Source organism: Microcoleus sp. T3_A4 (genome assembly GCF_036700465.1).
Classification (GTDB): domain Bacteria; phylum Cyanobacteriota; class Cyanobacteriia; order Cyanobacteriales; family Microcoleaceae; genus Microcoleus.
This window is the reverse complement of the sequence record NZ_JAUBOY010000043.1, coordinates 1-57,671: the sequence shown is the minus strand read 5'-3', so window position 1 is coordinate 57,671 and position 57,671 is coordinate 1. Positions and strand designations below refer to the sequence as shown.

The 57,671-nt window shown below is 46.0% G+C and carries 47 protein-coding genes; 22 read left to right on the top strand and 25 right to left on the bottom strand.

The features are described from left to right. Nucleotides 1-65: 65 nt before the first annotated feature. The 3 genes from QUA07_RS22450 to QUA07_RS22440 form a co-directional block, all read right to left on the bottom strand. Nucleotides 66-1,412: a serine/threonine-protein kinase gene (locus tag QUA07_RS22450; RefSeq protein ID WP_333329415.1), complete on the bottom strand. Its 1,347-nt coding sequence runs from the start codon at nucleotides 1,410-1,412 to the stop codon at nucleotides 66-68. A gap of 91 nt (nucleotides 1,413-1,503) precedes the next feature. Further along, nucleotides 1,504-2,499, bottom strand: coding sequence for a pentapeptide repeat-containing protein (locus tag QUA07_RS22445; RefSeq protein ID WP_333083760.1), 996 nt, complete (start codon nucleotides 2,497-2,499; stop codon nucleotides 1,504-1,506). Nucleotides 2,500-2,681: 182 nt separating this feature from the next. Next, complete coding sequence (locus QUA07_RS22440; protein WP_333329412.1) at nucleotides 2,682-4,376, bottom strand: hypothetical protein; 1,695 nt, start codon at nucleotides 4,374-4,376, stop codon at nucleotides 2,682-2,684. A 70-nt stretch (nucleotides 4,377-4,446) separates the two neighbouring features. Here QUA07_RS22440 and QUA07_RS22435 point away from each other — a divergent pair, with 70 nt between their 5' ends. Continuing rightward, nucleotides 4,447-5,946: an NAD(P)/FAD-dependent oxidoreductase gene (locus QUA07_RS22435; RefSeq protein ID WP_333329409.1), complete on the top strand. Its 1,500-nt coding sequence runs from the start codon at nucleotides 4,447-4,449 to the stop codon at nucleotides 5,944-5,946. Between the two features lie 472 nt (nucleotides 5,947-6,418). On the opposite strand, the gene QUA07_RS22430 is transcribed toward QUA07_RS22435, so the two are convergent. Further along, nucleotides 6,419-7,429, bottom strand: coding sequence for a leucine-rich repeat domain-containing protein (locus tag QUA07_RS22430; protein WP_333329406.1), 1,011 nt, complete (start codon nucleotides 7,427-7,429; stop codon nucleotides 6,419-6,421). Between the two features lie 178 nt (nucleotides 7,430-7,607). Here QUA07_RS22430 and QUA07_RS22425 point away from each other — a divergent pair, with 178 nt between their 5' ends. After that, on the top strand, nucleotides 7,608-8,081 hold the full coding sequence (locus tag QUA07_RS22425; RefSeq protein WP_333249384.1) for an ABA4-like family protein: 474 nt from the start codon (nucleotides 7,608-7,610) through the stop codon (nucleotides 8,079-8,081). Between the two features lie 233 nt (nucleotides 8,082-8,314). Here the strand turns inward: QUA07_RS22425 and QUA07_RS22420 are convergent, their stop codons facing one another. Further along, nucleotides 8,315-11,236: a GAF domain-containing protein gene (locus QUA07_RS22420; protein ID WP_333329403.1), complete on the bottom strand. Its 2,922-nt coding sequence runs from the start codon at nucleotides 11,234-11,236 to the stop codon at nucleotides 8,315-8,317. A 230-nt stretch (nucleotides 11,237-11,466) separates the two neighbouring features. On the opposite strand from QUA07_RS22420, the gene QUA07_RS22415 reads away from it, so the two are divergent. Then, the gene (locus QUA07_RS22415; RefSeq protein WP_333329400.1) at nucleotides 11,467-12,630 is read left to right on the top strand and encodes a quinone-dependent dihydroorotate dehydrogenase; all 1,164 of its coding nucleotides are present in this window, start codon (nucleotides 11,467-11,469) and stop codon (nucleotides 12,628-12,630) included. A gap of 379 nt (nucleotides 12,631-13,009) precedes the next feature. Here the strand turns inward: QUA07_RS22415 and QUA07_RS22410 are convergent, their stop codons facing one another. After that, on the bottom strand, nucleotides 13,010-13,234 hold the full coding sequence (locus QUA07_RS22410) for a hypothetical protein (RefSeq protein WP_333085241.1): 225 nt from the start codon (nucleotides 13,232-13,234) through the stop codon (nucleotides 13,010-13,012). A gap of 279 nt (nucleotides 13,235-13,513) precedes the next feature. On the opposite strand from QUA07_RS22410, the gene QUA07_RS22405 reads away from it, so the two are divergent. Continuing rightward, on the top strand, nucleotides 13,514-14,152 hold the full coding sequence (locus QUA07_RS22405) for a transaldolase family protein (RefSeq protein WP_333329397.1): 639 nt from the start codon (nucleotides 13,514-13,516) through the stop codon (nucleotides 14,150-14,152). Between the two features lie 283 nt (nucleotides 14,153-14,435). On the opposite strand, the gene QUA07_RS22400 is transcribed toward QUA07_RS22405, so the two are convergent. Together QUA07_RS22400 and cax are read right to left on the bottom strand one after the other, a co-directional pair. After that, the gene (locus QUA07_RS22400; protein ID WP_333329394.1) at nucleotides 14,436-16,508 is read right to left on the bottom strand and encodes a serine/threonine-protein kinase; all 2,073 of its coding nucleotides are present in this window, start codon (nucleotides 16,506-16,508) and stop codon (nucleotides 14,436-14,438) included. Between the two features lie 1,120 nt (nucleotides 16,509-17,628). Beyond that, nucleotides 17,629-18,750, bottom strand: a complete 1,122-nt coding sequence (gene cax, locus QUA07_RS22395; RefSeq protein ID WP_333329390.1) for a calcium/proton exchanger — start codon at nucleotides 18,748-18,750, stop codon at nucleotides 17,629-17,631. Nucleotides 18,751-19,029: 279 nt separating this feature from the next. On the opposite strand from cax, the gene QUA07_RS22390 reads away from it, so the two are divergent. Together QUA07_RS22390 and QUA07_RS22385 are read left to right on the top strand one after the other, a co-directional pair. Next, complete coding sequence (locus QUA07_RS22390; RefSeq protein ID WP_333329387.1) at nucleotides 19,030-19,410, top strand: GNAT family N-acetyltransferase; 381 nt, start codon at nucleotides 19,030-19,032, stop codon at nucleotides 19,408-19,410. A gap of 177 nt (nucleotides 19,411-19,587) precedes the next feature. After that, the gene (locus tag QUA07_RS22385) at nucleotides 19,588-20,124 is read left to right on the top strand and encodes a GrpB family protein (protein ID WP_333329384.1); all 537 of its coding nucleotides are present in this window, start codon (nucleotides 19,588-19,590) and stop codon (nucleotides 20,122-20,124) included. A 325-nt stretch (nucleotides 20,125-20,449) separates the two neighbouring features. On the opposite strand, the gene QUA07_RS22380 is transcribed toward QUA07_RS22385, so the two are convergent. Continuing rightward, on the bottom strand, nucleotides 20,450-21,775 hold the full coding sequence (locus tag QUA07_RS22380) for a HAMP domain-containing sensor histidine kinase (protein WP_333329381.1): 1,326 nt from the start codon (nucleotides 21,773-21,775) through the stop codon (nucleotides 20,450-20,452). A gap of 239 nt (nucleotides 21,776-22,014) precedes the next feature. Continuing rightward, nucleotides 22,015-22,389: a response regulator gene (locus tag QUA07_RS22375; protein WP_333122164.1), complete on the bottom strand. Its 375-nt coding sequence runs from the start codon at nucleotides 22,387-22,389 to the stop codon at nucleotides 22,015-22,017. Nucleotides 22,390-22,769: 380 nt separating this feature from the next. On the opposite strand from QUA07_RS22375, the gene QUA07_RS22370 reads away from it, so the two are divergent. The 4 genes from QUA07_RS22370 (at nucleotide 22,770) to QUA07_RS22355 (ending at nucleotide 25,976) form a co-directional block, all read left to right on the top strand. Then, nucleotides 22,770-23,186: a VOC family protein gene (locus tag QUA07_RS22370; RefSeq protein WP_333329378.1), complete on the top strand. Its 417-nt coding sequence runs from the start codon at nucleotides 22,770-22,772 to the stop codon at nucleotides 23,184-23,186. Between the two features lie 67 nt (nucleotides 23,187-23,253). Then, on the top strand, nucleotides 23,254-23,850 hold the full coding sequence (locus QUA07_RS22365; protein WP_333329376.1) for a Uma2 family endonuclease: 597 nt from the start codon (nucleotides 23,254-23,256) through the stop codon (nucleotides 23,848-23,850). A gap of 72 nt (nucleotides 23,851-23,922) precedes the next feature. After that, nucleotides 23,923-25,128, top strand: a complete 1,206-nt coding sequence (locus QUA07_RS22360; protein WP_333329373.1) for an FAD-dependent monooxygenase — start codon at nucleotides 23,923-23,925, stop codon at nucleotides 25,126-25,128. A 32-nt stretch (nucleotides 25,129-25,160) separates the two neighbouring features. Beyond that, nucleotides 25,161-25,976: an alpha/beta hydrolase gene (locus QUA07_RS22355; RefSeq protein WP_333329370.1), complete on the top strand. Its 816-nt coding sequence runs from the start codon at nucleotides 25,161-25,163 to the stop codon at nucleotides 25,974-25,976. A gap of 127 nt (nucleotides 25,977-26,103) precedes the next feature. Here QUA07_RS22355 and QUA07_RS22350 read toward each other — a convergent pair whose 3' ends face one another. The 5 genes from QUA07_RS22350 to QUA07_RS22330 all read right to left on the bottom strand — a co-directional run bounded on the left by QUA07_RS22350 (nucleotide 26,104) and on the right by QUA07_RS22330 (nucleotide 28,546). After that, a complete protein-coding gene (locus QUA07_RS22350; RefSeq protein WP_333329367.1) occupies nucleotides 26,104-26,646 on the bottom strand; it encodes a hypothetical protein in 543 nt (180 codons plus the stop codon). After that, a complete protein-coding gene (locus QUA07_RS22345; RefSeq protein WP_333329364.1) occupies nucleotides 26,643-27,140 on the bottom strand; it encodes a DUF4365 domain-containing protein in 498 nt (165 codons plus the stop codon). The genes QUA07_RS22350 and QUA07_RS22345 overlap by 4 nt, the downstream gene beginning before the upstream one ends. A gap of 55 nt (nucleotides 27,141-27,195) precedes the next feature. Continuing rightward, entirely contained in the window at nucleotides 27,196-27,936 is a 741-nt protein-coding gene (locus QUA07_RS22340; protein ID WP_333329361.1) for a DUF4145 domain-containing protein, read from the bottom strand. 236 nt (nucleotides 27,937-28,172) lie between these two features. Next, the gene (locus QUA07_RS22335; RefSeq protein WP_333329430.1) at nucleotides 28,173-28,301 is read right to left on the bottom strand and encodes a DUF1016 N-terminal domain-containing protein; all 129 of its coding nucleotides are present in this window, start codon (nucleotides 28,299-28,301) and stop codon (nucleotides 28,173-28,175) included. Beyond that, the gene (locus tag QUA07_RS22330) at nucleotides 28,268-28,546 is read right to left on the bottom strand and encodes a hypothetical protein (RefSeq protein ID WP_333329436.1); all 279 of its coding nucleotides are present in this window, start codon (nucleotides 28,544-28,546) and stop codon (nucleotides 28,268-28,270) included. Before QUA07_RS22330 ends, QUA07_RS22335 begins: the two co-directional genes overlap by 34 nt. Before the next feature lie 587 nt (nucleotides 28,547-29,133). Here QUA07_RS22330 and QUA07_RS22325 point away from each other — a divergent pair. Both QUA07_RS22325 and QUA07_RS22320 read left to right on the top strand, forming a co-directional pair. After that, on the top strand, nucleotides 29,134-31,905 hold the full coding sequence (locus QUA07_RS22325; protein WP_333329358.1) for a DUF3536 domain-containing protein: 2,772 nt from the start codon (nucleotides 29,134-29,136) through the stop codon (nucleotides 31,903-31,905). A 278-nt stretch (nucleotides 31,906-32,183) separates the two neighbouring features. Continuing rightward, on the top strand, nucleotides 32,184-32,417 hold the full coding sequence (locus QUA07_RS22320; RefSeq protein WP_333085253.1) for a ferredoxin-thioredoxin reductase variable chain: 234 nt from the start codon (nucleotides 32,184-32,186) through the stop codon (nucleotides 32,415-32,417). 92 nt (nucleotides 32,418-32,509) lie between these two features. Here QUA07_RS22320 and QUA07_RS22315 read toward each other — a convergent pair whose 3' ends face one another. The 4 genes from QUA07_RS22315 to QUA07_RS22300 all read right to left on the bottom strand — a co-directional run bounded on the left by QUA07_RS22315 (nucleotide 32,510) and on the right by QUA07_RS22300 (nucleotide 35,834). Further along, complete coding sequence (locus tag QUA07_RS22315; protein ID WP_333214159.1) at nucleotides 32,510-32,743, bottom strand: hypothetical protein; 234 nt, start codon at nucleotides 32,741-32,743, stop codon at nucleotides 32,510-32,512. A gap of 141 nt (nucleotides 32,744-32,884) precedes the next feature. Then, a complete protein-coding gene (locus QUA07_RS22310; RefSeq protein WP_333329355.1) occupies nucleotides 32,885-33,679 on the bottom strand; it encodes a YdcF family protein in 795 nt (264 codons plus the stop codon). Nucleotides 33,680-33,861: 182 nt separating this feature from the next. Further along, nucleotides 33,862-34,188, bottom strand: coding sequence for a hypothetical protein (locus tag QUA07_RS22305; RefSeq protein ID WP_333329351.1), 327 nt, complete (start codon nucleotides 34,186-34,188; stop codon nucleotides 33,862-33,864). A gap of 86 nt (nucleotides 34,189-34,274) precedes the next feature. Beyond that, a complete protein-coding gene (locus QUA07_RS22300) occupies nucleotides 34,275-35,834 on the bottom strand; it encodes an AAA family ATPase (RefSeq protein ID WP_333329349.1) in 1,560 nt (519 codons plus the stop codon). 153 nt (nucleotides 35,835-35,987) lie between these two features. Between QUA07_RS22300 and QUA07_RS22295 the strand changes: the two genes are divergently transcribed. Then, nucleotides 35,988-37,004 (top strand): adenosine kinase, encoded by a 1,017-nt coding sequence (locus QUA07_RS22295; RefSeq protein WP_333329346.1) that lies wholly within the window; start codon nucleotides 35,988-35,990, stop codon nucleotides 37,002-37,004. 136 nt (nucleotides 37,005-37,140) lie between these two features. Here the strand turns inward: QUA07_RS22295 and QUA07_RS22290 are convergent, their stop codons facing one another. Continuing rightward, nucleotides 37,141-40,110 carry a hypothetical protein gene (locus tag QUA07_RS22290; protein WP_333329343.1) on the bottom strand — a complete coding sequence of 990 codons (2,970 nt, stop codon included), beginning with the start codon at nucleotides 40,108-40,110 and terminating at the stop codon, nucleotides 37,141-37,143. A gap of 496 nt (nucleotides 40,111-40,606) precedes the next feature. Here QUA07_RS22290 and QUA07_RS22285 point away from each other — a divergent pair, with 496 nt between their 5' ends. Continuing rightward, nucleotides 40,607-42,103, top strand: coding sequence for an NB-ARC domain-containing protein (locus tag QUA07_RS22285; RefSeq protein ID WP_333329427.1), 1,497 nt, complete (start codon nucleotides 40,607-40,609; stop codon nucleotides 42,101-42,103). A gap of 94 nt (nucleotides 42,104-42,197) precedes the next feature. On the opposite strand, the gene QUA07_RS22280 is transcribed toward QUA07_RS22285, so the two are convergent. After that, the gene (locus QUA07_RS22280) at nucleotides 42,198-43,178 is read right to left on the bottom strand and encodes an ABC transporter ATP-binding protein (RefSeq protein WP_333329340.1); all 981 of its coding nucleotides are present in this window, start codon (nucleotides 43,176-43,178) and stop codon (nucleotides 42,198-42,200) included. Nucleotides 43,179-43,288: 110 nt separating this feature from the next. Here QUA07_RS22280 and QUA07_RS22275 point away from each other — a divergent pair, with 110 nt between their 5' ends. Then, nucleotides 43,289-43,477 (top strand): hypothetical protein, encoded by a 189-nt coding sequence (locus QUA07_RS22275; protein ID WP_333083223.1) that lies wholly within the window; start codon nucleotides 43,289-43,291, stop codon nucleotides 43,475-43,477. A 75-nt stretch (nucleotides 43,478-43,552) separates the two neighbouring features. On the opposite strand, the gene QUA07_RS22270 is transcribed toward QUA07_RS22275, so the two are convergent. Then, the gene (locus QUA07_RS22270; protein WP_333083222.1) at nucleotides 43,553-44,482 is read right to left on the bottom strand and encodes a phosphoribulokinase; all 930 of its coding nucleotides are present in this window, start codon (nucleotides 44,480-44,482) and stop codon (nucleotides 43,553-43,555) included. Nucleotides 44,483-45,113: 631 nt separating this feature from the next. On the opposite strand from QUA07_RS22270, the gene QUA07_RS22265 reads away from it, so the two are divergent. After that, nucleotides 45,114-46,247: an adenylate/guanylate cyclase domain-containing protein gene (locus QUA07_RS22265; RefSeq protein WP_333329336.1), complete on the top strand. Its 1,134-nt coding sequence runs from the start codon at nucleotides 45,114-45,116 to the stop codon at nucleotides 46,245-46,247. 81 nt (nucleotides 46,248-46,328) lie between these two features. Here the strand turns inward: QUA07_RS22265 and QUA07_RS22260 are convergent, their stop codons facing one another. Further along, nucleotides 46,329-47,972, bottom strand: a complete 1,644-nt coding sequence (locus tag QUA07_RS22260) for a GTP-binding protein (protein ID WP_333329333.1) — start codon at nucleotides 47,970-47,972, stop codon at nucleotides 46,329-46,331. A gap of 629 nt (nucleotides 47,973-48,601) precedes the next feature. Here QUA07_RS22260 and QUA07_RS22255 point away from each other — a divergent pair. Beyond that, nucleotides 48,602-50,530 (top strand): ATP-binding protein, encoded by a 1,929-nt coding sequence (locus tag QUA07_RS22255; RefSeq protein WP_333329330.1) that lies wholly within the window; start codon nucleotides 48,602-48,604, stop codon nucleotides 50,528-50,530. Nucleotides 50,531-50,797: 267 nt separating this feature from the next. After that, nucleotides 50,798-51,328, top strand: a complete 531-nt coding sequence (locus QUA07_RS22250) for a hypothetical protein (protein ID WP_333329327.1) — start codon at nucleotides 50,798-50,800, stop codon at nucleotides 51,326-51,328. A 116-nt stretch (nucleotides 51,329-51,444) separates the two neighbouring features. Here QUA07_RS22250 and ilvD read toward each other — a convergent pair whose 3' ends face one another. Then, entirely contained in the window at nucleotides 51,445-53,130 is a 1,686-nt protein-coding gene (gene ilvD, locus QUA07_RS22245) for a dihydroxy-acid dehydratase (RefSeq protein WP_333329324.1), read from the bottom strand. Between the two features lie 419 nt (nucleotides 53,131-53,549). Between ilvD and QUA07_RS22240 the strand changes: the two genes are divergently transcribed. Next, entirely contained in the window at nucleotides 53,550-54,392 is an 843-nt protein-coding gene (locus QUA07_RS22240) for a pentapeptide repeat-containing protein (protein ID WP_333329424.1), read from the top strand. A 52-nt stretch (nucleotides 54,393-54,444) separates the two neighbouring features. Further along, on the top strand, nucleotides 54,445-55,308 hold the full coding sequence (locus tag QUA07_RS22235) for a sulfite exporter TauE/SafE family protein (RefSeq protein ID WP_333329321.1): 864 nt from the start codon (nucleotides 54,445-54,447) through the stop codon (nucleotides 55,306-55,308). Nucleotides 55,309-55,401: 93 nt separating this feature from the next. On the opposite strand, the gene QUA07_RS22230 is transcribed toward QUA07_RS22235, so the two are convergent. Next, complete coding sequence (locus QUA07_RS22230; protein WP_333329318.1) at nucleotides 55,402-56,202, bottom strand: hypothetical protein; 801 nt, start codon at nucleotides 56,200-56,202, stop codon at nucleotides 55,402-55,404. Between the two features lie 375 nt (nucleotides 56,203-56,577). Between QUA07_RS22230 and QUA07_RS22225 the strand changes: the two genes are divergently transcribed. After that, complete coding sequence (locus QUA07_RS22225) at nucleotides 56,578-56,904, top strand: hypothetical protein (protein ID WP_333329315.1); 327 nt, start codon at nucleotides 56,578-56,580, stop codon at nucleotides 56,902-56,904. A 59-nt stretch (nucleotides 56,905-56,963) separates the two neighbouring features. Then, the gene (locus tag QUA07_RS22220) at nucleotides 56,964-57,503 is read left to right on the top strand and encodes a GIY-YIG nuclease family protein (RefSeq protein ID WP_333329312.1); all 540 of its coding nucleotides are present in this window, start codon (nucleotides 56,964-56,966) and stop codon (nucleotides 57,501-57,503) included. The last annotated feature ends 168 nt before the right edge of the window (nucleotides 57,504-57,671 follow it).

Here is a 57,671-nt window from a genome sequence, read left to right as displayed (position 1 = left end):
ATTTTTAGTTGGGAGATGTCTATTATACAAAAAAATTAATCACCAAGGCTTCGCCCTACAAAAATTTATCTTAAATTTAACCAATCTTGAATTTCTTGCGCTAACCAAGCCGCCTCAACCTCTTTCAAATGGTTCCCTAAGACATAAAAGTAAGTTCCTGTATAGTTGCCTGAACGAATTCTGATTTGATTACCCCCAAAAAAAGAAGTATTGTATATAAAAGCACCCAAAATCTCAGAAAGTTCCCCCCTTTGTCCTAAATAACTCCAACCAAATATCTGATGTTCCAGTTTAAAGGAGTTCCGGTTAAATGTAATTTTATTACCATTGCCCACAATCTTAAGTAAGATACTTGTACTTGCTAGAATCGTAAACAATCCTAATCCCGTATAGAAATTTGGTTCGCCCAATACTAAGGTGATCGGCCTCAATAACAGTAGAATTAATATTCCTATTAAACAAGCACAGAAAAAAGGCTTTCTGACTAAAGTAGACGGAATTTTAATGTTTAACTCGGTTGCTGATTTGCTAACTTGAATGCGACTGTGAGGCGGTTTAGCAATTTTCCAAACAGTCGGAATTTGAAGATTAGCCCCTTGTATGTTTCCCGATTTCAAAGCTGCTAAAGCGTCTCTAGCCTTGCTGAAACGCTTTTCTAAGGCGATTTCCGTCATCTTCTCAATCCAGCTTACCAAAGTGGGATTCACACTCACGCGATCGCTAAACTGAATCCGAGAATCTTTCTGTGGCAAATCCGCAGGAGTCATCCCCGTTAACAAATGAATTAAAGTAGCTCCCAAAGCATACAAATCCGAAGCCGCCACCGCCCGCCCCCAAAACTGTTCTAAGGGTGCATAGCCACTCGTTCCTACCACTGTAAACGTTACACCTGTCACCGCCGCTTGAGCTTGTACCGCACCAAAATCTACTAGATAAACGTGCTGATCTTCCCCCAAAATTAAATTACTCGGCTTAATATCTCGGTGCAAAACTGGGGGGCTTAATTCATGCAAATAAATTAAAATTTCCAGCAATTCAGTGGCAATTTTTCGTACTTGTTTTTCTGAAAATTTCTTGCCTTTTTCTAACAATTCCTGAAGTGAAAATCCCGGAATATAATCTTGCACTAACCCAAACCAAGGCAATCCTTCTCCGGCTTCCCGCTCCAGGGAAAAATAATCTCGATAGCAAGGAATGCGGGGATGATTTAGGGCCTGCAAAACTTGTGCTTCTCTTTCAAAAAGCTTGAGTTCTTCCCAGTGCATTTCCGGGCTAAAAGCTAACATTTTCAGTGTCACCTGTTCTTGAGACTCTAAATCTACTGCTAGCCAAGTTTGATGACCGGCCGCTGTGCGTCCTAAACGCTGTTGCAATTGATAACGTTCTTGTAAAATTGTTCCTGGATTTAACACAGCCTTGTCCTATTTTTTTTACTTACAGGAAATCTTCTTCACTATTAAATTAACTATTTTGCCGAGAGCGTTAAATTGCTAGTCGAAGTAATTACCCGTGCATTTCTCCATTCGGCATAATTGTACCGCGCCACTGAGCACCTGATAAATTAGCCGTGCTCAAATCTGCCCTAATCAAAGTTGTGCGGTGCAAAATTGCCTCCCGCAAATCGGTTCTAGCCAGATAAGCATCAGTCAGATTAGCTTCACTCAAATTTGCCTGATTAAAATTAGCTCGACTCAAATCAGCCCGCACCAAATTAGCTCGACTCAAGTCAGCCATGATTAAATTAGCATTGCTCAACTTAACATCAGTCATAAATGCACCCCGCAAGTTAGCGCCAGCCAATTCAGCATCAATTAACACAGCTCTTTCCAACTTAGCATTTGCCATTACAGCCCAGGAAAAATTTGTTTCTACCAAAGTTGCTTCAGTCAAAAATACGCCATCTAAAATAGCTTCGCTCAAATTTGCCTGAGTCAGATTTGCTTCCCCCAGAGATGCTTCTGTCAAATTCGCGTGACTGAGATTAGCTTTAGTCAAATCTGCACCTTGCAAATTGACGCCCCGCAAATCTGCACCTTGCAAATTTGCACCCCGCAAATTTGCACCCTCAAAAATCCGCGGCTCCTTCCGCAAATTTGCACCCCGCAAGCACGCACCGCGCAAATCAGCACCTTGCAAATTGACACCTCGCATATCTGCATCGCTCAAATTTGCATCGATAAAAACTGCCAAAGAGATATTGGCTCTGCGAAAATCTGCACCTTGCAAAGTCGCTCCGTGGAAGTCTGCATCGGACAAATTGGCTCCGCTCAAGTTTGCCTGATTTAAGTTAGCACCGCACAACTTTGCATTAGTTAAATTTGCGCGCTGAAGGTTAATTCTGCTCAGGTACGACATCGCTAAGTTTGCACCCCAGAGGTCAGCACTGCTTAAATTGACGCCAATTAAATCGGCACCACTCAGGTATATCCCTCTGAGATTCATACCTTGAAAATCTAGTTCTCCTGATGTATATCGCCTTAAAATTTCGCTGGCATTCATATTTGTTTTTGTTGTGAATTAGGTACAATCTGCTATTTCTAGACTGCTTAAGTTTCTGTTCGCGCAGGCGGACTTAATTTTTGTAGCGCCAGACTTGAGTCTGAGAAATTTGATAAAATTTCTTGAATTTCAGTTGACCCAGGCGGACTTAGTTTGTGTTACCCAAGACTTGAGTATGGCATTTAATGAGTTTGATTGACAAATTCTTGAGTCCAAAAAACTGTTTTGCTGCCTAACTGTCGCCCGTGAATTTTCACATGAGTAAGATATTTTGATTTTAAAGTACAGAGTTTTTTGTGAATGTATGTAGCTGTAGCCTGTTGGTTTGGTACTTCAGCAGACTCCAGAATTACATGGAGCCAACCATCTTTAAATCCCGCTGTAGCAGCAATTCCTTTAGGCTGTAGCAATTGATTAATCAATTGGGCGATCGCCTTTGGTTTGCCTTGCTTTGCCATTTCCAGAAGCTGATACTGATTTGCTTTATGGTTAGAGTTTTCCGGCGGTATGTCGGAAATATTGTCTGCCATGTTTTCTGGGACTTCAGAAGGATATTTTCCGCTTTCTTTTGACTCCAGTTCAATCAAAATTTCCAGCAATTTATCGGTAAACTTCTGAACTTTGCCTACATACTCTCTGAGATTTTTATATTTCCAGTACAAACGCTCCTCAGCACTTCCCGTAGAAAATTTTCCGTTCAAAGCAGCTTCTAACTGGGTGAATATATTTTCTATTTGCGCCGTTGCGGAGTTAGCACTTTGACTGACTAATTCTGTCATTTCTTCTTCCAATTCCAATTTTCGTTTGATGGAATCGCTAATATTTATAATAACAGGATCAGCAGGTTCTAAAATTTCGATAATAGTCGGCATTTCTGCAACTGGGAATGTTTCTACGATTTCCTGTCTGAACTCGGTAGCATAATTATTATTGCTGGTTTCGGGTTCTTTAAACGGTAGATTTTCTGCCGTATCGGGGACTAAGTAACTTTTCTGGGGGTCATAATGATAGTGAGGTGGAGCAGCTTGAAGGATGTGAGTAATCTCGCCTGGATCAAAATAATCGGTGCGCCTGTCCACCAGCTCGCTCTCTTCATAAACACTGTTGTTTAAATGTGTCTGATCGTAATCTTCACTAGCCGAAGATTCGGCTTCATAGGATTCTTCCTGTTGCATTTTTGCGTAACAAGGATTCATCGCTTTGATGATTACGCTCGCAGCTTGGTCGTTTTCATCTCTGTTGTCGAGATTGCTAGCAGTTCTGTACAACTGAGATTCCAGTTCAGCTAGGCTACCACAGACATTAAACAGTTGTCGCAGCAGAGTGTCAAGTTCTTGAGTTTTCAGCAGTAGCCAGTCGCGATCGCTAAAAGTAAACTGGTGATAAAGAGTAGAAAAAATTAGGATTTTCGCCCTCAGCGGATTTGTTTGCTGCAAAATTTTTTGTCTGACATCAAATAATTTGCCGGGGTTTCTTGCACTTTCTTCGCTGCTGGGTACTTCGGAACTAAAGTGCTCTTCAAATGCGGGAGCTTCCTGACCGCCAAAACTAGATATGTTTACTTCTAATTTGGTGAAGTCTTCAAATTCATACAGCCTGCTAAGTTGACAGACTATGAGGTCTGCTACTAAAGCATACTCTGTTTTTTTATTAACCTTAGAGACTATACTATTTAAAACAGCTTCAATATCTTCTAACCTGCTGTATTTGGCGCACAGTTCTTCAATTAAAATCCTTACATCTGCGCTGGCGAGTTGGGCGGGGTCGTTTTCCCAGAACTCTTTACAAGCAAAAAATATTATTTTTTTAATGCGCGAGATATTGACATCTTGTTCTAATTCGCGAACAACTTCATCTAAAATAGATAAAGCTTTCATAGTTTTCCTCCCATAAAAATACCCCGTCAACACTCAGCAAGAAATAATACAATTATACCACATTTGATAAATGCAAGACTTTGATGCGATCGTAATTGGCAGCGGTATTGGGGGCTTAGTCGCAGGCTCGATGCTAGCTCGCTACGGCAAGCGGGTGCTCGTCTGCGAGAGCCACATCATAGCGGGCGGGGCAGCTCACAGCTTTTCGCGCCGAGGATTTCACTTTGATTCGGGGCCTTCTTTTTATTGCGGTTTGACTGATCCGCAGTCGTTTAATCCTTTGCGGCAAGTTTTTGATGTTTTGGAGGAATCGATCGCAGCAATTTCCTACGATCCGCTGGGGCATTACCATTTTCCAGAGGGAAGTTTACCGATTTATGCTAATGCGAGAAGTTACTTAGATGCTGTAGCTAAGTTCGCACCGCAAGGTGCTGTAGAATTACAGCAATTTCAACAAAACTTATTAGTTTTGTATGAAGCTTTGCGTGGAATTCCGGCTTTAGCGCTGAGATCCGACTGGCAGTTAATACCTGTTTTGCTGTCTCGGTACTCGCCTGCTTTGCTGAAGCTGTTGCCGCTAGTAGGTGCGATCGCGGGTTCAGCCGGTTCCTTGATGGATCGGGACGTGCGTGACCCTTGGGTGCGACGTTTGATAGATTTGGAGTGCTTTTTGCTGTCGGGTTTGAAAGCGCACGGAACTGTCGCGCCGGAAATAGCTTTTATGATTGGCGAACGATCGCGCTGTGCGATCGAATATCCTGTAGGTGGCAGCGGTGCGATCGTCGATGCTTTAGTCAGAGGTTTGCAGCGCTGGGGAGGAAAATTGCGCCTGGGATCTGCCGTCGAGCAAATATTAGTTGAATCCGGCAAAACCACCGGAGTTCGCTTGAAAAATGGCGAAGTTATCCGCGCCCCAATTGTCATTTCAAATGCCACAATCTGGGATACTTATACAAAATTACTGCGGCCTGAAGATTTGCCGGAAAGCTACCGAAAAAGCGCTTTGTCGATGCCCGCAGTAGACAGTTTTATGCACCTGCATTTAGGAATTAAAGCCGAAGGACTCGAAGGTTTGACCGGCCACCACGTCGTCGTTCACGACAGCAAGATTGACATTACAGTACCCGGAAATACTTGCATGATTTCGATTCCTACAGTGTGGGATGCAACTCTCGCGCCCCCCGGACATCACGCCGTTCACGCTTATACATTGGAACCTTACGAAGGTTGGGAATATGGCGAATTGTATCACCAGAAAAAGCAAGAGCGATCGCAATCTCTGTTTCAAGCTTTAGAAAGAATTATACCGGATTTGCGATCGCGAATAGTCTTAGAGTCGATCGGCACACCGCTCACCCACGCCCGATTTTTACGCCGATATCAAGGAACTTACGGGCCTGCAATCGCCGCCGGAAAAGGCACATTTCCCGGCCCGCAAACACCAGTCAAAGGCTTGTATCGGGTGGGAGACAGCACTATGCCCGGAATTGGCGTCCCCGCCGTCGCAGCATCGGGTATTTTGTGCGCGAATACTTTGGTAAATTCGGATGTTACAGCACAATTTTTATAAGCGAAGGAAGTTCGGCAACGGATTATGTAACGGATGTAACGGATGTAACGGATAGAAGGAAGAAGGAAGTTCGGCAACGGATTATGTAACGGATGTAACGGATGTAAAGGATAGAAGGAAGAAGGAAGAAGGGAAATTAACTGGTTCCCTGCCTCTGGCTGGGAACCGAGATCCAGAGGCTCTGCCTCGCTTGCAAAAAACAGGAGGCAGAGCAATAGTGAAATGCGTTCCCAGCCAGAGCCAGGGAACGAGGAAAACGAGGAAAAAACTACTTTTTACAAAATCTGCCTGCTCCCAAAACTGATTATCCACCAGCGGCAAAAGCGCCCATAATTGCGATCGACAAAGCCAAACCTGGCAACAGCAGCAATCCTAACATCAAAGCATCGTGTCCGCTCATCACTTTCTCCTGATATTGACCTTTGACATTATACTCTATAAACTGCCATCTTGCCTCGACCTTAATAATTAATTAAAACCGACATATAGATTCAGGATTGACAGGGCAAATTTTATTAACAATGGGATTCCCGCGCAAGTCCAGGGTAGTTAACTTTTGCAAAGATTGCAGGGAACTGATATCAGAGATTTGATTGTTGTACAAGTCTAGTAAAAATAAATTATTTAAAGCTTGTAGCGCGCTGCTATCCGAAATCGGATTGTTGAACAGATAAAGTTCAGTCAAATTAGTTAACGATTTCAGTGGACTGATGTCTGAGATTTGATTGTTACCGAGGTTAAGTTCAATTAAATTAGTGAGCGATGTCAAAGGACTAATATCTGATATTTTATTTTGGAATAAAACTAATTTATTTAAGTTAGTTAGAGATTCCAGCGGAGTCAGGTCAGATATTTCATTTCCGAAGAGAAACAGCGTAGTGAGATTTTTTAAAGAACTAAGCGGGGTAATATCCGATATTTTATTATTGTAAAGGTAGAGTGTCTGGAGTTCCGTTAAATTTTCCAGAGGGGCGAGATCGGAAATTTGATTGTTGTAGAGAATCAGCGCATTTAAGTTAGTTAAATTTTTCACCGGAGTGATGTCAGAAATTTTGTTGTCAAACAAGACAAGTGCGGTAAGATTAGTTAGATCGGCTAGGGGACTGATGTCTGAGATTTGATTGGTATCGATAACGAGTATAGTCAGATTTATTAGAGATGAAAGCGGGCTGATATCTGATATTTGATTGACATCTATAACCAGAGTTTTTAGATTGGTTAAAGATTGCAGGGGAGCGATGTCAGATATTTGATTACTGCCGAGGATGAGATTAGTAACTTGAGTGAAAGATGAGAGGGGGCTAATATCGGTAATTTGAAGATTTTTGAGGTTAATTTCTTTTGTATTAGAAAGCAGTTCGTTAGCTCGATCGCACTCGGAAGAATCTGATATTTGCAACAGTATCTCTACCGTATGTTTGGCGTCGGGCGAGAGATTCTCTTTTTGCTTGCACCAATCGGGAAAGTTATTATAATTTGTCATGGGCTGTGCTGTCTTAATCGATTTTAGATGCGAGATTTGAAATTTTAGATAAGTATAGCAATTCTATTTCATTTGTGAATGAGATTTTTTTCTGATTTTGAGAAATTTCCGCAAAAATTGTGTAAAGTAATCTTAACATCCTTAATTGCATTGCATTCGCAGGAGCCAAGAGCCAACTATGACACCAGAACTAATTTTTAATGTCGGTAATCTGTTCGTTGTGCCTTTCTGGGCAATTATGATTTTATTACCAAACTGGGGAATTACCCGAAAAGTGATGAATTCCTTTATTCCGTTTGCAGTGCTAGCCGTTTTGTACATATATTTGTTTGGTAGCAGTCTGACTGCGGAAAATGCGGCTGCTTTGTCGAATCCTAAGTTAGCAGATATTGCTAAGTTTCTGGGGGAAGAAACGGCGGCTGCTACGGGATGGATACATTTTTTAGTGATGGACTTGTTTGTCGGGCGCTGGATTTATTTGGAAGGACAGCGGACAGGAGTTTGGACGGTTCATTCTTTGGCTTTGTGTTTTTTTGCTGGGCCGATGGGATTGCTTTCTCATATTGTAACTGCTTGGATTACTCAAAGGTTTTTCCCGAATTCTGAAAGTCTTTCAGGGGCGGACAAGATGCCCACCACACAAGAAAATTGATGTATTGTGGAACGGGCCGCTCGTGCCCGTTCGTCCCTAAGAAGGGCGCAAGTTATCAATAACAATATAGAGCGTAGCTAAACCCGCTCCTTGTATTTTGAAAGAGGTAGATGGCTGTTTAATGTTGGGTGGGGCGGGTTTATGAGATTATGGGTTTTAGGCAATTATTGTTGGTGAAACCCGCCCCTATAATCCTCGATCGCAGCTTGGAAATTTTACAAAATTTTGCAATATTAAGAATTGGCTAGGGGCAGCACTAAACGAGCGACAATTAAATTGTTTTCTAACATTTCTATGGAAAAGTTTCCCCCCATTAAGCGTACCGCTCGCTGACAAATTAAGAGATTTTGGACGATCGACCTATTGGAACTAGAAACCGCTAATATATCGGGTTCGGAATCCCCGTTGAAGGCTGCAATGAAGTGTCGATCGCACGCGCCGCTATCGATTACAGACAATTCTAACAAATCTTCCCCCAACAACTGAGAGCGAATATCAATCTTGGCGCCAACAGCAGAGCGCCTGCAAGCCGTCGCCAGCAATTCGCACAGGATCAAATCCAGCTTGATGCTGTCCCCGCGAACGCTCAAAGTCTGACCTGCAGGCATCGACACAGCAGTTTCTCTGTGCACTTCCAGCAAGACTTTAGACTGTTTCACCAGGGGGGCCGTTCGATCGAGCGATCGCCTCAGCCAAGCGCTCACAGGCACCGCATCTTGTCCGAATTGCAGCCGCCACTGTTCCTGTTTCAGCAGCAAATGAGTTGACCCCACAGCATTGCCAATGTGTCGCAAAACCTGTTGGTAGCGCAAAATTTTCAGAGCATCCTTTTGTTCCTTCGCCGACTGCAAAATCGACTGACTCAACTCCCCCAACTCCTTCACCCCCGCTCCCACAGTGCGGTAAAAGTCCTCAAAACGGCGCTGTTTGTACCAGTTGAGCAACTCCAGATCCAATCGCTGCGACTCCTGGATCGATTGCACCGCCAAATACCTGCGCCACCAAGCCAACTGAGACGCCATCGAGCTGAGTAAACTCACCGACAACTCCGACCACTGGCGGCCCGGAGCGTCTGCAGCCACCACAATGCCCGCCGGAGCGTGTTCTGGGGCCGTCCGCAGTGCCACCGTCAGAATCTCGCCAATTCCCGGACTGCGGAGCCACCGCTTCGTCGCCAGTTGCAGTTGGCTCGTGCTCTGTTGCAGCACCCCGCTAGCAGCCAGGGTTTGTTGGATCAAAGCATCTGTTTTGACAGGAATCACCGCCTCGGGATTGAGGGCAAATACGGGATTGGCAGCTAGCGCCGTCGCAATTGAACCTTCCTCCTCACCGGGATTCCAAGTAATTACGGCTACTAAAGGACAGGAAAGTGTCTCGGAAACGTGTTGAGCAAAGTTACGATCGAGCTTTTGTAGCGGCAACTCTGGGAACATCGTCGGTGAAGCAGCAAATATCTCTTGCTCAGATTGCTCATCAGGAGAATGGTGCAAAACCGCCAAACCCGATTTGAGCGATCGCTCAAATTGCTGATATTTGTCAATTGCCGAACTCTGCTGCCACGAGTGCAGGATCAATCCGAGTTGTTGGCTTACTAGCCGAACTAATTCTTGTTCAGATCGCCTCCAAGTGCGAGTTGCACTGTGCCCGACAACCAGCAAACCCTCGATCGATTTTCGATTAGCGATTTTCGATTTTAGATTCGGGTTTTCTCCCTCTTTCTTTTTCCCCCTCGTACTCGATGCCAAAAGCGATCGCACCCCCGCTTCCCCCAACACATCCCGCCAAGCGCCCAACCGCCCATCTTCCTCCCAATTTTCAATAGCCAGAGGTTCGCTTTCTTGCAACAGCCCCACGTCAGCCACATCGAGGGCATTGAGTGGCGACGGCACTGGCCTGCGGTTGCGCGGCAGATTTTGGCAGACAATTTCAAAGCGATTTTGTTCTTCGCCGTACAGCAGCAACAAAAAGTATTCGCATTTGAGCCGCTCACACAACTGTTCGGCGGTATGTTTCAAAGTCGCCTCCCAGTCAGCATCGCTGTAGATGGCGTGAGCTATTCCAGCAGTTAAATCTCGATCGATCTCAGTTTGTTGAATTTTATCCTCCATTTCCGACACAGGAGCCGTCAGAGCCACTAACTGCGCCACTCCCCGCAGATAATGCTTTTCATTGTCTTGCCAAATCCGGGGTTCGCTGGCTTCGACTGCCAAAAATCCCAACAATTCCCCTTCTGAAACAATCGGCGCAGCCAACAGAGAGCGAGCGCGGATTTGCTGCATCAACCGCCCCGTCAGCTCAGTTTTCAGAGAACTTTGAGATTCACCGATCCAAACCATTTCTTCCCTGCCCAAAGCCTGATAAAATTCGCCCAAGTCTTGAACGGTGATGCCCGAAGCCGCTCGGCCGGGCCCGCCCAAACCCGGAGCAACTTCGCGGTTGCTGACTCGGCGCCAAAAATAGCGCCGCTCTCGCTCGAACCAATAAACATTGGTGCGTGTCGGCTCAGTAAATTCATGAGTTTGTTCGACAACCGCTTGCAAGTATTGGTCGAGCGATCGCAATTCCCCCAACTGCGAAATCAGCGCTAAAAGAGACTCATCTGGGTGTTTAACTTGTTGTCGCTGCCAGTCTTTTTCTATTTGGTAAAGAGCAGTTGCTAGCGCTCCAAATACGATCGCCAACTGCGTTTTTTCCCCCGACTTGGGCGACGCTCCCCATACCTCAGTGCCGAGCAAAATCACGCCGTAGCAGCGGTCTTTGTAGCGCAGCGGAAACAGAGTCGTGCCTTGAATATTGAAAGTTTGAGCTGCTTTGCGCCATTCTCCGGCTCTACTTTCCGATCGCAAATCCGGGACTCCCACCGGCCGAAGCTGAATCACCACTTGTTCCAGCAAATCCCCTGGGCTGAGGGCAAACCGCTGTTTGAGAAAAGACTGGTCGCCGTTAGGAGTTATGCCGCCTTTCCCGAACAATCTGTGGGCCTGTCGATCGTACAACCCGATCCAAATCAACCGCCAGTCAAATTCCGCTTGCAAGTAGCCGAGTGTGGTCGAAAGTAACACTTCAACATTCTCCTCTTCTCGGAGAGTCTGGAGAACGCGCTCTAGGGTCGCGATTTGTTCGTCTAAATCCTTTGGTCTTTGCTGCTGCCCCATTTCCAAGCTTCCCCGCACCTTGTCTAATTTAAAATTACTAACTTAAATATTCACAAAAATAAAATGCCAAAGAGTCAACTTATAATATAATCGTCTCACTTATCCTTCAATCTCAAACATTGGATAAAGTCGATCGAAGTTGAAGTAAAAACTTCGCCTTCGCTGTCTGCTCGTGAATATTTTTATTTTCCTTCTCATTTCTAATTTGTAAATTGCCCCAGTACAAATCATTGGATATTTATCAATCAACTGTACGCCCGCTGTTGTTTTCCGTATTGAAAACCGATGCCGAGTGGCTGCACAACCGCACTCTCCAAGTTCTCGAACTCGCAGCCAGAACCCAGTCAAACCCCGCAACCAGCCAAATGCTCTCTCGATTGCAGAAATCTTTGGGATTCCAAGATTCTCGCCTCGAACAATCTTTATGGGGACTGAGCTTTAACAATCCTGTCGGCTTAGCTGCGGGATTTGATAAAAACGGCGTAGCTGCTGACATTTGGGCAAATTTTGGCTTTGGCTTTGCCGAACTTGGAACTGTCACTTGTCAGCCGCAGCCGGGAAACCCTCAACCTCGCTTGTTTCGCTTGACGGAGGACAGTGCAGCCCTCAACCGCATGGGATTTAACAATCAAGGAGCCGCGGCAATGGCAGCCCGGTTTCAGGCAGCACAGAAACAGTCAAAATTCGATGCCCAGCGCCCCATGCCTCAGTCTCGGTTCCCCTTGGGCATCAATCTCGGTAAATCTAAGGTAACACCGTTAGAGCAGGCAGCAGCCGACTATTTGGAGAGTTTTAAGCTGCTGAAAGATTGGGGCGACTATTTTGTAGTGAACGTTTCTTCTCCGAATACGCCTGGGTTGCGATCGCTCCAAGATGCTGCTGGGCTTAGCACAATTTTGGAAATTTTGCAACAAGAAAATCAGGGAACCAAGCCAATTTTAGTCAAGATTGCGCCGGATTTGGAACCAGAGGCGATCGTCTCAATCCTCGACTTAGCAAAAACCTACCAACTAGCAGGAATTATCGCCACAAATACCACCATCCGCCGCGACGGATTGAAAACACAAATATTGCGAGAAACAGGCAAACCAATCGCCGAAGAAGCTGGGGGAATTAGCGGGCTTCCAGTGCGGGAGCGATCGACAGAAGTAATCCGATTTATCTGGCAATATACAAAAGGCGAATTGCCGATAGTTGGAGTGGGCGGCATTTTCACCGCCGAAGATGCTTGGGAAAAAATAGCCGCGGGTGCGAGTTTAATTCAAGTTTACACCGGTTGGGTTTACGAAGGGCCTTGGATGGTGCGTCGAATTCTCCAAGGTTTACTGCAAAAGTTGGAAGAAAAAGGATTTAATTCGATTTCTGAGGCAGTAGGTTCGGAAAATATTAAGTAGCAGATCCGGACACAACAATATTGTGTCTTTGGGGCGGATTTATAGCAACCGCCGAAACGGTTGATATAAATAAAAGTTTGATATGGGGAATTGGGCGAAGCCCAGGGATGAGGCATGGAGTCCCACCCGATTGGGAAAAGGGCAAGCCTGTACTATAAAAAGCACAGGCGAGAGATTAGGAATTGGATATTAAAACTTAAAGATTCATGGCACTCTGGCAGAATACCAGTCTTGATTACCAATAACCAATAATATCAATTCCGGTAACACTCCTTATGATGGGGAGTGGTTTGTGGGGAGTGGGGGAATGTGGAATTGTGCAACCTTGACTTGATCATTCCCATCCAACCGGAAACGATATAACCCATAGCCCAAAAATTTACTTAGGTTTAGAAAGTCCTGCCAGCGACCAAGTTAGACTCACCATCATTAAGCGTGCTAGAGCCTTCAAACCATCTTCACCGTGATTTTCAAATGCTTGAGACTCGGTTTGAGAATTATCATTTTCTGACAAGTCTTGAGTGGCTGCTGGTTTTTTAAACTCCCCTTTGTCACAAGATACCTCAAGACTGACTTGTGACTGATGATTTTCTTTTTCTCTCATTTTATGAGTCACCTCCTTGAGTTATTGCATACATAACCCATACTACAAATATAAATTGTTTGTTTCCGGCATTTGGCTATCGAAGTTTTCTTACATAGCGATCGTAATCAGCAACTGACGTGATACCCATCACTTAATTGTTATTTTTACTTACTAGCGATGTTTTCACAAATCTGCTACAGTTAATACCTAACAATCAATTTGACGCTCAGTAACATCAAATTGAAACTAAGCCTCGGGAAAATCAGAACAAACTAAGAAAAGAAAGGTGTAGAGCTGATGGGAATTTATCTCGATACTGCAATTGTAGCCGAAGCAAAAGAGGCGAGCAAGTTCGGCTGGCTTTCGGGAATTACTACTAATCCAACCCTCCTGGGAAAAAGCGATTTAGCTCCCGATGTGACGCTCACACAACTGGCAAAACTTATTCCGGGGGAAGTGTATTATCAGCTAACTGCATCTGATTTTGATGGCATGGTAGCAGAAGGAAAAGCGGCTTTTGAATTAATTGGACAGCAAACAGTGTTGAAAGTTCCAGCAACGGCGGCTGGTTTTCAAGCAGTAGCGCATTTGTCACCGGAAATTCCTTGCGCGGTGACAGCTATTTACAGCGCATCACAAGCAGTTGTCTCAGCAGAAGCGGGGGCCAAATATGCGATCGCCTACGTGAATCGCGCCACCAGATTGTTAGGAGACGGTTTTGCCTTAGTGCGGGATATGGCAAATGTGTTGCAGAGAAGTAATACTGAGATTTTGGCAGCTAGCATTAAATCGCCGGAAGAAGCGGTAAAAACTTTGTTAGCTGGCGCACATCATTTGACATTGCCTTTTGACGTGTTGCAGGCGATCGCAGTTCATGAATTATCGCAGCAAACTGTGGATGAATTTGCGAAAAACGGGCGAGGAATTTTTGGATAATACGCAATTTATGTGAAACTTGAAAATTACGAATTGGTAATGGGTAATTGATCGGGGTTTTGAATAATGTCAAATCCGGTACCATCGGAATTATTCATCCCTCTGTTCTATTCCTCTGCGTCGAGAGGGTCAAGAGCGGTTTAATCATTCTAATGCAACCGAAATTGATATGACTACTGATGCCAGTAAAAAACAATGCAACTGTAGACCCGTACTCCAAACCCATACAAAAGCAGTCATTACCAATTCTTAGATCTAAAATCTAAAATCTAAAATAGTATGACTATGGCATTCGCCAAATCTTAATAGTGCGATCGGGACTGCCGCTCACAAAAGTCTTGCTATCTCTGGCAATAGCAATCGAACTCACAAACTGACTGTGACCAGAAAGACTGCTTCTTTCTTTTCCCGTCTTCAAATCCCAAACTATGATATCTCCGCCCCCGCTGATCAAAGTGCGGCTGTCCGCGCTAAAGGCGATCGTCCTCACCCAGCTCGAATGCCCTTTAAAAGTGCGGGTGCGCTTCCCGTCTTGTACGTTCGACAAACGGATCGTATTGTCGGTGCTAGCACTAGCCACAATTTGCCCGTTCGGGCTAAAAGCCACAGCATTAACCGGGCCCCCGTGACCTGTGATAATTCTTCTGACTTCTCCGGTACCGAGATTCCACAAACGCACAGTCTTGTCCTGGCTGCCACTAGCGAGAGTGTTACCGTCCCGGCTCAAAGCGATCGCGTTTACTCCTCCGGCGTGGCCGCTCAAAGTCCGCAACCTGCTGCCGGTTCTGACATTCCACAAGCGAATAGTTTTGTCATCGCTGCCGCTAGCCAGAGTTTGACCGTCCCTGCTAAAAGCGATCGCATTGACGGCGGCTTTGTGAGCGGCAATCGTCCGCATCCGTCGCCCCGTCTTCAAATCCCAGAGAATCAAATTATTGTCCCCGCCGCCGCTGGCCAAAATCGAGCTGTTCGGGCTCACCGCCAGCGTGTTGACCGATTTTTTAGAATGTACCGAATTTAGAGTCCGCACCAGGCGTCCCGTCCTTACATTCCAAATTCTAATCGTCCCAAAGCTGGCGCTCACCAAAGTTTGACCGTCAGGCGACAGGGCGATCGCATTTACACTCCCGACATTATCCAAACTTTTTTGCAAAAAATGAGTGGTAGGTAAAGTAGAAAGCAGCCACACCGGGTTTGCCGGAAACACCCCGTAACGCAGCGAACCGTAGATTTGAGACGCGCCAATACCCACCATCAAAACAGCCGTGCCCGCCAGCAACTTATTTTTCCACCAATCCAAAGCCTCTTGCCCGGGCTTCTTCAATCCCGAATTTAGAGGTCTGAGGCGGTTCATGGCACTCTGCTTCGTCCCCACAGACGGCCCCGAAGTTCCGCGAATTTTAGTTTGCCCCGTCGTCGGCAACTGAGTCGGCACCTGAGTTTCTGCGTCGTCGAGATTAATTTCCTCCAAGCACTGCAAAACCATCTGGGGACTTTGAGGTCGATTGCCCGGAAAAGGCGCCATCAGGTAATCGATCACATTAGCCACGGCGTCGGAAACTTGAGGAGCTCCTTTGCGCCACATTAATCTGCCCGTGCGGGGATTTTCTGGAAACGCAGTCGGTGGCTTCCCAGTCAGCAAATAAACAAAAGTGCGCCCCAGAGCAAAAAAATCAGACTGCGGAACAGCCTTGCCATTAGTTTGTTCCGGCGGCGTGTAGCCAGGAGAAACAATACCAGTCACATTTTGCCCCTGGCCAACCTTAGCGAAATAAGTCCCCGACACTTCCCGAGCAGTCCCGAAGTCTATCAGCACTAACTGCCCGTTGGGCTTGCACATAATATTGTGCGGCTTGATATCCCGATGAAAATAGTTGAGTCGGTGAACTTGGTCTAAAATTTCCGACAGTTGTTTGAGCCAATTCAGAGCTTGTTCTTGACTGATGGGGCGGCCCCGATGTTTCAGCCAGTCTTGCAAATTGGCCCCAGCAATTTTCTCCATCACCAGACAGTGAAAAGACTCTGTGCTGTGAGCTGGCGTAAATGTAAAATAACCGTCGCGATCGACTTTAGGAATACCTGGATGTCTCAGCCTGACCAATACGTCGGCTTCTTGCTTAAAAAGTTCTACAGCTTTGGGATGGTCTTTGAGCAGGACTTTAAGCACTCTTCGGGCGCCGTTGTCGTCCACTTCAAATGTTCGGCCAAAGCCACCGCCTCCGAGAGGCGCGACTAGCCGATATCGACCTTGCAACAAAAGTTCAGACCCGCAGTGGATACACACGGATTTGCCAGAGTTGGCTGGATCGGAGGGATTCGGGCATTTGGGATTGAGGCAATAACTCACAGAAGCCACATAACCCTGATTGAGGTTGCTCTATCAAGTTTTACTTTGACACTGCTATACAAAACTTGGCTAAACTTATCTAAGCTTTACCATTCAACTAGAAGTATTTTCTAGAGGGTCTGATTCCTGCTTCTGCCAAGAGAGTCGGCTCTTACTTGTCCACAGGCGTAAATTCGGGTGGAGCAGCACCCTATTTTTGAAGTTTGTACAACTATTTATTATTGTGGAAGCTTTTAGCCATTGTTTAACCATTATTTTCAACCAATTTAACGAATCGTGGTATCCCGTTCGACCTTTTTATAGGCTGGTCAGTTTTAAATCGACCGTCGTTTACTGCTACACCAAACTTGGCCAAACTTATTTAAGCCTCACCATTCAATCAGAATTACTCCTGAAGGGTCTGTTTCCTGCTTCACCCAAGGGAGTCGGCTCTTTCTTGTCCACAGGCGTTAATTCGGGCGGAGCAACGCCCTAATTGAATTAATTTTAGTTGAAGCTTGTAGCCATTATTCATCCACTATTTTCAACCAATTTAACGAAACGCGGGCTCCCGTTCTACCTTGTGACAGGCTGGTCATTTTTGACTTGCACGCTCGGTTTACTCTCCCAGATAATTAAGCCTTTTTTTCGGCATTGATTTAATCATATCGCCCAGAATGTTAATCAGTCAAGTTAAGTATGACTAACTTTGGTGAACTTTTTGGCTATGCAAGTCCAACTCAGTTTTCAACTTATGACGATCGTAGCACACCTAGTAAAAGACTCATCAGCACCCTTGATTTAAATCTTGCAGCGTCTCTGAAGTCAAGGGAGGTTTTAGTCTCGCTTGACTTCAGCATTCCGTGTTTTTTTATAACCGGGAGCACTGCGATCTAACGATCGGGTTGAGGTCAAAGCTTTTGTTGTTTGTCATAGCCGATCGAGGTCACAAATCCCTGATCAGAGCACATAATGTACAAACAGACCAGAACTAATAACGAGAGAACAGCCACATTTCAATTGTACGATGATCGCAACCACCACTCTCGAAGAAAGAAGTGAGAGTGGGAGAGTGGGCGAGTGAGGGAGTGAAAAAATCGGCCTTCTTCCCTCTTCCCTCTTCCCTCTTCCTTCAGCAGAAGAAAGCCTTTTAAACAAGTCCCTCAATTACCGGATGGAAGTAGAACGCCAGCGCCAAAACCGTATAAGCTGCCAACAGCAAAGTACCTTCTAGCCAGTTAGAGTTGCCGTCAGAACTGATAGAATTGGCGATCAGCACCGACACCGCAACCGCTACAAGTTCAAACGGGTTGAAATTCAAGTCCATCGGTTTGCCCAAGACAAAACCTGCCAAAACCAACACGGGCGCAACAAACAAAGCAATTTGCAAACTGGAACCCACGGCCACAGAAACCGACAAATCCATTTTATTTTTCATCGCCACCGTCACCGCCGTCGTATGTTCGGCAGCATTGCCAATAATCGGCACTAAAATCACCCCGGTAAACAGTGATGTCAGCCCCAAACGCGCCGTCGCTTCTTCCAGAGTACCCACCAGCAGTTCTGACTCGACAGCTACCATCAGGGTACAGGCCAAAAGCACCCCAATCCACAGTGGCAGATTGACTTTGTGGTCAGGACTATCTGGTGCTAAGTTACTTTCGGCTAATTCTTCAAGCATTTCTATTTCTGCCACCCCTGCATCGTACAGATAACTGTGGGTTTTCATCGAAAACAGCAGCGTCAGCACGTAGACGACAATCAGGACTATAGCAACAGCGCTAGAGAGGTTCTGCATAGTTTCTGGAGGGATGCCCGTAGAGGTGGCATTCACTGCCGTCGGCACCAAAATGGCAATCACGGCTAAGTTCATCGCTGAAGCGTTCAACCGGGCGACTATCGGCTGAAATTCTTGTTCTTTGTAACGCAAGCCGCCCAATAGCATCGCAAATCCCATCACCAGCAAAAGGTTACTCATAATTGAACCGGTGATACTGGCCTTGACAACATCTATTAGTCCGGCGTTGAGGGCGACGATGCCGATAATCAGTTCCGTGGCATTTCCGAAGGTAGCGTTCAGCAAACCCCCCAAGTTGGCACCGAGGACGACGGCGATTTCTTCGGTGGCCGTCCCCATCCAGGCGGCTAGAGGGATGATGGCTAAAGCCGAGGTGATGAAGATTGTGGAGGATTCCCAGCCGAGAAAGTGTCCGGCGATGGAAACTGGGATAAATAACAGCAGGCTGGAAATTATTGTATTTGTGTTTAGCATTTAGATTCTCAAAAGCTGCCAACCGTCAATCATAGCCTGCCACAAAGTTTAAGAAAGGGGGAGGGTTCGATATTTGGGTGTGGGCTTAAAGCTGGGGGTGGGCGATCCTCTTCGAGGGCTTCGCTAACGGGCGATCGCTGCATTGCCGCTTTCACGGATGTGACAAACTAAGAGAGCGATTTGTTTAGCCGATCGGTTCAATGGATTTTTGTATTCGATTAGCTTCCTTAGAAGACATTCCTAAGTTAACGACTTTAATTCCTGATTCTCCTAGAGCTTGTGCCTGCAAGCTACTATAGTTCAGAGCAGATTGAAGGCGCACTGGGCACAGTTTTTGGGGTTGATACTCAACTGATTCTAGACCAAACATACTTTGTTGCTGAGAACAATCACCAAATTGTTGGTTGCGGTGGTTGGAGTAAGCGTAAAACGCTTTATGGAGGTGATTCAGGCAAAAATAATCCAGAAGAGGGCCTGCTCAACCCAGACAGCGACTCGCCAAAGATTCGTGTATTCTTTATTCATCCAGCATGGGCACGTCGAGGAATTGGAAGTCAGATTATGCGAGTATGTGAAATGGCTGCTGAGCGTGCTGGATTTAAGCAAGTTGAGATGATTGCGACGCTGGCGGGAGAGCCATTTTACACAAAATTTGATTGACTATCAGGTGATTGAGCGGTTTGAAATTTCTCTCCCAAACAGTCAGTTCCTCCCCGTTGTCCGTATGTTTAAGAGCTTTGGGCGCAACCCGTAAAAAATGAGACCTAATAAAATCTGTTTCGGTTAAATGCGATCGTAAAGCAATGAGATGACAAAAAAAGCAAATAAATATCAGCGATGTCAAGAAAACTAGATTTTTTCAAAGTAGAAGTCGTCCCGCACGATCCAAATTGGCGCAGCGCCTTTGAAACTGAGCCGAAACTGATTGCACTTGCACTTAGGGACAATGTGGTTGCTATACATCATATTGGTAGCACAGCCATTCCACAAATTCATGCAAAGCCGATTATTGATATGTTAGTTGAGGTTAAAGATATTACGAAAGTCGATACACAGACTTCAGCAATGGAGGCTTTAGGCTATGAAGCAATGGGTGAGTTTGGGATATCCGGTCGTCGTTTTTTTCGCAAGGGTAATGAAGCAGGGATTAGAACACACCACGTTCACGGGTTTGAAGTGAACTCAGCGCAGATAGAGCGCCATTTAGCGTTTCGAGATTATATGATTTCCCATCCTGAAGACGCGCAGCAATACAGCGAACTAAAGAGAAAACTTGCCCAAAAATACCCTGATAATATTCAAGGGTACATGGACGGAAAAGATGGTTTCATTAAAGCAATGGATCTGAATGCGGCTAATACCAATTTTTTATGAGGCCCCGTAGAATCCGATCCCCCCTAGCCCTCCGTGTCCGGGGGGGGACAAGAGTCCGATCTTTCGTCGCCCTACTATCAGGGAGATGCGAGGGGGATCGAGATATGTGCAACTTCACATTAAATTGGTATTAGAGACTACTAAATAATTATAAAAAATGCAAATGTCCTGACAAAGAATTAGCACAACATTTTTCTTTAAATAAAAAGATAATTAAATCTAGATTGTCTGATTTGGCAGAGTCGGGTTTTCCTATCCATTTGACTAATACTGCTGTGAGTCAGGTGGAAGAAGTGACACCGAACCAGACAACGGGATCAACTACTTATGATTCTAAGGGTAGAGAAAGGGTGAATACAGCCCCTTGACCGGGTTTACTACTGGCTGTAATACTGCCTCCATGCGCTTCAATAATGCGTCTGGCAATCGCTAGACCCAGACCAACCCCATTCTTACTAGAGCGGCTCGTGGTGTAAAACTGTTCAAAAATGCGAGGTAAATCGGTTTCAGGAATGCCGCTTCCCTGGTCTTGAATTGAAATCAGAGCCTGTTGCTTGTTGCCAGAGGCAGCAATGAAAATACAAGCATTGGGGGTAGAATACTTAATCGCATTGTCTAAGAGATTCAAAAAAGCCTGTAATAAGCGTTCCGAATCGCCCATAATCCGAAGGTCAGCAACATCAACTTCTACAGTCACGTTTTTAGCCTGCATACGAACTTCCATTGCTCTAATCGCACGGCTGATGACACTTTCTAAGGCAATGGCTTGGATTTCTAATAGCGTGACACCCGCTTCTAAGCGTCCTAAATCAAGCAAATCGTTAATCAAGCCCGAAAGCCGCTTCGTCTCGTCTTTGATGGTTTGAAAGAAGCGATCGCGCAACTCCAGCTCATCCACAGCGCCACGCTCCAGCGCATCAATGGTGACTTGAACGTTACTCACAGGCGTCCGCAGTTCATGGGAAACATTCGCTAGGAAGGCTCTGCGTTCGTTGTCCAATGATTTCAACCGTTCACTCATACGATTCAGTTCCGTTGCGAGTTGGTCTAGTTCATTGCTTTGACGAATCACGAGTTTGTCATCAAACTGTCCTCTACCCACGCGAATCGCAAAGTTTCGCATCACCTCAATGGGTTTAGAGAGACTCCGGGCTAATCGATCGCTGACCAAGGTACAGAGAAAAATGGTAATGCCAAGGGCGGCTAAAATTGTCCAGATCACCCTTACAAACTGTTTCTGAAACTGTTCTAAAGTAATCGAGATGCGTAATATCCCCAACCTCTGACCGTTGCGAGTCATCGGTTTGACAATATAGAGGCGATCGTCGGTTGATAAAACCCCTTTAGTAACGCCCTGCACCGAATGACCGTGTAGTCCTTCTGAAACGCCAGATATCAGCAGCCAATTGGTGATTTGTCGATCTGTTTGAGGGTTAGAGGTGGCTAGCAGGGAACCTTGGGCATCAAATACACGGAGTGCGATATTGGCGGGTGCCCCATAGCGCCGGACAATGATCTGCACCCGTTGCATATCTTTTTCTTCGAGGGCATCTGCAACGCTCTCGCTCAGTGCTGTTGCCCAGTTTTCTAAATCTGTCTGACGAGACTGCATGAAAAAGGCATAAAACGTCCATAGGATGTAACCAGACATAAGCGAGGTTCCTAAGACGATCAGGATCAGGTAGGTAGCCAAGAGCTTCGTGTGGATTGAATTCCACCGAAGAGATGCTAACCATCTGCTCGTGAAGGAGTCTTGGGCAAAAAGTTTCATCCGCTCAAACATGGCTGGTATAAATGGTGTATCCGTTGCAAGTGATCCTAACCTAGCGCCATTGGTTACGGATTGAGCCAACCGAGCTATCAAACCCTTGAAGGATGCCTTAACCGCTTTTAAGCAGATTCCGGATGATGGCGACGCAGCAAAGCTTTAATCCGTGCGAGCAATTCCTGCGTATTGAAGGGTTTGGTCACATAATCATCTGCCCCTGCCTCTAAGCCCAACACTTTATCCATATCTTGGTCTTTAGCCGTTAGCATCAGTATAGGCACATTAGAAAAAGCCCGGATACGCCAACACACTTCCATCCCATCAACTTCTGGCATCATCAGATCGAGCAGAATGATATCGGGTACTTGCTTGTGGAATTGTTTGATCGCGCTGTGTCCATCTGGTGCTGTAGTGACCTCATAGCCTTCCTTTCTCAGTGAGTAAGCAAGGCTTTCACAGAGTGGGGCTTCGTCGTCTACCAACAAAAGATGCGGCATGAGTATAAATAGTTACATTTCATATGGAGTATCTCAAAGGCAGGATTAACCGACATCTACCTTGAGAGGTAAATCGTCTTGGTTCCGCTCAGGTTTTGCTGCTTACAAATACTAGGCAGCAAAACGATGGACAGTTACGAGCGGTTATACCAATTTAATGTGAAGTTGCACATATCTCGATCCCCGTCGCATCTACCTGATAGTAGGGGGACGAAAGATCGGACTCTTGTCCCCCCCCGGACGCGGGGGGCGCCCGGGTGATCGGATTCTACGGGGCCTCATAAAAAATTGGTATAAGTGGCGATCGTCTCATTAAATTTATGAGATTGGAAGTGGCAATTATTGATGTTAAGCCTAATATGACTGGAGCAACATAACCCATGAGTGATATCGGTCTCACACACATCGCACTGCCCGTTTCTGATGTCGATCGCAGTATTGAATTCTACTCCAAGTATGCTGGAATGCAGGTCGTTCACCGCCGCATTGATACAGAAACTGGTGTTGCTGTGGTCTGGCTTTCTGACCGCACTCGCCCTTTTGTAATTGTGCTAATTCAAACAGACTCCGTACATCCCGTTCTGTCTCCCTTTGCACACCTCGGAGTAGGTTGCAAAAGCCGCGAATATATGGACGAACTCTGCGACAAAGCACGTCAAGAAGGCGTATTGCTTGAAGAACCAAAAGATTCTGGATATCCGATCGGCTACTGGGCTTTTTTGCGAGACCCAGACGGTCACACGCTGGAACTATCCTACGGGCAAGAAATCGGATTTACAGTGGAGGATGCTACTTAAAGTTATAATAAACAAATCGCCCTCCAAACCCGATCGTTTCTCATCTGGAAATAGACTGGAGAATCAAATGACTGCAGCAATCATCGCACCACCCAAAAAAGAATCACCCCTTCTGTTTGAGGGACTGACTTGGAGAGAGTTCAAAGCAGTTGAGCAATTATTAGACCGTCCAGGATATCGACTGTCTTTCCTGGATGGAGTTTTGGAGATTAAAGTAATGCCTGGAGAGCCCCACGAAATTGTTAAAGCAAGAATTGGTGCAGTGGTGGAACTGTACCTGCTGATGGCGGGGTTTGACTTTACTCCAACTGGCTCAATGACTCTGGAAAGTGAAACGGGAAAAGTCAAGCGAGAGGCGGATGAATCTTATAAACTTGCCCCTGGTCGCAGGCTACCCGATTTGGCGATCGAGGTCGTGTTTTCCAGTGGTGGCATCAACCAACTGGAGGCATACAAGCGGCTGAAGATAAAAGAAGTGTGGTTCTGGGAAGATGGATTGTTAGAGGTTTATCACCTCCGGGGAGAGGGCAATACACTTGATTATGAAAAGGTTTCCAGTAGTGAGGAGGTGAAAGGGATCGATTTGGATTTGTTGTTGCGTTGCATCAATATGGTGAATCATGTTGATGCAGTTAAGGCTTTTCAACAGGCACTCCAGAAATAGCTGGGAATAGGGGACTGCGCCTCCTTTTACCACCTTTGTTGACATCTCAATATCCGCAAAAAGCAATGGGGAATGGCAATGACGCAAGTTGTAATTGTGGGATCGGGGCCAACTGGTGCGGCACTTGCCTTACTGCTGGTGAAACGAGGTATTGCCACAACGTTGGTTGAGGCTGCAAAAGATTCCTACCGAGTGTTTCGCGGTGAAGGGTTAATGCCCAGCGGATTGGATGCGATCGCCCAAATGGGCTTATCTACTATGCTAGAAGGTGTTCCACACCGACAAATAGATGCCTGGGAGTTCGTTGTGGGCGATCGGCAACTATTTCGAGTTGATGAACCAATGGGTTCAAACCAACCTTGTACACTGGTATCGCAACCGCCTTTGCTAGAAACACTAATTTCAGAAGCTCAGTTGCATCCAGAGTTTGAATTTATCTCAGGTGTTCCCGTAAAAGATTTACTGTATAGCAACGATCGCATTGCGGGTGTAAAGCTAGGAGATGGGCGAGAGATTCCTGCTACACTTGTCATTGGTACAGATGGTAGAAACTCGGTTGTACGACAGCGTGCAGAATTAGAGTTAGTAAAACAGCAGAATAGTATAGATGTTCTGTGGTTTAAACTTGCCGCTCATCCTCGGTTTGTGGCGGATAATGTATTTTATTCCATCCTGAATGGCGGTAGCGGATTCAGTGTCTTTCATGGGGCAGAATCAGGAAAACTTCATCTGGCTTGGGTGTTATCGGTAGATGACAAAACGGATCGGAAACACACAGACTGGGCAGAAACTTTCGCATCGCGATCTCCTGCGTGGATGGCAGAACATTTCCGCAACTGTGCCGATACGATCGAATCTCCAATGCGATTATCTGTTGTGGTTGGTCGCTGTCCGCGCTGGCATCGACCAGGAATCATACTTTTGGGGGATGCTGCACATCCCATGTCTCCGGTTCGCGCTCAAGGAATTAACATGGCGTTACGCGATGTCATTGTGGCTGCTAATCACCTTGTACCTTTATTGAAAGCAGGGGCTAATTACGAGAATATTGACTTAGCATTATCGCGGATTCAGGCAGAACGCGAACCCGAAATTATTCGCGCCCAACAACTTCAAGCACAAGAAGCGTGGAAAGGCGAACAACTGCGAAAAAATGGATTATTGCGTTTATTGATGATGCAAGCTGCTCCGTTTTTGGGTGAAAAAATTAAACAATTTTGGGTGAAAGGACAGTATGAATTGCGCCAAGGAGTAACAGAGGTAAAATTGGTGGTGTGAAAAGAGGAAATTCACAATAAGGAGAAAATTGTATGCGATCGACAACTATCAAAGGACCGATCGGCACTATTCACATCATCGAAGCCAGCCCCCCTGTCACCGCTGGGGAGTCGGAGTCGCTGCCGGTGGTGTTCGTGCACGGTATGGCGGTTTCTGCGAACATCTGGGATGTGCAGCTTGCCCGTGTCGCCCGTACCCGACGCGCGATCGCCCTTGATATGCGGGGACACGGTGATTCTGCACCGCCGGAGGACGGCAACTATGCGCCCGCCTCCTGTGCAGCGGATGTTTTGGCGGTACTGGATGGGCTGGGACTCGATCGAGTGGCGATCGTCGGGCACAGTTTCGGTGCTTGTATTGCCCTCGCCACAGCAGCCAGCGCCCCACACCGCATCGCGCAGTTGATTCTGGCAGATCCACCTGGAGATTTTACCAAGGTGTCTGCAGATGTGCACGAGGAACGCATCGTTCCCTACCAGAGGGCTCTGGAGACGGAGGATTGGCGGGCGGCTGTGGAAACCAGCTTCAATGAGGCGCTGACAGGAAGCAGGGCCGATACGCGCGATCGGATACTCGCTTGGTTGGCGGCGACTCCACAGGATTGTCTGTGTGGAATGTCTCGCGGGATGTTTGCCTTTGAAGCTGTTGATGCTCTCGATCGCTACCTTGCAGCCCCTGGAACACGGGCCCACGCCATTATTGCTCCCTCAAACACTTTTCCTTTCAGCCTCCACGTCCTCCGTCCCACACTGACGACAACTACGCTACCCGATACTGGACACTGGCTGATGCTGGATGCGCCAGAGGCCTTTGCTAGGGAACTTGATATTTGTTTGGAAGGTGTTTAATATATAGCCATCCTAAATCATTTGTGAATTTCTTACTCCCTCCCCTTGGTAAGGGGAGGGTTGGGGTGGGGTAAAAAATTTAGGACTCATTTAAAATTGCTATAGATTTAGACAAAATCTGTTAGTTTTACCACAATTCATCGAGAGTTAAATTGTGGGGGTTGTTGAGGATGAAGGCGTTGTTGTCTTTGATTAAGTCACCGCTACAGAGAATCGGTAAGCGTTCTTGATAAGCTTTAATCGCCAGGATATAATCTTTGTCTGCGAGTGAAGTTTGAATTTTCCGCAATTTGTCAGCTACAAGGCCGAGGAGAGTAATTTCGCCACTTAATATTTGGGTATGTGGAGTGTGAATTTGCATAACTATTCCCTGAATAATCGTGTTGGGAATGCTGGTAAGTAGTTCGCTTAAAATTTCAATTTGAGGGCGATTTTCTGCGTTTTCTAGGGTTTGGATTGCCTCGCGGATGCGGGCTGCATAATCTCCCAGGTTTTCCCGGTTAGGTAGCAATATTTCAAATTCTTCTGCATCGGCTGTTGGTTTGTGCCAAAGTGTGGCATTATCTAAAAAAGGTTGGTCTTCATGCCAGCCGTGAGTTTCTAAGTAATTTCTCAGTTGATTTAGCTCGATTGTTTGGAGAGTTTGGCTATCTTTTACGGTGACTTTCATGGTTGAACTCCTTGGCTAATTCCCTCCATAATTGACTGAAGGGCGGCGACTGTAAATTGGTTGGTTCTGGGGATGGCGACGGTGACAGCGTTTGTGTTTTGTGTTTTTGGCTTTCCCCGCAGCGAGATCCAATATCCGCAGTTTCTGATGCAGAGTTCTGTTTCGGACTGGGTTAACCAGTCTTCGGGTGTTTCGGGGATTAAAACGACAACTAAAATTCGGGGAATGGCGAAGTCATCCATTCTTAAGTCGTCGTAGTTTTTGAGCTTGAGGGGGTAGCGGATGGAGTTATCGTCTTGGATATCTCTTGATGTAGATTTTAACTGCAATTCTAAGCGAGGTGCTCTAATGGGGCCAGTCCCGCCTTTCGCAGCTACTCCCCAATCCACGCTATCATCGTCTACGAATGGTTTGTAGAGGGAATAGCCGGCAACGGTGGTGACAGCTTGCAGGTAGATGTTGCTGAATTGTTCTTTTTGTTGGTTGATGTCCACTTTGTACGTAGCGATTATTCTTGTTAATCTATTTGGTAGGACATTATAGATAAATTCATATCATGTGGGTTGCCAAAAAATTATTAATGCCTTGAATCATCAGATCCACCTGGCTACGATTAAACTCATCAAATTTTCCGTGAGCTGCACTATTCCGAATATCAGCCCAAGCTCTAAGCTGCTTAGCTGTTAGTTCATTAAATAAGTTATTTTTTTTCAAGACCTCAATCAAAGGGACAAGTGTTAGGGGTTTACCGTTATTATGGACTGTTGAGATGGGCGGACTCTGCTTATCACAGAGAGTTCGTAGAGATTTCTCTAAAACAGCTCCAGCTAATACGGCTGCTGGTACATAGTCATATTTAGCAGACTGACCCTCTGCTAACAACTGTTCTGCTTGACCCATATAATCTGCGGCTATTGCAGCTTCTATCTCAACTCCCAAATCTCCTAAATAACCTTTTTGAAAGTCATCTTTCAATCCTTTTAAATGAGAAATGCGGGTATTCAAGTGATCGGGAGGATAGGACAAAGTTTCTGTTTCATCCAATAATTTTCGATGAACACTCCTTGGAGGAATGATTTGATCTAGTAACGATAAATAGTTTAAATGCCACCCCTCTACTTTTTGTTTATCTTCAAGTTCTTTTTGAGTTATATCTCTAGTTCCTTGAACCAGGTTCCTGAAGAAACCATTGGAAACATATTTAATAACTTTATAAATCCTTTCTCCTTCTTGTATAAGTTCATCAAACCGATCGAGATATTTGTTGAAAACGCTAGGCGGTAGTGTCATTACAATGATGCCTCAAAAAAAAAAAATCCGTATCTTTCACACGAAGCTCGCACGAGAGAACCTTGCGGAGTAGGGTATCGCGAATGGCTCCAAGTGTGCGCGATTTTCCATAATAGTTATCTTGACTTCGCACTCTCCGATTTTATCATTCCTCCTCAATTTCCCGATCCACCGCTTCTAACTCAGCTTCCAACTGCTCAATCGTCGGCAAACATCCTTTCAGGCAAAGCTGTTTCTCAGTCAACAGCTAAATTGTCTATAACTTTTGCTCCCCATCCTCGCTGCTGTTGCCTATTTAAAAGATTCCGCCCAATTAGCCAGTAAAGCAACACTAATTGGCGATTAACAGAAAGTACGGGCCGCACTTGATATTGCACAATACGTTCCTTAAGTTCTCGCAAAAAATCCTGATAATCTTCAGCAATTGACGAACTATCCGCCAGAACCCACCCTCGGCAGATTTTCCCGAATCATCGCCTCTAACTTGGCACTCTCGGCAAATTGCCTCTCGAGCTTCGCCGTCAAATGCAGCATCTTCTCGTCCAAACCCTCTTCCTCCTCCTCCCATGCCTCCGTCCTCACATACCTCTGAGGAGTTAAAACCTAACACTTACCGTTTTGCTTTTTTGTGGCCTTTTGACTCCGCACCAGTGTTACAACTCTTCTGGAAAGTACATTTGCAGCAAATCTGCCCCGCCCTAACCCAACTGGCCTAACTTCTCCAGAACTTACGTAAAAAGCACCTAAAGTATGATGCGAAACTCGGGCAAAACTCTTACTCTATAAATTCATCGGGCATTAAACCGATACCCACAACCGCCAAGATTTATTGCCAAAAATTAAATCTTTCCGGCGAAAACTTGCTATTTACTGAATAAGACTTTAAAATCCAGCTATGTAAATCAAACTCTCAATGAGCAGCCCTGCAAGCACAAACCCGAAAGGGGTCGCAAGTGCGAAAAAGCAGCAAAAGCTACCTTTTTTAAGTCTTTCAACAGCAAAGCATTGGCAGAAAAACCCAGGGATCGACGGTTGGCATCTTGGAACGAATGCTTTGCTTGCCATACTACAAATGTATCAAAACTTGTCAGCCAAATTTAGTCCTAACAGATGCCTAGCTGTAACTCTTGCTGCGTAAGGTTTCAGTTTGTAATTAGGCTGGTTTTATTGTCTTTAACTACTTGAGGATTCGATCGCATGGTTTCGATTTCTACAACTCAATCCGATGTGCTGCCTTTGTCTTCGCCAACCGTAACTGCTGCAACCCAAAGCAGTGCGGCTGCCGCAACTGGGGTGTGCGTGACGGTTCACGGTCACTTTTACCAGCCGCCCCGGGAAAACCCTTACCTGGACGCGATCGAACGCCAAGCCAGCGCCTCTCCAGCCCACGACTGGAACGAACGCATTGACATCGAGTGCTACCGCCCGAACGCCTTTGCCCGCATACTCAACGATCGCGGCGAAGTCGCGGGGATAGTCAACAACTACGAGTATATGAGCTTCAACATCGGGCCGACCCTGATGAGCTGGCTCGAACGCTACGACGCGGAAGTCTACCAGCGGATTCTGGAAGCCGATCGCAAAAGCTGTCAGCGCCTCAACGGTCACGGCAACGCGATCGCCCAAGTATACAATCACATCATCATGCCGCTGGCTAACGAGCGAGACAAATACACCCAAATTCGCTGGGGGATCGCAGATTTTCGCTCCCGATTCAATCGCGATCCCGAAGGAATGTGGCTCGCCGAAACCGCCGTAGACTACGCCACCCTCGAAGTTTTAGTCGCTGAAGGCATCCGCTTCATTGTCTTAGCCCCCTCCCAAGCCGAACGCTGCCGCCCGCTAATCGGGCAAAACCACGAAGGAGAACCAGCGGAAAATTCCGAATGGCACGAAGTCGGCGGCGGCCAAATCGATCCGACTCGCCCGTACCGCTGCTATTTGAAGCCAGAAATGCGGTTGATGGCTGACCACCAACTCTCGCCGCTGAGCACTCACTATTTTGGCCGCCAGCACTCCCAAAATTCTGCAGCCCCACCTGCCAACACTCCCTACATTGATATCTTTTTTTACGACGGCCCGATCTCGCGAGATATGGGCTTCAATGACGTTCTCAGCAGCAGCCACCACTTGGCAGGGCGCTTGGGTCAAGCAGTACGGGGAGACCACCGACCGGCTCAATTAATCTGCGTGGCGACGGACGGCGAAACTTTCGGCCACCACAAAAACAGTACAGAAAAATGCCTCGCTTACGCCTTCACAGAAGAGTTTCCCCGCCGCGGCTGGACGGTGACGAATTTTGCTCATTATTTAAGTCAAAATCCGAGCGCTTGGGAAGTGGAACTCAAACCCGTGACGGCCTGGAGTTGCTCTCACGGGGTCGATCGCTGGCAAGATGATTGTGGCTGCGGTGGTGGCGGCGGGTGGCACCTCAAATGGCGCCGCCCTCTGCGAGATACTCTCAATTGGCTGCGCGATCGACTGATTCCGATTTACGAAGAAGCGGGGCGCAAGCTGTTGAGCGATCCCTGGAAAGCCAGAGATGAATATATTGAGGTCATCCGGGATCGATCGCCCGCTAACGTTGACAGTTTCCTTCAACGCCATCAAGTGCGCCCCCTCGATGCCTCCGAACAGGTGGACGCCCTGCGACTGCTGGAAATGCAGCGCCACACCCTGTTAATGTTCACTAGCTGCGGCTGGTTTTTTGAAGAAATCTCGCGGCCAGAAGGCGTGCAAATTCTGCGCTACGCGGCCCGGGCGCTGGAATTGGCGGGCGAAGTTACCGGCGTCCAGCTAGAAAAGGATTTTGTCGCTCAACTAGCCCTCGTACCCAGCAACGTTGACTATTTCCAAACAGGGGCCGAAGTTTACCGCAAACTTGTGGTGACAGCCCAAATTAGTCTCAGACAAGTGGCCGCCCACTACGCGATTAGTTCTCTGTTTGCCAAATATCCCCGGGAACAGCGAGTTTACTGCTATCAGGCCCAGCAGGAAGACTTCCAAATTCAGCGCATGGGCTCGATGACTCTGGCTGTGGGTCAATTGCAGTTAACCTCGGAAATTACGCGGGAAACAGAGATTTTTGTGTTTGCTGCGTTGCACCTCGGCGGCTGGGACTTCCACTGCTGCATTCAGCCTTTTGGCAGCCGCCGGTCTTACACTATGCTCAAAGAGCGGTTGTTTGGAGTTATGCAAGAAGCTTCGGCGGCCCACGCGATTCTGGAAATGGTGCGCCTGTTTGGGGATCAGTCCTTTAGCTTGCGGGATTTATTTGCTGAGGAACGCCACCGGATCGTGCAGTTGCTGAGTCAGGAAAATTTGACTCGGTTGGATCAGCTTTACACTCAGGTTTACCGCGAAAACTACGGGGTGATGATGGCGTTCCACCGAGACGAGTTGCCGGTACCTGTAGAGTTACAGGTGGCTGCTGAGGTGGCTTTGGGACACCGCTGTTTGACGGCGGCCAAGGCGCTGGAAGTGGAAACGGAGGATGTGGAACCGCTGCTGGCAGAAATTGAGGCGATCGCCACTGAAAGCGGCCATCTCCGCTGTCGGTTGAACGTTCCCGAAGTCAAGGAAATTTTGGAAAAGATGGTTTGGCGATCGCTAGACGCGCTGCTGCAAGCAGGATCGGGTGTGGATGAGCGCTCGCCTGTCAAGTTGGAAGCTGATATCCGCACGATCGAGCGTTTGATTGCTGTGGGCGATCGGCTGAGTTTAGGCTTGTGTTTGGACAAATCGCAGGAACTGTATTTCGATTCTCTGTACAGCCAAATTGTGCCTCTGTGCTTGGGCTGGCTGCAACGGCAAGATGCCTCGGCGGACGAAACTGCGGTGGCTGCTGTTGCCTTGGAGATTGCACGTTCAGGCGGCGGCTGGGAGTTGTCTTCGATCCGGCAGTTGCTGGAGTTGGGTCAAACCTTGGCTGTTGATGTTGAGTGTTGGTTAAATCAGTTAAGTAAATAGTTTTCTGATTAGCCTGCATCTATTCCTGCCCTTGAGAATCCGCCCGATCGAGCTTGAAATGCCGATCGGGCCTGCGGTTTCAACCGAGAATAGATCGGCCTGGATGCCTCCATGCCGATCTTGGCTGGCGATCGAAGCACCGACAGAGAACCGCCAATTTTGTTTAAGTTTTCGCTCTACTTATGTGGGAAGATAAAAAGACTGTCCCCAAAGCGTACAGGTGTTCTGCACTTGCGCGCTTTGTAGAGTTTGGAAGAAAGAACACTAAGTTTAAATTTATGAAAGTTGGCGATCGCGTTTGCATTAAAAACTCTGTTGTTGTCTACCACCATCCTGAAAATCGCAGTCAACCATTTGATATTAAGGGTATGGAAGGCGAAGTCGTGGCGATCGTTCAGGAATGGCACGGCAGACCTGTAAGTGCCAATTGGCCGGTTCTAGTTCAGTTTGACAAAAAATTTAAAGCTCATTTCAAAGAAGATGAGGTTGAATTGATCTCTTCTGAAGTCTAGCTGTTTGATCCCCGACTTCTTAAAGAAGTCGGGATCTTGGGGTTCGGTTGTTTAAAGTGGGATTAAGTTAATATTCGTAATTTATTTAATCCTTAATTTTTCGACCCTCTGCGGCTGAACCAACCTAAAATATTCCAATCTCCCTGCATTTTCTGCAATTCCTGCTGATGCTGCTTGGCTGTAGCGTAATACCACTGGCAGTGAAGTTCTAGTTCTTGACGGTACTTAATTTCGTCGTAAAACTCGCGGACAATTTGGTGTCTCTGAAAAATTTCGGCCGCGGGAGTCGGTTCTGGGGCAATGTTTTGCAACTCGTGGGGCAGCATGATTGTTTGGGGGCGACGGTGGCTAATATTGGCTGTATTGACTTTAAGCTAGCACACTGAATCAATTTTGGATTTGGGAAGTGACTTAACAGTTGAGACTACTTAAATTCTTCCATCCAAAACCCCAAATTTAAAATTCTGTTAAAGCCATCCCCGCAGCCGATAAACGATTAAGCCGATGTATTCTTTCAAAGCTTTAGTTGACTGGTTTAACTGATAGGTATCCGGCAATAAATCCAAGGCGACTGCTTGCCAATTGCTTTGGGATGCTGCGATATCCTGCTGCGTGATTTGAAAGTCTGTTGGTGCCGCAATTGCTTTTATTCCCTGACGCTGGAAAATTAAGAGCGATCGAGTCATGTGCATAGCCGATGTCACTAGCAAAACCGGCCCTTTTATAGCTTTAACATCTAAAATTTTCCGCACGTTGACGGCATTTTGATAAGTGTTGTGTGAATCGGGGTCTTGCAGAATTGCTGATGCCGGTACACCCATTGTTTGGGCAATTTCTGCCATGTCTGCCGATTCGGGAGACCCGCCGCCTTTCCAATCTACTCTACCGCCGCTGAGAATTAGCAAAGGAGCTTTGCCTTGCTTGTAAAGTCGGGAACCGTAGATTATTCGATCGCCCGCTTCCGCTAATTCTACCCAAGGACGGGGAGGTAAAGCTGCTTTGACACCGCCACCCAAGACGATAATCGCTTCAGCTTGGGGGAGTTCGGCGGTTGGTAAGTTTTGCCATTCGAGCGATCGAACTAATGATTTTGAAACCCAACCGCTACTTCCGAGCAGTAAAATAATTAGAGCCACAGCAATTGGCGCCGCCGCCCATTTGGGACGCTTCCAAAGTGTGATTAAAGCCGCCATCATTAACAGGCAACTTAACCCCAAAGGATAAATAAACAGTGGCAGGAGTTTCGAGAGAAATACAAACATTAAGCAAGTAATTCAAATTGCTCGTTAGTGGAAATGGGGAATGGGTAATCGGTAATTAGTAATTTAGCTGGCGAGAGTTGTTAACTTTTAGTATTGAGTTAGGAATTTTGAACTCTTTAACTTAAAACCGCGCAGCGTTACGAGGCAGGAAGCAATCTCCATACTCAAAACTATTAGAAGTGCTAGCGACGATCCTCTGGCCCAGATAACCAGCCAAACAATGTAGCAGCATCAGCCCTAGAGGTTTTGCTATATTTATGGCCGTCCCTTTGCACTACTTCTTTATTGAGGATAGCATCCGAGGTTTTGTCCTGGGAATTCATATTCGGGTTGAGTAGTAATTCGTTGTGCCACCAAGCGACAATTAAACCTGCTGCCACGCCGCCGAGGACACCAAGACCGAGACTCAGGAGCAGCTTACATCCTACTAAGCGAAACCCAACGGTAAACAACACAAACCATATCAGCGCGGGGCTAAACCCCTTGGAGTCTCCGGTAAATTTTGGCATAAGCTGCAAGTTTTGTTTGTAATAACACAGAAAGATATTTACAATATTAGCAGACAATCAAATTGCCAAGGGCGATCGAGCTGCAACTACTCCCCACAAATCTCGTTTAATTGTACCTCTAAGTCTGGGGCGGTATTTACAATTTTTACAGAAATTTGCTCTAATTCTGTAAAAGGTTCAAAAGCTGCTTGCTGCGAACTCAATAGTTCGGCTGTCGCGTCGGCAATATCGCCCCTGCGCTGTTGCAGTCGTTCTCGCAATACTTCAATTGGTGCGGTGCAGTAAATAATTTGCAGGGGCAAGCCGTGGGATTGAGCCTGATTAATCGCATCGGTTCTCAAGTTTTGGCGATCGAACTTTGCATCTAAAATCACATCCCAACCTCGGTCAGCCAAAATTATCCCCAACTCTAACAATCTACCATAAGTCTGCGCGGTCATTTCATCCGAGTACAAATCTTGTCCGCCGCGTTCATTTAAAGAAATCCCGCCTAAATGTTTGCGAACAGCATCCGAACGAATATGAATTGCCCCAGTGCGGCGAGCCAAATATCGAGCCGCTGTACTCTTGCCAGAACCAGACAAACCGGACATCAAAGTTAACTTTCCCCGGTGCGATTGTGTGTATTGCCAAGCCAGTTTATAGTAATGAGCTGCTGTCTGTGAAAGCTCTGCTTTTTGGTCAGTTGAAATAGCCGGATCGTCCAACATTAACGAAGTTACTTTCGCTCTAACATAAGCTTGACGGCTCAAATACAGAGGTAAGAGTTGCAGTCCTTCCCAATCCCCTGTTTGTTCGATGTAAGTATTCAGAAAAGCATTACCCAAGTCTCTGCGTCCGCGCGATTCCAAATCCATTACTGTAAAAGCCACATCGTACATGACATCAACAAAGCGAAAAGGTTCGTTAAATTCAATGCAGTCGAATAGCAATATTTTCTCTTGCCACAATGCTAGATTCCGCAAGTGCAAATCTCCGTGACACTCGCGAATTTTATTATTGACAATCCGCAGGTTAAATAACTCTTGATTTTCGGCAAAAAACGCATCAGTATAATCTTTGGTTTCCTGAAATTGGGCTTGACTCTGCGGCCCGCCGATATATTTTTGCGAAGTCAGGTAATTGTTGTCTATTGCTGTACGAATCTGACTAACTTCGCCAAATGTGCGAATGTAGCTATTACTAATTGCCGTGCTGTGAAACTTGGCAACTTCCCGCCCTAAGTCTGCCATAATTTGCTCGGTCAACAGTCCGCGTTCCAACAAACTAAGCAACAGCGAATCTTGAGGAAACTCCCGCATTTTCAGTGCGTATTCTACAGCAACTTCAGCCGGAGTTATAGCAGGTAAGTTGCTGCCCAATTGAAACGAATCCCCAATTTGAACAATTGGCAAAACTTCTAGATAAATTTCCGGTGCAGTGCGTCGGTTCAGCAGCAATTCTTCGTTGCAGAAATGGTGCCTTTTCTGCAAGGAAGAATAGTCCAAAAAGCCAAAGTTGACTGGTTTCTTGATTTTGTAAGTATAATCTCCTGTCAGCAGGACAAAGGAAGCGTGAGTCTGAATTAGCTGCACTGGTTCTGTCACCCCGTGCGGATAAAAACCGGGCTGCAACATTTGCTGAATCAGAGGTGGGAGACAAGTCATAGCGATTTTAGATTTTGGATTTTAGATTTTAGATTGGGGATTTTGGATTTTGAATTTTAGATTTTAAGTTGGGGACTTTAGATTGGGAGTGGGGATGTTGACTTTAATCCGATTTATTATAGAGTTGATAGTTAGTGTAAAAAAAAAGCAGCGATGACAGAAAATAATCAAGATTCCCGTTCGGTGGATGTGTTTGGGGTAGGCAATGCCCTGGTAGACATTCTAGCATTGGTGGAAGATGAATTTGTACTCGGCCACGGGCTGAATCGCGGCGGGATGACGCTGATGAATTCGGAAACGCAGGGGGGGATTTTGCACGATTTAGAGCACAATTCGCTGCAAATGCGATCGGGGGGTTCGGCGGCAAATACGATGATTGGTTTGGCTCAGAGCGGCGGTAAAGCGTATTATTCGGGGAAGGTTGCTAAGGATACTAACGGAGAATTTTACCGACAAGATTTGCTGGCGGCGGGGATTGATTTTAACGTGCATCCTGCTGCTGAGTCGAACGGGCCTACTGGTACTTGTGTAGTGCTGACTACGCCGGATGCGGAACGCACGATGTGTACTAATCTGGGGGTTTCTACTACTCTGACTGCGACTGATATTGATGTCGATCGACTGGCTCACTGCAAGTACAGTTATGTTGAGGGCTATCTTTGGGATGCTCCGGAGCCGAGAAAAGCTAGCATTGAGACAATGGAACAGTCTAAGCGTCTGGGTGTGAAGGTGGCTTTTACTTTTTCGGATGGCTTTTTAGTCGATCGATTTGCTGATGATTTTCACAAGGTGGTTTCGGAATATTGCGATGTAATTTTTTGCAATTCTGATGAGGTTCGGAGCTTTTTTAAGGAGGAATCTTTGGAAGAGTGCGCTCGGAAAATGAGCGAGATTTCGGATTTGGCTTTTATCACTAATGGGGATAAAGGCTGCATGGTGGTGGAGAACAAACAGATTGTTGATGTGGCTGGATTTCCGGTAAAGGCGATCGATACTGTGGGTGCTGGGGATGCTTTTGCGGGGGGTGTTTTGTTTGGAATTACTAATGGTTTGAGTTCTACACAAGCGGCTCGTTGGGGCAATTATTTGGCTTCTTTGGTGGTGCAGATTCACGGGCCGCGTCTGGAGGGTTCTCAGGCTCATCTTTTGAGTGAGGTGATTTCTGGTTAGGAATTGAAATGGGCGATCGCACTTTTTGGATTAAGGGCGATCGCACTTTTGAACAGCAGATGCACGCGGATGGACGCGGATGAGGGAAAGGGCGATTAAGCTTTTGGAATGTCTAACAGGTGAGGTATCTGATTATTCAAGAAATTGTTGGAATCACGAAGTTTTCCTGAAGCTTCAAATCAGCCATACTGAAAGTGCCATTCAGCACAGCCAGATATTCATTAGTTCCCTTAACCTTCAGTGCAGTCCGCGCGCCACCGTTGTTAAATGACTCCAAATCAATCATATTGGCTTTCAATTCACCTGCTAACCCAATCTTATCAACACCACCAAAGCCAATAAAGCTATTTCCAAAATCGGTAATGATATCAGCATCACCTATGCTAGAAGCAGTATCGCCTCGTGAAAATACAAAGGTGTCGCTCCCAAAACCGCCTGTCAGCGTATCTTTATTTTTGCCACCAATCAGAGTGTCATCGCCCCTATCACCTGAAAGGAAGTCGTTACCTTCACCACCAAAAAGGATATCATTATCTTTTCCTGCATAGATGGTATCGTTCCCTTGATCACCGTAAAGGGTATCGTTTCCTGTAGTGCTGTAAATGGCATCGTTTCCTGCGTCCGCTAGAATATAATCGTTACTGAATTCACCAATCACGTAGTCATTTTTAGGCGTTTCGTAAGATATAAAGTCATTTTCACCTGACGTTTTTGCATTCCTGACTTTAAGTTGAATTGGCTCGTTAGGTTTTTTAACAGAAAGAACCCCTTCATGTGCCAATCCATTCTTTGCATCTTCAGAATTATAAATTAAGGTATTCTGCCTTGCGTTAAAGGTTTGGCTGTTGAGGATGCGGTTTCCTATTTCGCCTTTTTCCTTGATTAACTCCGTAAATGTTTTAATAACTGCAAAATGCTCTTCACCAGAATCTATGATATTACCAAAATCCATTTGGAACGAATTTAGTGATCCCGCAGCAAGGCGTTGATTTCCTCCAAGACTTTTCGCACCAACAAAGGCTAGGGAATTACGGGCGATATCCTGGAAGAATTCTGGGCGGTCTACTTTTGCTGTTCTTCCATCTAAATCGTAGCTTGCTGTGTAACCTGAATACACATCTATATTCAATTGTGAAGGAGGATCGAGCGCTATTATCGTGTTAATTCCAGTTGCATTGGGTATAACACTTTCACCTTTTCTATTAGTGCCTAATGTATAAATCCTTCCCATTTCACTACTGACGAGTGAGCCAAGGCTATGGCCTACTATTTTTAGATTTTCACGAGCTGCTTTACCATCAATTCCATACTCTTGTTCTAGCTTTTTAACGGCCCATTCAGCAACAGGGCTTGCCCACTTAGCTGCAAAGTAGTTGCCTAAGCGAGCGGTAGCATATGTAGAGTTTCCATTGTCCTTTGGCAATCCACCATTGCTAGAAGCATCACTCCAGTCTAGTAACAAAACTCGATCGTTAGGTTTTGCATCTTTAAGTGCTGTTTCTAAATCTGGAAACCTGTCAGATGTATCATTCCATCCATGAATCAGTACCCAAGTATTTTCTGGTTTAGGTGATTCGCTAAGTTGCCTAATCTCTACTTTTCGTGTCTTTTTTTCTGGGTCATCCTTAATTCCTTCCTGCCAGAATCCATATTTAAAATCATCGAGCTTGTCAAGTTCGCGAATACTTGTATTGAAGCCAGATAAATCTGAACCCAATTGAACAGCCAAGGGGGCGGTATCATTGATAGCAATTAAATTTTTTATACCATTTTTTAAAATCTTATCCGTGTCTGAGTCAACAAAATCAGCCGTGACTGTGTTTGGTAGCTTTTCCTGAAAGGGAGTTACAACCGTCGGGGGTGTCGGAGTTGGAGTTACAACCGTCGGAGGTGTCGGAGGTGGAGTTACAACCGTCGGGGGAGTTGGAGTTGGGGGAGTTGGAGTTGGGGGAGTTGGTGTTGGAGGAGTTGGTGTTGGAGGAGTTGGTGTTGGAGGAGTTGGTGTTGGAGGAGTTGGTGTTGGGGGAGTTGGTGTCGGGGGAGTTGGAGTTAGAGTCGCAGATGGGATAGACCCTGCACCAAGAATGTAATCATCAATGTTAATATCTGCAAACTTAATATCTGTAAGATCTTCTCTATACTCAAGACCTGTAATTTTTTTATCGAAAGTCCCTTTTCCAGTTGTGGGATTGATAATGATACGCTCATCGAGTGTGAAACCAACAAGAGTGCTTCCCTCAAAGGACAATCCCCTCAAATCACCAAATCCAGTCTCACCAATCAGAGTGGATTCACCTGTTAAGGACACAGAGAACAAAACGCCTAATTCAGCAAACAAAAATCGGTTATTAACAGGATCAAATACTAGGTCTGTAGGTGTAGTTGCAGGCCCAAAAAAGGTGTTGAAGTTGGTGATTGATGATGCAACTCCAGTCTGAGGGTTAATGGTGTATAATCCTGGAGAGTCACTAGCTCCGTAAAGTGTGCGATCGGGCGAAAATTCCAGAGAGGTCATCGTCGCGTCAGAAGGCAAATTACCAATTAATGAGGATGAGCCTGAGCCTGGATCGAGGCTGTATAACTGGCTACCAACTGAATCTTGCTTAATACTCAAAATTTTATTGTCATTAGAGAAAGCAATATCATTAAAAGATCGTAATTTAGTTTCTGGATCGGCAAAAGTTCCTATCGGCACAAATCTTCCTAATGGATCAACTGTTCCTGCTCGTCCGTTTACCGTAACAACTAGGGATGATGCAGTTCCTAACGAGTTAGTTATGATGGTATAGTCTCCTGTCTCGTTCGCATTCAAGCTAGTAGCTCTGATCGCGTAATTGACACCAGGAACTACTGTAAATTTTAACTGTGAATTCTTACTACCGAGAATATAGTTATTATTCTCGGCAATTACTTCACCTGTTGAAGCATTTACCAATTGTAGGTAAGCGTCAAAAGCTGTTGCGCCGAGGTTAACTTGAACTTGCTGCCAATTGGAAACCCCTGTCAAGGTATAGTCATCGGAGAAGTTACCCAATCTTTTGGGGTTATTAGTATCAGTGCTACTCAAACTCTCATCAATGAATTGCCCTAAGCTAATATTCGTCATAATCCCATCTCCTCAAAAATATAGTTACCTCAAAACCAGCAAAGCCCGCCTAGCAAGCCTTCCTAGATATCTATCAGGGCCTTCATCTGCTTTTTATGCAGTTCGCCCTATTCTTGTAATAAAACTTTACATCGCTCCCAACAGCTGATCGGCCGTATCCCCGATCGCCCGCCAGATGCACCGTCAAACGTAGCTGACAGCCAAACACATCATTTCACAATACTCCAAAATCCTGAATCTTTATCGGCTAAACGGCTCACAATTTGGCTCAACATAAAAGGCTCATTTGGCTCACCCAATCATGTAACATTATTTACTAAGGCAGAGTTTCCGTAGAGGAGTAGCAATGGCAGGCTTGCTCAGAGCATCCGAAGAAGGGCTAAAAATCATTGACATGGTAAGACGAAATCTCGGATGGAATAAAAGTGAGGATACCTGGTGTAAAGCCGCTCTAACTTCAAAAGCCACTTTAAGGAGGTTTTGGGCGTAAAACCGAATTCGACGCGAAACATTTATCGATATTTGCAAAGCTGTAGGAATCAATAACTGGGAAGATATTATCGAGCGCAATGATATCAAACAAACAGAATTACTTTTAGCCGCCGCGATCGCAGATATCCCCCAAGACAACCAAAACGATCGCACTTTCCCCCTCCCCGACAACTTACCCCCCGTCAGAAATTGGGTACAGCGCACCAAAGAAATCGACATCTTAAAAACTACTATTATTAACTCAGACATCACCGCCATCTCAATTGTCGGATTACCGGGAATCGGCAAAACCACCCTCATCAGCCAACTAATTCGCCAACTCCACACAGAAAAAACCCCCTTCACCTGCGCCGCTTGGCAATCCTTGCAATCGGCAACAGACAAAGCACCCCCCTGCGATCGCACAATTGACTCGCTGCTATTCACCCTCTCCAACGGCGACATTACCGCAGCCGTCACTGCTCAAGATGACTCTTTCAAAAAAACCGAAAATCTGCTCAAAATCCTCAGAGAAAAACCTTGCTTGCTCGTTTTCGATCGCGCCGACACACTTTTGAAAGCTGGAGAGGCAAAAGCGGCTGGTTATTTCGCAGAGGATTGTGCAGAATATGCTTGGTTATTCAAACAACTATTAGAAACAGAACATCAAAGCAAAATTATTTTCACCAGTCGCGAAAGCTTAGCCGAATTGCCGTCAACAGTCACCCGCGAAATCCAGCTAAACGGATTGGATCGAGATAGCGCAATTTCCCTGTTGCAATCTTTTAATCTGACTGCAAACCCAGAAGAATTAGCCGAAATGGGCGATCGCTATTCTGGACATCCCAAAGCCTTACAACTCGTCGCAGCCTTGATTCGAGACGATACCGAGTTTCAGGGAAATGTCGGGATTTTTCTGCACCCGAGAGACTGGTTGCTGATTCGAGATATTGAAAGAGCGATCGATGAAATGATAGCACGTCTGGGCGACGGCGAGCAAACTTGTCTCAGCCGAATTTCTGTCTATCAAACCTCAGAATATCCCCTATCTTTTGCGGGAATTAGCGCTCAAATGCCAGAAGTTAGCAAGTATGAACTCCAAGAAAATATTATTCAGGGACTCAAACGCCGACAATTGCTATATTACGATCACCACCTCAAATCCTATCAGTTGCATCCGCTAGTTCGAGAAAAGGGCGAGTACCTGCTAAATCAAAACGCTGAAAATCTCCGTACCGCCCACAGCGAAGCCTATAACTATTATATCAGCATTCCGATCAAACCGGAATCGGAATGGCAAGAAATCGAGGATATTAAGCCCCTAATCAGAGCGCACTATCATGCTTCTCAAGCAGGAGATTTAGATGCAGCAAATGCGATTATTTCTGAAGTTTGTGAGTATTTGCGACAGTGGAATTGTGCAGAGTTGGTGTGTGGAAATATAGAGTTGCCGTTGTTAACAGAGGTTAAAAACATTAGCCTTTCAGGGGCGGGCAAGATGCCCACCCCACAAGAAAATTAAACTCTTGTGGAACGGGCATCTTGCCCGTTTCCATAGTCCGCGAAGGCGGACTTTGTTTGTGTAGACGCGGTTTCAGCCGCCGATTTTAGGGACTTCAACCACTAGAATAAATCCCTCTTTCTTGCAGTTGCTGCATAAAAAACTCTTCCAAAGTAGGCTTAGCCAAATTCATCCCAATTAGCTGCCCTCCCGTACCGCTCAGACTAGAAAGAAACTCCTTCGGATCGCCCTGCAAATGACCGTACCACAAATCATTATCAACTTCCATATCCGGTATCCATTTTTTCAGGATATTCAAGTGGCCGCCCCTACCTTCAACCCGGTAAGTTTCAGTATTACCGAGAATTTCGTCGATCGCACCAATGCAGATTAACTCACCCTTCGCCAAAATTGCCACTCGATCGCAAATCTTCTCCACATCAGACAATATATGCGAATTAAAAAAAATTGTTTTTCCTTGATTTTTCAGCGATAAAATTATCTCCCGCATCTGATAGCGTCCCATCGGATCTAAACCAGACATCGGCTCATCCAAAAATACCACATCTGGATTGTTAATCAAAGCTTGAGCCATGCCGATCCGTTGCAGCATTCCCTTAGAATACTGGCGCAACTGTTTTTTAATTGCTGCCGATTGAGATAGCCCAACTAAGTCTAGCAAATTCGGAATTCGCTGCCGCTGAATCGAGGGGGGAATTTCAAACAAGCCAGCCGCAAATTGCAAGAATTCCCAGCCCGTGAGATAATCGTAAAAATAGGGATTTTCTGGCAAATAGCCGACTCGCTGCTTCACAGCGCGATCGCCCAAAGGCCTCCCCAACAGCAGCGCCCGCCCAGAAGTGGGGCGCACTATACCCAGCAAAGTTTTCAGCAGCGTAGTTTTCCCCGCTCCATTTTGCCCTAACAACCCGAAAGTTTCCCCCTCAGAGACAGTCAGAGTGCAATTTTTGAGCGATTCAATTTTTTCATTCATCCAGAAGCCGGTACGGTAGAACTTCCCCAGATTAAATGTTTCCACCACAGGGGTAGCTCCGTGCATCTCGGTGTGATTTGGCGCGTCTATAAGAGGTTCCATTTTCGTAAGCGAAATAAGTAGCACCTGATTATATTCTATGGCATAAGTTCAGTAATAATCGCTCTTTTTAATGTTAAGCTAATATTAGCTGTACTGAAAATATTCGGAATATGGATCGTTCAAAAATTATTGCTATTATCACTGGGGTGATTTCTATAATTTTAGCAGTGGCCTACCTGCTGCTCGTCACCCTCCTCGACTTCCGAGGCGAAATGCTGCCCGCACCTCAAAGTCAGTTGCCAGTCTCCATGCCAATTCAGCAATTAGCTAATGCTAATCTGACTTTCCGAGTACATTAGTTATTGGTTATTGGTTATTAATCATTGCAATAATAACTAACAACTAACAACCAACAACTGCCAGCTAACAACTAACTAATACACATGAATTGCTTTCATCATGTGATATGCAACTAGCAACTGCGTCAAAGCTAGCGGGTAACTTTGCAAAACTTCGCCAGTTGTGCCGATAAGTTTGCCAATTTCCGGGTTGCCTTGGGCGGAGCAAAATCCTCGCAGGTGTGGCAACTCGCTACACAACATCATTTCCAGTTCGTTTACTTGCTCGCTGGTAGCGTGCGAGTCTACTTCCAAAACGTCAACTGGTTTGCCCATATCCCGATCGAGTCCCAAGCGAATTGCAGGTTTAAAACTCTCGCTGCCTCGACCTAAAATCTCAGTAAAATCAGGGTGAGGAATTGTCGGTCTGAGCACTAAACGGACGCTCAAATTTGATTCATTATCCGCTTCTGGCGGGTAAAAACTAACTACAACGTCGGCCGATTTGCGCTGAGGACGAATGAAGTCTTCAGAGTCCGGTTCCCGTTTTTTTATTTCTGCAAGCACCTGTTCTTCAGTATAACCGCGCTTCATAATATCGCGCTTAACTTTCCACTGAGTTCGCAACTCTTCGGGAGGAGCAAGATACACTTTTACGTCGTAAGAATCGCGGATTGTTCGGGTTGCGTAACCGAGCAAACCTTCAACTATGACAAATTTGCTGGGCTTGATGTATTCCGGTGGGTCGAATGTACCTGTGGTGTGGTTGTAGATGGGTTTGAGAATTGCTTGTCCGGTACGCAGCAGACTGAGGTGCTGCTGCATGATGTCGAGGTAATTGCAGTCGGGATGCAATGCTGTGATTCCGATTTCGGCCCGCTGCTTTCTGTCGTAGCGATGATAGTCGTCAGTGCAAATCACAGTGACATTTTCTGGCCCCAATACTTGGGCAATTCCCCGCGTCAGGGTGGTTTTGCCCGCTGCGCTGTCTCCGACAATACCGAGAATAATTGGTCGATCGCTCATTGTTTTTACCCGGACGCACAATAGCAAATTTTGTTGTCAATCTTAAATCTTATCAAAGTTGTGTTCGATCCGATCGCTCGGTTTGACTTGATCCCCCGGAGTCTCCCCAATGTGTAAAAATATTGTTATATTTCTTAATATAATGTGGCACGGGAGACTCCGGGAACATCTGATTAAAAAATCACGCCCATTTCTCAACCGCCCAGGAGCTCGATCCTACTTTTGAATCCAGCTCCGCGTCAAAATTTCGGGAAAATTCCCCCTGCAAAGTGTCCGGGTAGTCTCCTTTGTCTTTTGTAGTGCAAATTGCAGCGGTGGGGTTCGTGGGATATTTTTGGTTTCAAAACTTGCCAGCAAGTAGTGAATCAATTTGCCAGTCAATCAATCGATGCTGAGGCTGATCGAATTTATCCGCAATATGAAATTTTAGCCCCAGCTTTCGCTGTTTTGACAAATTAGTATAATAAATTTGAGTTGAGGAGGCAATCATGCCCTCACAAACCTGTTTTTTTTCCTCTTGCTTGCCTTCGGCAATGCGTCTTTCCGTGAAAAAACAATAGGTTTGGACGCACCTGTGCGTAATTTATAAATTTAAACAAATTTTAAGTTTAACTAAGCCCGTAGCAAGCCCATGAATCAACCATCTTCAGAAAAATTAAGGGGCAGTATTTTAATTGTGGACGACAGTCTTAACAATTTATTGTTAATGGAGCTGATCTTATCCAGGAAAGGCTATAAAGTAGAAGCTGCATCTAGCGGTCAACAGGCACTCGATGCTGTGGATTTGGCTCAGCCTGACTTGATTTTGCTCGATATTATGATGCCCGATATGGATGGCTATGAAGTTTGCAGTCGCTTGAAAGCTACCGCTAGCACTCGTGGCATTCCCATTATTTTTCTGACTGCTGTGGTAGAAGCTTCTGAGAAGGTGAAAGCCTTTAAGGCTGGCGGGGCGGACTACATTACTAAACCTTTTCAAACCGTAGAAGTGGTAGCTAGGGTAGAAAATCAATTGCGGCTGCGGGAACTAGAGTTGCAACTGAGGGATAAAAATCTGATGTTGCAGCAGGAAATCGCCTATCGGGAACAGGCAGAAATGGAAACGCGGTTGCTGTTGGAAACAACCCAGTCTCAGAAAGAAGAAATTGAAGAATTGCTATTAAATATTTTGCCAAAACCGATTGCAAAGCGCTTGCAGGAGAGACAAAGCATAATTGCTGACAGCTTTTCGGATGTCAGCGTTTTATTCGCCGATTTGGTGGGATTTACGAATTTTGCATCTCAAAGAAGTGCTGCAGAAACGGTGCAAGTTCTCAATCGAATTTTTAGTCAATTTGACGAGTTGTCGTTACGGCACGGTTTGGAGAAAATCAAAACTATGGGTGACGCTTACATGGTAGTGGGTGGTTTGCCAGAACCGCAGGAAAATCACCCTTTTGCGATCGCCCAAATGGCACTGGATATGCAAGCTGCTGTCGCTAGCTTCAATGTCGAAAACAATCACAACTTTAGTCTCCGCATTGGGATAAATATTGGTGGGGTGGTGGCGGGAGTCATTGGTTTAACTAAATTTAGTTACGATTTGTGGGGCGATACAGTAAATGTTGCTCAGCGGATGGAATCAAGCGGTATTCCGGGGGAAATTCAGGTGACTGCTGCGGTTTACGAGTGTTTGAAAGATAAATTTTTGTTTAAAAGGCGCGGTGTTGTTGAGATTAAAGGTAAAGGAGAAATGATGGCTTATTTGTTGGTGGGGCGAAATTAGTCAGTTGACAGTTGTCAGTTGTCAGTTGACAGTTGACAGTTGTCAGTTGACAGTTGACAGTTGTCAGTTGTCAGTTGTCAATTACCACTCATCCTTTCGCTTGTTGCTGTGTGTTTCCCAATCGTCGTATTGGGGCCGCGGATACAAAGGTTCTTGTTCTACTTCTGGTTCCAATTCGGCTGACATTTCTAATTCGGGTTCCGATTCCTGCTGATAGATGTTCAGAGGTTCGACAACGCGGGCGATCGCATCTTTGACAAATGCTTTGACAAACTCGTCTTTCCGATTTAACTGAAACTGCCTTTGCACAACTTCGGTGATGCCACCATCGCCCCAATCTTGGTCATGACGGAAATATTCAATAAAACTTTTACCGGCAATTCTGGTTAAATAAGCGGCGCTGACTGCTTGAATTGCTTTGCCAAGTACAAACCCGGCTAGGCTTAATTGCAGCGCCCTTGATACTACTTGAATTACGCCTTCAACTATTCCCAAACTTGCTAGGGTTTTTGCTAGAGACAATGCCAATTCTTTGGCGCGGTCGATATTTAATTCGCAGCCGTAAATCTTGGCAATTTCTACTACCATTTGAGCGTTAACTGCTGCTGTCGCTAACAAATCCACAACAGGCAAAGGCGTGACAGCAATTACTCCGGCTCCAATCCACTGAAATCGCTCTACTGCCTTATCAGCTTGCCGCCTTCTTTGAGCATCAATTAACTTGCGCGCTTGGTCTCCCAAGTGCTGAGATTGCAGCAAAATATTGTCCGCAATTAAGTCTTCGCCTTCGGCTCGCAAAATCGCAGCGACGCGCCGAATTAATGGCATAATATCGGGGTCTGGCTGAAAAATTGTGCCGTCTTCTAGTACAACTTTTTGCGGATTGGCGCTAATGGCGACTACATCCATTGCTGATACAAAACCTTTGACTCGCTGCCGCAGTCGATCGAGAATTTCATCTCTGTCGGTGTCGGGATAAAGGTCAACTTTATTAAAAACCACGATCGACCTTTTGCCAATTTCCGCCAAAGTCCGCAGCGGTTCGTACTCTGATTTTCGCAAATCGCCGTCCAAAACAAATAAGATCAAATCTGCCCTTGCCGCCAACTGCCTCGCCAATTCTTCTCTGTAAGTCCCCGCAACTCCCGCTTCCAAGATACCTGGGGTATCAGTAATTGCTAATTCTCGATCGATTCCTTTCAATTTCAGAGTGTAAGTTTCCCCAACTTCGGTAGTTCCCATCGGCGCGCCCACCTGTCCCGCCATCCGCCCCACCAACGCATTCACAGCCGAAGTTTTGCCCGCAGAACCGGTGCCGAAAACAACTACTCGAACGCTGCCGCGAGCCATGCTAGCTTCAATTTCGCGAGCTCTCAACAGCAAAGCTTGCCGCGCTACTTCATCTTGAATGCGATCGACTTGTTGCCGAATTGCTTTGAGATTTTCCGAAGCTGCTTCACTTTTCACAACAGGAATCTTCGGAGTAATCGGCCGTTTTCCCTTAACTTTCTGAGGGCGTTGCAGCAACCTAAAATAGTAAACCAGCGCAAAAATTAGCGTTCCCAAAAGTACAATTATCAGGAAAATCAGCAAATTAGCCAGCAGCGGAGAGGCAGACCACGCAACTTGACTGTAAAGCCCTGTTAAGGAACTCACCAGCCCAATAATCAGCCCCAGGGCGAGGCAGAAAGCAGCAATTAAGGTTAATAGGCGCGGCAAAGGCATGAGGGGAGTGGCAAATAAAAGGGTTATGCTTTGATTTTTACATTACGCCGATAGTCATCAGTCATTGCAAATCTAAAATCTAAAATCTAAAATGGCGAAGCGCCCGTTACCGTTAGCGAAGCGATCCGAAGGAAAGCCCGCGCCTACGGGGGCTACGCCAACGAAGAGGATCGTACTGCGCGAGTCCGCAAATCGCGATTCTGTCCGACTGCGGGCGCGGTTTGCGGGGTTTTAGTGGTAGCGGGTGCAGATGGAGTGCGATCGCGCTCTTGCTGCAATTGTAGCTTGCACGATAACTCACCTACAGTTTATCGCCCGCCGCAACTGCAGGCTGGTTTATTTGCATTTACCTACTTATTTATTCGGTGATTTATTCGATCGCGAGTCGAGCCATACTTTTTTATTAAGAATAAAATATCGCATGAAGTATCCAGAAACCCTATTTCTTAAGGTAAGTGCCTCCTGGAAGCTCCAAAAGCGGAAATGAAAAACCGGGTTTCTTAGGCAACGTAAGAGCATCCTAATTTACAAAAATTATCACATAAAATATCAATGCGGTACTCTCAAATTAGCCGCGAGTTAAGTTAGACTGAATTGTCAGTGCGTGAATTATTCACAGGTTAGCATCTATGCAGCTCAAACATCTAAATCAGCCTTCACAAGAACTCTCTACCTCTTGCGAGCATCACATCAAAGAGAGCCAGCCACTCAAGCCCAATTATTTCGCTCACATAGCCCATTCCTTGGGCAACCTCAGTATTCGCGACAAAATCAGCAGTGGGTACGCACTAGCTCTTTGTGTTGCGATTGGAGGAACGACTATCGGGATGTTGGTGGGCACTCATTACTATCGCAGAACTAACAATCAAGTACACATCGATCGAGAAACTCAGCTTTTAAATAAGTTACAGGTGGCTTTACTGCGAACTAAAAATAGCCAAGAATGGCTTATTTACGGGCTAGAACAGCCCAAAATTTTTGACAACAAATACGAACAACTACAAAACAATATTTACAATTTGAAGGTGTTATTATCTGAAGTCAAGAACTCTAAATACATGGAAGACATAGAAGGCATAGAAAAATTTAAAAAAACTTGCGATTCGCTATTGTCTAATTATCTTGCTCGAATAGAAACAGTTAATAAAAAAATCATTGTATTGCCAAATAACCCCGCCAAACAACTTGTAAAACGTAAGTTGCTGTCGAATTTAGATCGAGATAAAATAGGGTTGGAACTAGATAGGGCGGTCAATGATATAGCAGAAATTATCGATCGCGCCCAAGAGCAAGAAGATGCAGGGCGGGAGGATCTGCTGCGAGCCCAGACGCTGCGGGTGCAAATAATTTTGGGTAGCATGGCACTGTCGATCATCGTTGCAGCAGTGCTGGCGGGCTTCACCAGTCGGGCGATCGCCAAACCCCTCGCCGCTGTAACTAAAATCGCTCAGCGAGTGACTAAAGAATCTAATTTTCAGTTGCAAGTACCAGTTACCAGCACCGATGAAGTAGGAGTATTAGCAGCTTCGCTGAATCAACTCATTCAGAAAGTAAATCAGTTGCTAGAAGAATTGAAATCTGAACAAGAAAGCCAGATACTTCAAAATGAGAAAATGGCAACTTTGGGGCGGATGTTAGCCGGTGTTGCTCACGAAGTTAACAACCCAATCAATTTTATCTATGCCAATATCGCTCCTGGCAGAAATTATGTTGAAGATATTTTAGACTTGCTCAAAACTTACGAAACAGAAATTCCCAACCCCCCGGCCGCAGTTATCACGAAAGGCGAAGAAATAGACATCGATTTTCTCAAAGAAGATTTGAGCAAAATATTTGACTCGATGCAACTAGGGGCGGAAAGAGCAAAAGCTATTATCTTAAGTTTGAAAGATTTTTCTCGCCTCGACGAGGCGGCCCCTCATCCCGTCGATTTGCACGCCTGCATAGACAGCAGTTTGCTGATTCTCAACAGCCGCATCAAACAGGGCATTGAAGTGGTGCGAAATTACGGGAATATTCCGACTGTGGAAGGCTATATGGGTTTGCTTTACCAGGTATTTGTGAACCTTCTCAACAATGCACTAGATGCTGTGGAAGAGAAAGCAAAAAGTGAGAAGTCCAGCTCAGTCGAGGCGAAAAAACAATCGGCTTCGGAGTCACTCCAGGAAGCACCGAGTTTTTCGCCGAGGATTGTGATTGCTACAGAATACTTGGACGACGACTCAGTGGTAGTGCGAATTTCTGATAACGGTACGGGAATAGCACCAGAGAGCCAAGAAAAAATGTTTGAAACATTCTTTACGACTAAACCGAGAGGTGTAGGTACTGGTTTGGGATTGGCAATCGGTCGCGAAATTATCGTTAAAAAACATGGGGGGACAATTAACTTTTGGTCGGAGGTGGGAACGGGGACGGAATTTTCGATCGCCCTGCCGATTAAGCATGAGAATTTAAGGCAAAATACGCTCTTACAACCTCCAATTGATCGGGAATCAAATTCCATCGGCAACGGGAACGCGCCAACCAAGTCCGAAAAGAGAGGAACTGTAAAAACTTAAAAATTATTCGTTTTAATCCCTGTTTCAAAAAAGAATGCAACTGCAAGCACGCTCCGCAATCTGATGTCAGAATTCATTACCCATCTAAAATCTAAAATCTAAAATCTAAAATCTAAAATCTAAAATGGTATGAGATTGCTTAATAACTGGCTGTCGCTACCCCATTAAATGAGTGACAATACCCAAATCACAACTATTTGCAGTAATCTTGAAAAACAGGAGTTGCTATAATTTAAAGTTGAGAAACAACTGTACGGAGCGAAAATTATGGGACTATTTGACCAAATTTTGAGCGCGATCGACAATCCCAACCAACAAGCAAGCCCGAATCAGTTGGGCAACATTCTCGGTGCGGTAGAGCAGTTGAGTGGCAACCAGGGCGTCAATGCGGGTACGACTCAGTTGGCGATGTCGGTTTTGGGCGGATACGTGCGATCGGCATTGCAAGACGTGCGATCGCAGTCAGGAGACGCACAAGCTCAACAACTTGTCAACCAATTTAGCGGCACAAATCCCAATCCGCAAGCGGTACAGAGTTTGTTCGGCGCAGGCCAACTGACGCAGATAGTGAACGATATCGCCCACAGAACCGGTTTAAATAACGCCACAGTGCAGGCGATGATACCTGTTTTGGTGCCGCTCATACTGAATTTGCTACAAACCGGCGGTAACGCCCAAAATCCAGCCCAGGGCGGAAATCCCGTTTTAAATACGTTTTTAGATGCAGATGGAGACGGCGACGTAGATATTACTGACGCCATGTCGATGGCAGGCCGCTTTTTGAATCAGCGCCCTTAATTTGGGATTTTGTAACCGCAGATATCAGCGGATGGACACAGATGAACGCAGATAGGATTTTATCTGCGTTCCGAAGCGTTGATCTGCCTTCATCTGCGATTACAAAAACTCCTACTTTAACCCAAACCCAAATCAGTCACAGCACCAATACTGCTAGAAGAAACCAACTTAGCGTATTTAGCCAAAACGCCCCTAGTATAGCGAGGTTTAGGAGGCTGCCAAAGAGCGCGCCGCTGCTCCAATTCTGCATCAGAAACATTGAGCTGCAACAAGCGATTGTTAGCATCAATTGTAATCGAATCACCCTCTTTTACCAGAGCAATTGTCCCGCCAACTTGCGCTTCTGGTGCAACGTGACCGACCACCATGCCGTAAGTTCCGCCAGAGAAGCGGCCGTCAGTAATTAACCCTACAGAATCGCCCAAACCGGCGCCAATAATTGCCGAAGTTGGTGCTAACATTTCGCGCATTCCCGGTCCGCCTTTGGGCCCTTCGTAGCGGATGATAATCACATCTCCGGCTTGAATTTTGCCGGCTAAAATTGCATCCAAACAATTTTCTTCAGATTCAAATACCCGCGCCGGGCCGGTAATTTGCGGTTTCTTAACGCCAGTAATTTTAGCAACGGCTCCTTCTGTTGCCAGATTTCCCCTGAGAATTGCTAAATGTCCTTGGGCGTACATCGGGTTGTTCCAAGGGCGGATGACATCTTGGTCGGTGCGGGGTTTGGCTGGAATATCTGCTAACACTTCGGCAACAGTTTGACCGGTAATTGTCAGCGCGTCTCCGTGCAGTAAACCCTTTTCTAGCAGCATTTTCATTACTTGAGGAATGCCGCCGGCTTTGTGCAAATCGGTTGCTACATATTTGCCGCTGGGTTTGAGGTCGCACAGCACGGGCACTTTCGCTCTAATAGTTTCAAAATCGTCGAGGGACAACTCCACTCCGATCGCATTGGAAATGGCCAATAAATGCAGCACAGCATTGGTTGAACCGCCGACTGCCATGATTACCGCGATCGCATTTTCAAAAGCCTTGCGCGTCAAAATTTGGCTCGGTAACAACTGTTTGCGGACAGCTTCCACCAGAACTTTTGCAGATTCGGCAGCGCTGTCAGCTTTTTCGGCATCCTCAGCAGCCATTGTCGAAGAATAAGGCAAACTCATGCCCATCGCTTCAAAAGCGCTAGACATCGTATTTGCTGTGAACATTCCGCCACAGGAACCCGCACCCGGACAAGCTTGTTGTTCCACTGCATTGAGTTCTGTTTCGTCAATTTTGCCCGCGCTGAATTGACCGACTGCTTCAAAAGCGCTGACAACGGTTAAATCTTTTCCGTTGTGGTGTCCTGGTTTGATCGTACCGCCGTAAACAAAAATAGCAGGAATGTTCATGCGGGCGATCGCAATCATCGCCCCCGGCATATTTTTATCGCAGCCGCCGACAGCTAGCACACCGTCCATACTTTGGCCGTTGCAAACAGTTTCGATGGAATCAGCAATCACATCTCTCGACACCAGAGAATATTTCATCCCTTCAGTTCCCATCGAGATTCCGTCGCTGATAGTAATCGTACCGAACATCTGTGGCATCGCCCCAGCTTCTTTTGCAGCCGCAATAGCCCGCAAAGCGAGGTCGTTCAATCCCATATTGCAGGGCGTAATCGTGCTGTACCCGTTGGCAATCCCCACAATCGGCTTAGTGAAATCGCCGTCACCAAAACCGACTGCCCGCAGCATTGCTCGGTTGGGCGCGCGCTGCACGCCCCCAGTCACCGCTTGGCTTCTCAAATTTTCAGGCATTTTAAAATTTCCTTTCTCTGTTGTCTGTTGACAGTTGACAGTTGACAGTTGACAGTTGTCAGTTGTCAACTGCCAGCTCGCCCAAAAACGAATACAAGTTTCCGATAATCGTCGTGGTGAGCCCATAATTTTAGACCAAAGTTCCGGCTCCCAGATGAATCTGTGGAGCAAATCTAAAATCTAAAATCTAAAATCGACTGACTCAGTGGCGAGCGCCGAGAGTTTTACCCTATTGTTGATTTTCTCAGAAGCTTTGATCTTTGTCAGGCCCTTTAGGAGCGAATAGCACCGCAGTGCCCCGAAAGCAATGCAAAAATTCTACAGATACTACAGCGTGCAGGGTGAATACCGTGTTTATCTGGGATGATGTGGTAACACCCATCACTCTAACGTTTAAAAAAAATTGCGAGGCGAATGACATGGAGGCCGATCGAATTCTGAGGCAATATGCGGCCGGAGAAAGAAATTTTCGAGAAATTAACCTCGCTGGGGCCGACTTAAAAGGGGTAAACCTCAGCGAGGCTAACTTTACCAGAGCGAATTTCCAAGACGCAAACCTCAAAGGCGCTAACCTGACGGGAGCGAACTTGCGCGAGGTGAAATTGGCAGGGGTGGACTTTACGGAAGCCAACCTCAGCGAAGCAAATCTCATCGGTACCGATTTGAGCCGCGCCAATCTCAGCGGGGCTAACCTGATGGGAGCAAACCTGCGCGGCTCAATGGCGAGAGAAGTCAACATGACCAAGGCTAATTTGACCGAAGCTAATTTGACCGAAGCCAACTTTACCGAAGCGAATTTGTTTGCGGCCAACTTAACCGACGCTAGCATGATTCGCATTAATTTGATGAAGGCAAATTTGAGTTGGTCAACTCTCAAAGCGGTAAACCTGACAAATGCCATCCTCAGCGAGTCGCTTTTAGAAAGAGCTAATCTGACTCAGGCAATTCTCAGCGGGGCGATGGTGAGCGGGGCAAACCTGACTGGTGCAGACTTGCGCCAAGTAACTATGGTTGGAGCTAATCTCACCGAAGCTAATCTGAGCAATGCTAATTTGAGAGTTGCTAATGTGAGTTGGTCAACGCTGGCAAGAGCTAATTTGAGCGGTGCTAATTTGTACCGGGCAAAGCTGTGCTGGTCTAATTTTAGCGGGGCTATTTTGGTGGAAGCGGTTTTGATTGATGCTAATCTCAATCGAACTAACTTTCGCGATGCAGATTTGAGGCGGGCAATTATGCCCGACGGCACGACTAATGATTCTTAAAATTTGACTGTTAACTGTTGACTAATGACTACTGACTAATGACTAATGACTAATGACTATCAGTGAATTATTGATGTTGGGTGCGGCGGGAATTTTTGCCGGAATTCTAGCTGGATTTTTGGGTATCGGTGGCGGTACGGTGCTCGTGCCTTTGTTGGTGGCTCTCAATTACGCTCCGGTGGAAGCGGTTGCTACTAGCGGTTTGTCGATCGTCATTACAGCTATTTCTGGCAGCATCCAGAATTGGCGCATGGGCTACCTCAGCTTGAGCCAAGTCGCAGGTATCGGATTTCCAGCCGTCATCACAGCACAAATCGGTGCTTATTTGGCGGGGATATTTCCGCCTTACTTGCTGTTACTTACTTTTGGGTTGTTGCTGTGGCTGAATATTTATTTGATTGAAGTTCGCAAGCGCCTGACAGCTAAGAAGAAAGCGGAACTAGACCAAGGGGAACTGGGAGGACAAGCGGGACAAGGAGAAAATGCTCAATTACCAATTACCAATCACGAATTACCCAATAATTCAAATATTATATTCCATCCAACTTTTGCTAAAATTGCTACCGGCAGTGCGGCGGGTTTATTAGCGGGTTTGTTCGGCGTAGGCGGCGGCGTAATTATGGTTCCCCTGCAAATTTTGCTGTTAGGAGAAAGCATTAAAACTGCAATTCAAACCAGCTTGGGCGTCATCGTCATCACGGCAATTTCGGCGACGGCGGGACACGCGGCGCGCGGGAATGTTTTGTGGGTTGTGGGGTTAATTCTTGGCGGCGGCGGTTTGTTGGGCGCGCAGGTGAGCACGCGGTTTTTGCCGAGATTGCCCGATCGTATTGTTAGTTTAGCTTTTCGATCGCTCTTGGCAGTGTTATCGATTTATGTTTTCTGGCAAGCTTGGCAAAAATTTAGTAACGGGTAATTGGTAATTGGTAAGGTGCGCGGCCCGGCGCACCCTACGAAAGAATGCGGGAAGATGCCCGCGCTGCACCCTAGGAAAAACGAATAAGTAAGACTAATTTGCTGATAGTTTCTTCACGGCGCGAGTCAGACGCTGCAAATAAGGCTTGACAATTTCTTGATTTTGCCTCTGCAACTCGGACACTTGCTGCTGCAAATGCTGAATCTCGGTTTGCAGCATCCCTGTGTCTATTGTGGGTCGATCGAGCAAGTCCTGCAATTGCTGGAGAGAACCTTGGATTGTATCCAAGTCTACTTCGTTCGATCGCTCCTGTAACTGAGCCGTAATAGTTTTAACTTCAGTTAACTGTTCGCCCATCAATAAAAATCGGACGTTGACATTTTCCCAATCATGCTCTCTGAGGGCGCTATTTTCCAAAATGCGGAGTTTTTGCTGCAAATCGGACAGGGTGGTGTAGAGTTCCTGAGAGTCGGCCGGAAGCGCTTGGGCTTGGCGTTCGAGGGAGGCTACAGCAGCTTGTACCTCGGCGATGACGCCGGATTCCAAGCCCTGGAGTTTCTGCCGCAAGTCGGAGACGGCGGTGTAGAGTTCCGCAGGTTCTCCAGGTAGTATCTGAACTTGCTGCGAGCGACGTTCTACTGCGGCCTGTACGTCCGTAATCGCAGAATTTGCCTTTTGTTGCATTTGTTGCTCGAAACGCTGGCGATTGGCGAGATTTATCGAGAGTGCTGCGGTTAAAGGGGCGGCAGCGTAGACAATTTGGCCCGACAATCCTGCAGCAATCGTGCCAATAGCGGAACCAGCAACAGAGGCGTATTCTACCAATTCTAGCCAGTCCGGCTGGTTCGGGGCACTTCTGGAAGCTGGGAATGATGCTTTTTCAATCTTCTGCATAGCCTTTTAGTCGTAGTCGGATAGATGGCGATACCGACATGATAAAAGCGATCGGCAAATAAATCAGGCCTATTTGTCAAAATTTCCTGATTGTGGTATTTTCATTGACCGAAAGCATCCAGGATACAAGCCGCCGGATTCATCCGTCCAGAAATAAAAAACCTGTATCCGATGAAACTTGCCCCCAGAATTTATCCGTGGGGTCAATGCTTCAATCCTTTAATCTAAAATCTAAAATCTAAAATCGATTGACCTCCTGCCGAATACGTTCTGCGTTTAAAACGCTCAGTCTCAGGTAAAATTCAGGATTAAGTCGATCGCTCAAAACAGTTAACCAATAACCGTTAACCGCCATCTGTCAGGAGTATACAGAAAATGGGTCTTAAGATTATTGAAAGCTACGATAGCAGTTTTGTCCTCGAACCAGAGGCTAAAACTGCACTGTTCGGTTTATTAACCGGTGAAAGCTTTGTCAAACAAATAGCGCTACAATTGCAATGCTCGCGCATTGAGTTTGCCGAGTTACTTTTTCAGCCAGTCCCTTACAGCAGCGAGACGCCGAAGGGAATGCCTGCTGAATTTGAAAAGTATCATGAATCGAGCGATTTTGCGATCGTCAACGTCCCCCCTAATTTCATGTTCCAAGCCAAAATATTTAAACCCAGCCGCCTCTGTGCAATTTATCGAGTGTTCAAGAGTTAAGTAAAGGCTGGTTAATCTGTGGTTTAATCTTAGATCTAAAATCTAAAATCTAAAATCGGATGACAGAAGACATTCAATCTCTCGCCAGCTTAGAATTCATTCCATACATAGACTCTGAGGGGAAATTGCCCGATTTTGTCCAGGGAAAAATCGGCGTTTACGCGATTTTTGACAGCGAGAAAGTCCTGCAATTTGTCGGCTATTCTCGCGACATTTACCTCAGCCTCAAACAGCATTTGGTACGCCAGACCCAATATTGCTACTGGCTGAAAGTTCAAACTATTGACAAGCCCAGCCGCACAATTCTAGAAAGCATTAGAGAAAGTTGGATTGCCGAAAACGGTTCCCAACCCCAGGGTAACGGTGCCGATGCTGCCAAGTGGAACGATCCCATCGACACCAAAACTGTAATGACTGCCCAAGAAACGGCAAATTATGAAGGTATATTCGCCGATGAAATTGCCAAAGATAAATTGTTGAAAAATGTCGCGCGGCGGGTGGAAAATGAAATTTTCGCGCTGCTGAAAGATCGGGGCGTAACTGAAGAAATCCGGTTTAATCCTAAGCTGAAAACTAGCGGATTGCTGGATTTAAAGTAAATACACACTCAGGACTTTAGTCCTTATTACGCACCTGTTTGTAGTAAGGAGTTTAGTCCTCTCTTTCAGGGCTAAACTCCTTACTGCGAACTTACAGCAGATTCCATGTATATATGATACAGTTTATTTAGTATATAAGCTAAAAAAATGAAACCTTATTCGATTGAG

What these genes read in the sequence shown, in the direction of transcription:
- QUA07_RS22445 (WP_333083760.1), bottom strand. Translation starts at nt 2,499, where the DNA reads ATGAATGCCAGCGAAATTTTAAGGCGATATACATCAGGAGAACTAGAT.
- QUA07_RS22440 (WP_333329412.1), bottom strand. Translation starts at nt 4,376, where the DNA reads ATGAAAGCTTTATCTATTTTAGATGAAGTTGTTCGCGAATTAGAACAA.
- QUA07_RS22435 (WP_333329409.1), top strand. Translation starts at nt 4,447, where the DNA reads ATGCAAGACTTTGATGCGATCGTAATTGGCAGCGGTATTGGGGGCTTA.
- QUA07_RS22430 (WP_333329406.1), bottom strand. Translation starts at nt 7,429, where the DNA reads ATGACAAATTATAATAACTTTCCCGATTGGTGCAAGCAAAAAGAGAAT.
- QUA07_RS22425 (WP_333249384.1), top strand. Translation starts at nt 7,608, where the DNA reads ATGACACCAGAACTAATTTTTAATGTCGGTAATCTGTTCGTTGTGCCT.
- QUA07_RS22420 (WP_333329403.1), bottom strand. Translation starts at nt 11,236, where the DNA reads ATGGGGCAGCAGCAAAGACCAAAGGATTTAGACGAACAAATCGCGACC.
- QUA07_RS22410 (WP_333085241.1), bottom strand. Translation starts at nt 13,234, where the DNA reads ATGAGAGAAAAAGAAAATCATCAGTCACAAGTCAGTCTTGAGGTATCT.
- QUA07_RS22405 (WP_333329397.1), top strand. Translation starts at nt 13,514, where the DNA reads ATGGGAATTTATCTCGATACTGCAATTGTAGCCGAAGCAAAAGAGGCG.
- cax (WP_333329390.1), bottom strand. Translation starts at nt 18,750, where the DNA reads ATGCTAAACACAAATACAATAATTTCCAGCCTGCTGTTATTTATCCCA.
- QUA07_RS22385 (WP_333329384.1), top strand. Translation starts at nt 19,588, where the DNA reads ATGTCAAGAAAACTAGATTTTTTCAAAGTAGAAGTCGTCCCGCACGAT.
- QUA07_RS22380 (WP_333329381.1), bottom strand. Translation starts at nt 21,775, where the DNA reads ATGTCTGGTTACATCCTATGGACGTTTTATGCCTTTTTCATGCAGTCT.
- QUA07_RS22375 (WP_333122164.1), bottom strand. Translation starts at nt 22,389, where the DNA reads ATGCCGCATCTTTTGTTGGTAGACGACGAAGCCCCACTCTGTGAAAGC.
- QUA07_RS22370 (WP_333329378.1), top strand. Translation starts at nt 22,770, where the DNA reads ATGAGTGATATCGGTCTCACACACATCGCACTGCCCGTTTCTGATGTC.
- QUA07_RS22365 (WP_333329376.1), top strand. Translation starts at nt 23,254, where the DNA reads ATGACTGCAGCAATCATCGCACCACCCAAAAAAGAATCACCCCTTCTG.
- QUA07_RS22360 (WP_333329373.1), top strand. Translation starts at nt 23,923, where the DNA reads ATGGCAATGACGCAAGTTGTAATTGTGGGATCGGGGCCAACTGGTGCG.
- QUA07_RS22355 (WP_333329370.1), top strand. Translation starts at nt 25,161, where the DNA reads ATGCGATCGACAACTATCAAAGGACCGATCGGCACTATTCACATCATC.
- QUA07_RS22350 (WP_333329367.1), bottom strand. Translation starts at nt 26,646, where the DNA reads ATGAAAGTCACCGTAAAAGATAGCCAAACTCTCCAAACAATCGAGCTA.
- QUA07_RS22340 (WP_333329361.1), bottom strand. Translation starts at nt 27,936, where the DNA reads ATGACACTACCGCCTAGCGTTTTCAACAAATATCTCGATCGGTTTGAT.
- QUA07_RS22325 (WP_333329358.1), top strand. Translation starts at nt 29,134, where the DNA reads ATGGTTTCGATTTCTACAACTCAATCCGATGTGCTGCCTTTGTCTTCG.
- QUA07_RS22320 (WP_333085253.1), top strand. Translation starts at nt 32,184, where the DNA reads ATGAAAGTTGGCGATCGCGTTTGCATTAAAAACTCTGTTGTTGTCTAC.
- QUA07_RS22315 (WP_333214159.1), bottom strand. Translation starts at nt 32,743, where the DNA reads ATGCTGCCCCACGAGTTGCAAAACATTGCCCCAGAACCGACTCCCGCG.
- QUA07_RS22310 (WP_333329355.1), bottom strand. Translation starts at nt 33,679, where the DNA reads ATGTTTGTATTTCTCTCGAAACTCCTGCCACTGTTTATTTATCCTTTG.
- QUA07_RS22305 (WP_333329351.1), bottom strand. Translation starts at nt 34,188, where the DNA reads ATGCCAAAATTTACCGGAGACTCCAAGGGGTTTAGCCCCGCGCTGATA.
- QUA07_RS22300 (WP_333329349.1), bottom strand. Translation starts at nt 35,834, where the DNA reads ATGACTTGTCTCCCACCTCTGATTCAGCAAATGTTGCAGCCCGGTTTT.
- QUA07_RS22295 (WP_333329346.1), top strand. Translation starts at nt 35,988, where the DNA reads ATGACAGAAAATAATCAAGATTCCCGTTCGGTGGATGTGTTTGGGGTA.
- QUA07_RS22290 (WP_333329343.1), bottom strand. Translation starts at nt 40,110, where the DNA reads ATGACGAATATTAGCTTAGGGCAATTCATTGATGAGAGTTTGAGTAGC.
- QUA07_RS22280 (WP_333329340.1), bottom strand. Translation starts at nt 43,178, where the DNA reads ATGGAACCTCTTATAGACGCGCCAAATCACACCGAGATGCACGGAGCT.
- QUA07_RS22275 (WP_333083223.1), top strand. Translation starts at nt 43,289, where the DNA reads ATGGATCGTTCAAAAATTATTGCTATTATCACTGGGGTGATTTCTATA.
- QUA07_RS22270 (WP_333083222.1), bottom strand. Translation starts at nt 44,482, where the DNA reads ATGAGCGATCGACCAATTATTCTCGGTATTGTCGGAGACAGCGCAGCG.
- QUA07_RS22265 (WP_333329336.1), top strand. Translation starts at nt 45,114, where the DNA reads ATGAATCAACCATCTTCAGAAAAATTAAGGGGCAGTATTTTAATTGTG.
- QUA07_RS22260 (WP_333329333.1), bottom strand. Translation starts at nt 47,972, where the DNA reads ATGCCTTTGCCGCGCCTATTAACCTTAATTGCTGCTTTCTGCCTCGCC.
- QUA07_RS22255 (WP_333329330.1), top strand. Translation starts at nt 48,602, where the DNA reads ATGCAGCTCAAACATCTAAATCAGCCTTCACAAGAACTCTCTACCTCT.
- QUA07_RS22250 (WP_333329327.1), top strand. Translation starts at nt 50,798, where the DNA reads ATGGGACTATTTGACCAAATTTTGAGCGCGATCGACAATCCCAACCAA.
- ilvD (WP_333329324.1), bottom strand. Translation starts at nt 53,130, where the DNA reads ATGCCTGAAAATTTGAGAAGCCAAGCGGTGACTGGGGGCGTGCAGCGC.
- QUA07_RS22240 (WP_333329424.1), top strand. Translation starts at nt 53,550, where the DNA reads ATGGAGGCCGATCGAATTCTGAGGCAATATGCGGCCGGAGAAAGAAAT.
- QUA07_RS22235 (WP_333329321.1), top strand. Translation starts at nt 54,445, where the DNA reads ATGACTATCAGTGAATTATTGATGTTGGGTGCGGCGGGAATTTTTGCC.
- QUA07_RS22230 (WP_333329318.1), bottom strand. Translation starts at nt 56,202, where the DNA reads ATGCAGAAGATTGAAAAAGCATCATTCCCAGCTTCCAGAAGTGCCCCG.
- QUA07_RS22225 (WP_333329315.1), top strand. Translation starts at nt 56,578, where the DNA reads ATGGGTCTTAAGATTATTGAAAGCTACGATAGCAGTTTTGTCCTCGAA.
- QUA07_RS22220 (WP_333329312.1), top strand. Translation starts at nt 56,964, where the DNA reads ATGACAGAAGACATTCAATCTCTCGCCAGCTTAGAATTCATTCCATAC.